Annotated in this window: 60 protein-coding genes (2 of these 60 cut by a window edge); 30 read left to right on the plus strand and 30 right to left on the minus strand. The window is 68.7% G+C overall.

Annotated features, from left to right (window positions below):
* The 3 genes from ABZ412_RS21990 to ABZ412_RS22000 form a co-directional block, all read right to left on the minus strand.
* A protein-coding gene (locus ABZ412_RS21990; protein ID WP_357283030.1) for a hypothetical protein crosses the window boundary here: on the minus strand, positions 1-660 show its 5' portion. Its footprint begins 9 nt before the window's first position; 660 of the gene's 669 nt are visible here — the first part of the coding sequence; it begins with the start codon at positions 658-660; its stop codon lies off the left edge, out of view.
* Between the two features lie 178 nt (positions 661-838).
* Positions 839-1204 carry a hypothetical protein gene (locus ABZ412_RS21995; protein ID WP_357283031.1) on the minus strand — a complete coding sequence of 122 codons (366 nt, stop codon included), beginning with the start codon at positions 1202-1204 and terminating at the stop codon, positions 839-841.
* A 104-nt stretch (positions 1205-1308) separates the two neighbouring features.
* Positions 1309-1794 carry a thioesterase family protein gene (locus ABZ412_RS22000; protein WP_357283032.1) on the minus strand — a complete coding sequence of 162 codons (486 nt, stop codon included), beginning with the start codon at positions 1792-1794 and terminating at the stop codon, positions 1309-1311.
* A gap of 86 nt (positions 1795-1880) precedes the next feature.
* On the opposite strand from ABZ412_RS22000, the gene ABZ412_RS22005 reads away from it, so the two are divergent.
* Complete coding sequence (locus tag ABZ412_RS22005) at positions 1881-2546, plus strand: helix-turn-helix domain-containing protein (RefSeq protein WP_357283034.1); 666 nt, start codon at positions 1881-1883, stop codon at positions 2544-2546.
* 249 nt (positions 2547-2795) lie between these two features.
* Here ABZ412_RS22005 and ABZ412_RS22010 read toward each other — a convergent pair whose 3' ends face one another.
* Complete coding sequence (locus ABZ412_RS22010) at positions 2796-4643, minus strand: VWA domain-containing protein (protein WP_357283035.1); 1848 nt, start codon at positions 4641-4643, stop codon at positions 2796-2798.
* 160 nt (positions 4644-4803) lie between these two features.
* Here ABZ412_RS22010 and ABZ412_RS22015 point away from each other — a divergent pair, with 160 nt between their 5' ends.
* The gene (locus ABZ412_RS22015; RefSeq protein WP_357283037.1) at positions 4804-5370 is read left to right on the plus strand and encodes a hypothetical protein; all 567 of its coding nucleotides are present in this window, start codon (positions 4804-4806) and stop codon (positions 5368-5370) included.
* 6 nt (positions 5371-5376) lie between these two features.
* On the opposite strand, the gene ABZ412_RS22020 is transcribed toward ABZ412_RS22015, so the two are convergent.
* Positions 5377-6303: a LysR family transcriptional regulator gene (locus ABZ412_RS22020; RefSeq protein WP_357283038.1), complete on the minus strand. Its 927-nt coding sequence runs from the start codon at positions 6301-6303 to the stop codon at positions 5377-5379.
* A gap of 124 nt (positions 6304-6427) precedes the next feature.
* Between ABZ412_RS22020 and ABZ412_RS22025 the strand changes: the two genes are divergently transcribed.
* The 3 genes from ABZ412_RS22025 to ABZ412_RS22035 are packed head-to-tail and all read left to right on the plus strand — an operon-like array spanning position 6428 to position 10535.
* Complete coding sequence (locus ABZ412_RS22025; RefSeq protein ID WP_357283040.1) at positions 6428-7807, plus strand: MFS transporter; 1380 nt, start codon at positions 6428-6430, stop codon at positions 7805-7807.
* On the plus strand, positions 7804-8571 hold the full coding sequence (locus ABZ412_RS22030; RefSeq protein WP_357283042.1) for a 3-hydroxybutyrate dehydrogenase: 768 nt from the start codon (positions 7804-7806) through the stop codon (positions 8569-8571). Before ABZ412_RS22025 ends, ABZ412_RS22030 begins: the two co-directional genes overlap by 4 nt.
* Complete coding sequence (locus ABZ412_RS22035) at positions 8568-10535, plus strand: acetoacetate--CoA ligase (RefSeq protein ID WP_357283044.1); 1968 nt, start codon at positions 8568-8570, stop codon at positions 10533-10535. Before ABZ412_RS22030 ends, ABZ412_RS22035 begins: the two co-directional genes overlap by 4 nt.
* Here the strand turns inward: ABZ412_RS22035 and ABZ412_RS22040 are convergent.
* The gene (locus ABZ412_RS22040; RefSeq protein WP_357283045.1) at positions 10500-11561 is read right to left on the minus strand and encodes a YihY/virulence factor BrkB family protein; all 1062 of its coding nucleotides are present in this window, start codon (positions 11559-11561) and stop codon (positions 10500-10502) included. The two genes, ABZ412_RS22035 and ABZ412_RS22040, sit on opposite strands and share 36 nt — an antisense overlap.
* 122 nt (positions 11562-11683) lie before the next feature.
* On the opposite strand from ABZ412_RS22040, the gene ABZ412_RS22045 reads away from it, so the two are divergent.
* Entirely contained in the window at positions 11684-13396 is a 1713-nt protein-coding gene (locus ABZ412_RS22045) for a DEAD/DEAH box helicase (protein WP_357283047.1), read from the plus strand.
* 352 nt (positions 13397-13748) lie between these two features.
* Here the strand turns inward: ABZ412_RS22045 and ABZ412_RS22050 are convergent, their stop codons facing one another.
* Both ABZ412_RS22050 and ABZ412_RS22055 read right to left on the minus strand, forming a co-directional pair.
* On the minus strand, positions 13749-14048 hold the full coding sequence (locus ABZ412_RS22050) for a DUF1905 domain-containing protein (protein WP_357283048.1): 300 nt from the start codon (positions 14046-14048) through the stop codon (positions 13749-13751).
* Positions 14049-14092: 44 nt separating this feature from the next.
* On the minus strand, positions 14093-14860 hold the full coding sequence (locus tag ABZ412_RS22055; RefSeq protein WP_357283049.1) for a helix-turn-helix transcriptional regulator: 768 nt from the start codon (positions 14858-14860) through the stop codon (positions 14093-14095).
* 61 nt (positions 14861-14921) lie between these two features.
* Here ABZ412_RS22055 and ABZ412_RS22060 point away from each other — a divergent pair, with 61 nt between their 5' ends.
* Entirely contained in the window at positions 14922-15485 is a 564-nt protein-coding gene (locus ABZ412_RS22060; RefSeq protein ID WP_357283206.1) for a class I SAM-dependent methyltransferase, read from the plus strand.
* A 175-nt stretch (positions 15486-15660) separates the two neighbouring features.
* Here the strand turns inward: ABZ412_RS22060 and ABZ412_RS22065 are convergent, their stop codons facing one another.
* The 5 genes from ABZ412_RS22065 to ABZ412_RS22085 form a co-directional block, all read right to left on the minus strand.
* Complete coding sequence (locus ABZ412_RS22065; protein ID WP_357283051.1) at positions 15661-16215, minus strand: hypothetical protein; 555 nt, start codon at positions 16213-16215, stop codon at positions 15661-15663.
* A 1-nt stretch (position 16216) separates the two neighbouring features.
* The gene (locus tag ABZ412_RS22070) at positions 16217-17950 is read right to left on the minus strand and encodes a DEAD/DEAH box helicase (RefSeq protein ID WP_357283207.1); all 1734 of its coding nucleotides are present in this window, start codon (positions 17948-17950) and stop codon (positions 16217-16219) included.
* A 248-nt stretch (positions 17951-18198) separates the two neighbouring features.
* A complete protein-coding gene (locus ABZ412_RS22075) occupies positions 18199-18393 on the minus strand; it encodes a hypothetical protein (protein WP_246597932.1) in 195 nt (64 codons plus the stop codon).
* Positions 18394-18868: 475 nt separating this feature from the next.
* Complete coding sequence (locus ABZ412_RS22080) at positions 18869-20668, minus strand: acyl-CoA dehydrogenase (RefSeq protein ID WP_357283053.1); 1800 nt, start codon at positions 20666-20668, stop codon at positions 18869-18871.
* A 213-nt stretch (positions 20669-20881) separates the two neighbouring features.
* Entirely contained in the window at positions 20882-21916 is a 1035-nt protein-coding gene (locus ABZ412_RS22085; protein ID WP_357283054.1) for an AraC family transcriptional regulator, read from the minus strand.
* A gap of 136 nt (positions 21917-22052) precedes the next feature.
* Here ABZ412_RS22085 and ABZ412_RS22090 point away from each other — a divergent pair, with 136 nt between their 5' ends.
* From ABZ412_RS22090 to ABZ412_RS22110, 5 genes are read left to right on the plus strand one after another with little or no spacing between them, the layout of a single operon-like run.
* A complete protein-coding gene (locus ABZ412_RS22090) occupies positions 22053-22685 on the plus strand; it encodes an aldehyde dehydrogenase family protein (protein WP_357283056.1) in 633 nt (210 codons plus the stop codon).
* Positions 22651-23061 (plus strand): aldehyde dehydrogenase family protein, encoded by a 411-nt coding sequence (locus ABZ412_RS22095; protein WP_357283058.1) that lies wholly within the window; start codon positions 22651-22653, stop codon positions 23059-23061. The genes ABZ412_RS22090 and ABZ412_RS22095 overlap by 35 nt, the downstream gene beginning before the upstream one ends.
* Positions 23062-23076: 15 nt before the next feature.
* Complete coding sequence (locus tag ABZ412_RS22100) at positions 23077-23445, plus strand: DUF952 domain-containing protein (RefSeq protein WP_357283208.1); 369 nt, start codon at positions 23077-23079, stop codon at positions 23443-23445.
* 55 nt (positions 23446-23500) lie between these two features.
* Positions 23501-23983 (plus strand): cation:proton antiporter regulatory subunit, encoded by a 483-nt coding sequence (locus ABZ412_RS22105; RefSeq protein WP_357283060.1) that lies wholly within the window; start codon positions 23501-23503, stop codon positions 23981-23983.
* A 5-nt stretch (positions 23984-23988) separates the two neighbouring features.
* Entirely contained in the window at positions 23989-25176 is a 1188-nt protein-coding gene (locus ABZ412_RS22110) for a cation:proton antiporter (protein WP_357283061.1), read from the plus strand.
* Here ABZ412_RS22110 and ABZ412_RS22115 read toward each other — a convergent pair.
* Positions 25075-25974, minus strand: coding sequence for a rhomboid-like protein (locus ABZ412_RS22115; RefSeq protein WP_357283063.1), 900 nt, complete (start codon positions 25972-25974; stop codon positions 25075-25077). The two genes, ABZ412_RS22110 and ABZ412_RS22115, sit on opposite strands and share 102 nt — an antisense overlap.
* 317 nt (positions 25975-26291) lie before the next feature.
* Between ABZ412_RS22115 and ABZ412_RS22120 the strand changes: the two genes are divergently transcribed.
* Complete coding sequence (locus ABZ412_RS22120) at positions 26292-26876, plus strand: YdcF family protein (protein ID WP_357283210.1); 585 nt, start codon at positions 26292-26294, stop codon at positions 26874-26876.
* Between the two features lie 40 nt (positions 26877-26916).
* On the opposite strand, the gene ABZ412_RS22125 is transcribed toward ABZ412_RS22120, so the two are convergent.
* The gene (locus ABZ412_RS22125) at positions 26917-28506 is read right to left on the minus strand and encodes a Na+/H+ antiporter (protein WP_357283064.1); all 1590 of its coding nucleotides are present in this window, start codon (positions 28504-28506) and stop codon (positions 26917-26919) included.
* Between the two features lie 118 nt (positions 28507-28624).
* On the minus strand, positions 28625-29587 hold the full coding sequence (locus ABZ412_RS22130) for an MHYT domain-containing protein (protein ID WP_357283066.1): 963 nt from the start codon (positions 29585-29587) through the stop codon (positions 28625-28627).
* 645 nt (positions 29588-30232) lie between these two features.
* Here ABZ412_RS22130 and ABZ412_RS22135 point away from each other — a divergent pair.
* On the plus strand, positions 30233-30586 hold the full coding sequence (locus ABZ412_RS22135) for a VOC family protein (RefSeq protein ID WP_357283067.1): 354 nt from the start codon (positions 30233-30235) through the stop codon (positions 30584-30586).
* 20 nt (positions 30587-30606) lie between these two features.
* On the opposite strand, the gene ABZ412_RS22140 is transcribed toward ABZ412_RS22135, so the two are convergent.
* Entirely contained in the window at positions 30607-31464 is an 858-nt protein-coding gene (locus tag ABZ412_RS22140; protein ID WP_357283069.1) for a DeoR/GlpR family DNA-binding transcription regulator, read from the minus strand.
* 156 nt (positions 31465-31620) lie between these two features.
* Between ABZ412_RS22140 and tal the strand changes: the two genes are divergently transcribed.
* From tal to gnd, 4 genes are read left to right on the plus strand one after another with little or no spacing between them, the layout of a single operon-like run.
* Positions 31621-32739: a transaldolase gene (gene tal, locus ABZ412_RS22145; protein ID WP_357283070.1), complete on the plus strand. Its 1119-nt coding sequence runs from the start codon at positions 31621-31623 to the stop codon at positions 32737-32739.
* Entirely contained in the window at positions 32736-34349 is a 1614-nt protein-coding gene (pgi, locus tag ABZ412_RS22150; protein ID WP_357283072.1) for a glucose-6-phosphate isomerase, read from the plus strand. The genes tal and pgi overlap by 4 nt, the downstream gene beginning before the upstream one ends.
* The gene (gene fgd / locus ABZ412_RS22155) at positions 34346-35350 is read left to right on the plus strand and encodes a glucose-6-phosphate dehydrogenase (coenzyme-F420) (protein WP_357283073.1); all 1005 of its coding nucleotides are present in this window, start codon (positions 34346-34348) and stop codon (positions 35348-35350) included. Before pgi ends, fgd begins: the two co-directional genes overlap by 4 nt.
* Positions 35351-35384: 34 nt before the next feature.
* Positions 35385-36377 carry a phosphogluconate dehydrogenase (NAD(+)-dependent, decarboxylating) gene (gene gnd, locus ABZ412_RS22160; RefSeq protein WP_357283075.1) on the plus strand — a complete coding sequence of 331 codons (993 nt, stop codon included), beginning with the start codon at positions 35385-35387 and terminating at the stop codon, positions 36375-36377.
* 145 nt (positions 36378-36522) lie between these two features.
* On the opposite strand, the gene ABZ412_RS22165 is transcribed toward gnd, so the two are convergent.
* From ABZ412_RS22165 to ABZ412_RS22175, 3 genes are all read right to left on the minus strand, one after another.
* Positions 36523-36933: a hypothetical protein gene (locus ABZ412_RS22165; RefSeq protein ID WP_357283077.1), complete on the minus strand. Its 411-nt coding sequence runs from the start codon at positions 36931-36933 to the stop codon at positions 36523-36525.
* A 65-nt stretch (positions 36934-36998) separates the two neighbouring features.
* On the minus strand, positions 36999-37418 hold the full coding sequence (locus ABZ412_RS22170) for a VOC family protein (RefSeq protein WP_357283212.1): 420 nt from the start codon (positions 37416-37418) through the stop codon (positions 36999-37001).
* A 44-nt stretch (positions 37419-37462) separates the two neighbouring features.
* On the minus strand, positions 37463-38068 hold the full coding sequence (locus ABZ412_RS22175; RefSeq protein WP_357283078.1) for a hypothetical protein: 606 nt from the start codon (positions 38066-38068) through the stop codon (positions 37463-37465).
* Positions 38069-38135: 67 nt separating this feature from the next.
* Between ABZ412_RS22175 and ABZ412_RS22180 the strand changes: the two genes are divergently transcribed.
* The 4 genes from ABZ412_RS22180 to ABZ412_RS22195 all read left to right on the plus strand — a co-directional run bounded on the left by ABZ412_RS22180 (position 38136) and on the right by ABZ412_RS22195 (position 40274).
* The gene (locus ABZ412_RS22180) at positions 38136-38633 is read left to right on the plus strand and encodes a hypothetical protein (RefSeq protein ID WP_357283079.1); all 498 of its coding nucleotides are present in this window, start codon (positions 38136-38138) and stop codon (positions 38631-38633) included.
* A 150-nt stretch (positions 38634-38783) separates the two neighbouring features.
* Positions 38784-39059, plus strand: a complete 276-nt coding sequence (locus ABZ412_RS22185; protein WP_357283081.1) for a hypothetical protein — start codon at positions 38784-38786, stop codon at positions 39057-39059.
* 40 nt (positions 39060-39099) lie between these two features.
* Positions 39100-39525 (plus strand): hypothetical protein, encoded by a 426-nt coding sequence (locus ABZ412_RS22190; protein WP_357283082.1) that lies wholly within the window; start codon positions 39100-39102, stop codon positions 39523-39525.
* Positions 39526-39620: 95 nt separating this feature from the next.
* A complete protein-coding gene (locus ABZ412_RS22195) occupies positions 39621-40274 on the plus strand; it encodes a hypothetical protein (protein ID WP_357283084.1) in 654 nt (217 codons plus the stop codon).
* Between the two features lie 149 nt (positions 40275-40423).
* Here ABZ412_RS22195 and ABZ412_RS22200 read toward each other — a convergent pair whose 3' ends face one another.
* Together ABZ412_RS22200 and ABZ412_RS22205 are read right to left on the minus strand one after the other, a co-directional pair.
* A complete protein-coding gene (locus ABZ412_RS22200) occupies positions 40424-41329 on the minus strand; it encodes a dioxygenase (RefSeq protein WP_357283214.1) in 906 nt (301 codons plus the stop codon).
* A gap of 273 nt (positions 41330-41602) precedes the next feature.
* Entirely contained in the window at positions 41603-42178 is a 576-nt protein-coding gene (locus tag ABZ412_RS22205; protein WP_357283085.1) for a chorismate mutase, read from the minus strand.
* Positions 42179-42316: 138 nt separating this feature from the next.
* On the opposite strand from ABZ412_RS22205, the gene pip reads away from it, so the two are divergent.
* Positions 42317-43279, plus strand: coding sequence for a prolyl aminopeptidase (gene pip, locus ABZ412_RS22210; protein WP_357283215.1), 963 nt, complete (start codon positions 42317-42319; stop codon positions 43277-43279).
* An 18-nt stretch (positions 43280-43297) separates the two neighbouring features.
* Here pip and ABZ412_RS22215 read toward each other — a convergent pair whose 3' ends face one another.
* The 3 genes from ABZ412_RS22215 to ppgK all read right to left on the minus strand — a co-directional run bounded on the left by ABZ412_RS22215 (position 43298) and on the right by ppgK (position 46020).
* Positions 43298-43522, minus strand: a complete 225-nt coding sequence (locus ABZ412_RS22215; RefSeq protein WP_357283086.1) for a LemA family protein — start codon at positions 43520-43522, stop codon at positions 43298-43300.
* Between the two features lie 148 nt (positions 43523-43670).
* On the minus strand, positions 43671-45107 hold the full coding sequence (locus tag ABZ412_RS22220; RefSeq protein ID WP_357283088.1) for an RNA polymerase sigma factor: 1437 nt from the start codon (positions 45105-45107) through the stop codon (positions 43671-43673).
* 154 nt (positions 45108-45261) lie between these two features.
* Positions 45262-46020 carry a polyphosphate--glucose phosphotransferase gene (gene ppgK, locus ABZ412_RS22225; RefSeq protein ID WP_357283090.1) on the minus strand — a complete coding sequence of 253 codons (759 nt, stop codon included), beginning with the start codon at positions 46018-46020 and terminating at the stop codon, positions 45262-45264.
* Between the two features lie 85 nt (positions 46021-46105).
* On the opposite strand from ppgK, the gene ABZ412_RS22230 reads away from it, so the two are divergent.
* Complete coding sequence (locus ABZ412_RS22230; protein ID WP_357283091.1) at positions 46106-47047, plus strand: inositol monophosphatase family protein; 942 nt, start codon at positions 46106-46108, stop codon at positions 47045-47047.
* Between the two features lie 154 nt (positions 47048-47201).
* Here ABZ412_RS22230 and cei read toward each other — a convergent pair whose 3' ends face one another.
* The gene (cei, locus tag ABZ412_RS22235) at positions 47202-47879 is read right to left on the minus strand and encodes an envelope integrity protein Cei (protein WP_357283092.1); all 678 of its coding nucleotides are present in this window, start codon (positions 47877-47879) and stop codon (positions 47202-47204) included.
* Between the two features lie 457 nt (positions 47880-48336).
* On the opposite strand from cei, the gene ABZ412_RS22240 reads away from it, so the two are divergent.
* On the plus strand, positions 48337-48639 hold the full coding sequence (locus ABZ412_RS22240) for a DUF4193 domain-containing protein (RefSeq protein ID WP_040859007.1): 303 nt from the start codon (positions 48337-48339) through the stop codon (positions 48637-48639).
* A 103-nt stretch (positions 48640-48742) separates the two neighbouring features.
* Here ABZ412_RS22240 and ABZ412_RS22245 read toward each other — a convergent pair whose 3' ends face one another.
* A complete protein-coding gene (locus ABZ412_RS22245; protein ID WP_357283094.1) occupies positions 48743-49258 on the minus strand; it encodes a DUF3093 domain-containing protein in 516 nt (171 codons plus the stop codon).
* Positions 49259-49310: 52 nt separating this feature from the next.
* On the opposite strand from ABZ412_RS22245, the gene dut reads away from it, so the two are divergent.
* Together dut and ABZ412_RS22255 are read left to right on the plus strand one after the other, a co-directional pair.
* Complete coding sequence (dut, locus tag ABZ412_RS22250; protein WP_357283096.1) at positions 49311-49808, plus strand: dUTP diphosphatase; 498 nt, start codon at positions 49311-49313, stop codon at positions 49806-49808.
* A gap of 2 nt (positions 49809-49810) precedes the next feature.
* Positions 49811-50662: a DUF3710 domain-containing protein gene (locus ABZ412_RS22255; RefSeq protein ID WP_357283217.1), complete on the plus strand. Its 852-nt coding sequence runs from the start codon at positions 49811-49813 to the stop codon at positions 50660-50662.
* 206 nt (positions 50663-50868) lie between these two features.
* Here the strand turns inward: ABZ412_RS22255 and ABZ412_RS22260 are convergent, their stop codons facing one another.
* Positions 50869-51585, minus strand: coding sequence for an alpha/beta hydrolase (locus ABZ412_RS22260; RefSeq protein WP_357283098.1), 717 nt, complete (start codon positions 51583-51585; stop codon positions 50869-50871).
* A 166-nt stretch (positions 51586-51751) separates the two neighbouring features.
* Here ABZ412_RS22260 and ABZ412_RS22265 point away from each other — a divergent pair, with 166 nt between their 5' ends.
* The 3 genes from ABZ412_RS22265 (at position 51752) to ABZ412_RS22275 (ending at position 53875) form a co-directional block, all read left to right on the plus strand.
* A complete protein-coding gene (locus tag ABZ412_RS22265) occupies positions 51752-52144 on the plus strand; it encodes an OB-fold nucleic acid binding domain-containing protein (RefSeq protein WP_357283100.1) in 393 nt (130 codons plus the stop codon).
* Between the two features lie 245 nt (positions 52145-52389).
* On the plus strand, positions 52390-52995 hold the full coding sequence (locus tag ABZ412_RS22270) for a DUF3159 domain-containing protein (RefSeq protein WP_357283219.1): 606 nt from the start codon (positions 52390-52392) through the stop codon (positions 52993-52995).
* Positions 52996-53293: 298 nt separating this feature from the next.
* Complete coding sequence (locus tag ABZ412_RS22275) at positions 53294-53875, plus strand: sigma-70 family RNA polymerase sigma factor (RefSeq protein ID WP_357283220.1); 582 nt, start codon at positions 53294-53296, stop codon at positions 53873-53875.
* A 79-nt stretch (positions 53876-53954) separates the two neighbouring features.
* Here the strand turns inward: ABZ412_RS22275 and ABZ412_RS22280 are convergent, their stop codons facing one another.
* Positions 53955-54650, minus strand: a complete 696-nt coding sequence (locus ABZ412_RS22280; RefSeq protein WP_357283101.1) for a TrkA family potassium uptake protein — start codon at positions 54648-54650, stop codon at positions 53955-53957.
* Between the two features lie 16 nt (positions 54651-54666).
* Positions 54667-54958, minus strand: the 3' end of a protein-coding gene (locus ABZ412_RS22285) for a TrkA family potassium uptake protein (protein WP_357283103.1). It continues 374 nt past the right edge of the window; 292 of the gene's 666 nt are visible here — the last part of the coding sequence; its start codon lies off the right edge, out of view; its stop codon occupies positions 54667-54669.

Below are 54958 nucleotides of genomic sequence, written 5' to 3' on the forward strand. Positions count from 1 at the left end.
CGAGTAGACGTACCGGCTGGTGGGGATGACGTCGATATCGCGGTCGGCGCCGAAGCGGGAAGTGCTGTCGAGCATGTTGGAGAGGCGGCGTTCCAGTTCGGCGTCGTCGCCGCCGCTGCCCCAGTAGGCGTGCGGGTCGGACATGGCCTCCATGGGGAAGAGTTCCTCGACGATGGCGTCGGCTCGGGCGCCGGCGGTCATGGGAGCCAGGACCGGGTTCTGGATGTAGCCGACGGCGGCCTGATTCTCCAGGGAGACCCGGGTGTGGTCGCCGATCCAGGTCTGCAGCCACTCGTCCCGGGGCATGCCCAGGGGGATGCGCAGGATCGCGATGCGCGCCAAGGCCTCCGCGCGGGTGCCGCTGTCGGTGCGGGGCGGGGTCACCGGCGTGTACTCGTCGACCAGGAAGCCCTCGAGGCGATCGGCGAGCGGTCGCAGCAGTGAGGTGACGAAGTCGGCGTCCTCCACGCCGCGCATGGTCACCACGGCGTCGACGGGCGTGTCATAGGTGCAGAACCAGAGTTCCGCCGCGGCGACGTATTCGTCGCGGATGTTGATCTGCAGTTCGCTGACGCCGGAGCGGGCCAGGGTAATCCGCAGGTCACGGTCGTGCAGATTGGTCTTCAGTTCGGCCCCCCACAACAGATACGTCAGTTTCATAGCGTCACTTACTGTTGTGTGATGTGGATCATCCTGCGTACTGGACAGTAACCCAGACAATCCGCCGATGACCAGGTGATCTCGGTCACTGGGACTGGTGACCGGCGCGGGAGCGTGAGCTGGTGAAACGCTTCCCGGCCGGTGTCGTCCGTGACGCGGTGAGGCGGAACCGGCGAACTCAGCAGTCGGAGACGATGGGCCAGATGGTGCCGACATTGGACTGCGAGACCCAGCCCTTGTGGCCCGCGCTGTTCTTGATGTAGACCCAGAGGTTGCCCGCGTTGTTCTTCTCGGTGCACACCACCTTGATCGCGGCGCCCTCGGTCACGGTGTATCCGGTGTGGTCGCAGCTCGAGGAGTTTCCGGTGTACAGGTTGTAGGTGTTGTAGGGGCCGTCCATCACCGAATCGCCGTAGATCGCGTGGCCCACATCGCTGGGATAACAGTTGCACGCCTGCCCCGCCTGCGCGGCGGGCGCGGCGAACACCGACAGGCCCGTCGATCCGATCGTCACCGCTGCCGCCAGCAGAAGTCTCGCCCTCATTGCAGTTCCTTTCCCTTCCCGCGCACGACAATCCGTGCGCGAGTCAGGAGAACGTAAGGGGCGCAGATCTTTTGGCTCAACCGGATCAGGCTGGCAACTAATTGTCAGCGTTCGGCGAGCGGCGATGTCAGGTCGGCGAAATCCTCGGTCCGGGCCAGCGCTCGCAGCAGCTGGAACAAGTCCTCGGGCGGGGTGGTGAGCCGTCGGCGGGTGAGGTCGAGCCAGCCTCCGGTCGAGGTGACCGTGGCCGCGACTCTGCCGTCGGCGCGGGTGAAGGTATTGCGCAGCACGAAACGCGCGCCGTCGGGCGCCAATCCGGCCAGTTCCAGGGTGAGTTCGGCGGGGTCGAGAAGGCGCAGTTCGGCGCGGTAGTGCAGCTGGTCGGTCTGGATGACCGGTCCGAGGCCGCGGCGCGCGAATTCGGCCGCGGAGAAGCCGGATCCGGTGAAGTACTGCATCCGGCTGTTCTCCGCGGCCGCCAGATAGGCATTGGTGCGCATGTGGCCGTTCTGGTCCATATCCGACCATTGCGGGTGAAACGGGATCGCGAAGATGTTTCGCTGCTGGGTGTTAGCTAGCTGATCGCTCATGCGATCCATGCTCGGACCACGGGCTCGTACGATCCAGTTCAATCTTTGAACCACGGTCGGCGACGGGCCGGGATTACGCTGGCCGGATGAGTGGTTACGGTCAGTTCTGCGCGGTCGCGCGCGCCCTGGAGGTGCTGGGCGAGCGATGGACGCTGCTCGTCGTGCGGGAATTGCTGATGGGCGCGTCCTCGTTCGGCGATATTCGCCGGGGCTTGCCGCGCATCCCGAAGGCCACGCTGTCGGCGCGATTGCGGGCGCTGCGGGCCGCCGGAATCGTCGACGCCGACTACCGGCTCACCGAGACCGGCTCGGCGCTCGCACCGGTCGTGCGGGAGCTGGCCCGGTGGGCGGTCACCACCGACGCCGTCGCCCTGTCCGAGCACGACCTCGACACCGCCGCGCTGACCTGGGACATGCAGCGCCGCATCGATATCGACGCGCTCCCCGCGCAACCGGTCGTGCTCGCGCTGGAATTCTCCGATCGCCCACCCGCCGACCGCCGCTTCTGGCTGCACCTGTCCCGCCGCGGCGTCGACCTCTGCCGTGACGACACCGGCGCCCCGGTCGACCTCTGGCTGACCGCGCCGACCGAGACCCTGACCCGATGGTGGCTCGGCGAAAGCCGGTGGACCGATGTCCTCGGCCATCCCGAGGTCCACCTGCACGGCGACCTCGCCCTGCAACGCCGCCTGCCCGCCTGGTTCCGGCGCTACGCATTCACCCCGGACGCTCTGGCAGCCGCGAGCGGCTGAAGGCCTCGGGCGCGCACCGATTCCGGCTACTCGTCGTCGAGCCGTTCGGGGTCGGCCTCACCCAGCAGCTCGTCCTGGACGACCTCGAGCATGCAGGTGTTGTTGTCGAGCAACCCCAGCATTTCGTCCAGGCGGTCGTTCTTCATTCAGCTATCGTCGCGCGCCCGGGTTCGGGAGACAAGGGAAGGGCCGCGGGCCGCACTCTCGTGGACGACCCGCGGCCCCGGTCGTTGCCCCGGGCGTCCGCGGTTACCTGCGGCGCCGGCTCCGGGCGACGAGGACCGTGATGAGCACGCCGCCGATGACGACGATGGCGGCCCCGACCCCCGCGGCGATCAGGAGCAGCGTCGAATTCGACTGCGAATCCGTGGAATCCGCCGCGACCGGCGCGCCCGGCGCCCTGCCCGACGGGGACGTGCGGCTCACGCTCGGCCCGGAGTGCTCACCGAAGACGTCGGCGGTACTCGTGTAGCGCGGACCGCTTTCCTCGGTGCCGCTGACGGTCAGATCCAATCGCACCGGGACGGGTGTGTTCGAACCCATGGTGGTGTGGTTCGAACCGACCTTGACCGAGATGTAGTACCAGCCCGCCAGCGCTTCCTTGTGCGACTCGTACCGGTCGGCGGTGCGGTTGGTGTATCGGATCGGCGTGGTCGCCAGCGCCTTGTTCGAGGGCAACACCGTATCGCTGCCGGTGTAGGCGCCGGTGTCCGAGCCGATCTCCTCGCGGATCGGGTTGTAGAGCGCGGTGCGGATATTGGAGACATTGTCCGATCCGCGCGCACCGTTCCCGCCGTACTCGACTCGGTACGACAGCGCCTGACCCCAGTCCAGATGCACCCGGTAGAACACGAATTCGCCCGGCCGCACCACATCGGTGTAGCGCCCGCCGCCCGGTAGGTCGGCGGCGACGGTGAACGACGCGCCGCCCGAGACCGGTGTGCCCGGCCCACTCTGCTCGACGAAGGTCGTGGGCTTGGCGGCCGCCGCGGGCCCCGGATCGGTCACGCCCGGTTCGATCGCGAAGAGCAGCTCGATCGGAAGCCGTTCCGGCGCACCGGTGGCCACCGCGTCCCACTCCAGCTGGAAGAAGTACTTGCCGCCGCCCTTGCAGGTGTCGGAGGGGTTCTCGCGTTTCTGGGTCGCCCGCTCGAACGACTTCGCCACCGTCATGGCCACGCCGTCACTGGAACTGGTGCTCTGCTGGAACTCGTAGAGATTGCAGTCCTTGCCGTCCGCGCCGAAGGCGCGCATCCGGATGACATTGATGTCTTCGACGACGCCGACACCCGCTACGCGCGGAAACGACACGGTGCCACTGAAATACGCGGTCGCGCCGTCCGGGATGTCGATACCCCAGTAGCGCTTCTCCTTCTGGCCGATGGTGTCCAGGTACAGCCCGGGCGTCGCTACCGGCGCGGTGTCATAGCCGCCGGTGCCAGCGATCGGCGTGCCCACGGCCTTGTAGTTGCGCAGTGCGGCGGCGGTGACGCGCGGCAGGGTGCGCTGCAACGCGGCCCCGTCGGCGGCGTCGGTGTAGGTGCCGCCGGTGGCCTGGGCCATGCAGGTCAACTGCGCTCGCGCCTTGCCGTCCACGGCGAAACCGATGGTGTGCAGCACCAGATCCAGTCCGCGCTGCTTCAATTCGGCCGCCACCTCACACGGGTCGGGCGGGGAGCAGGTGTCGTCGCCGTCGGAGACCAGCACGATCGAGCGCGGTCCCGAGTTCGGCAGTGCCGCGGCGGCCTGCCGCAGCGAGGTACCCATGGGCGTCCAGCCGCGAGCCTTGACGCCGTCGACGGCGCTGCCGAGCGCGGCCCGGTCGAGGGTCTCGGGCTTGTGCAGGACCTGTACGTCCTGGCACCCGGCGGCCTTGTCCGCCTCGGTGTTTCCGGTGCCGGTGCCGTACACGGCCAGCCCGACCCGCGACTGCGCGGGCGCGGAGTCGACGAACGAGTGCACGGCGATCTTGGCGGCGTCCATCATGGTGCCCGCCGGATCGGGCCGTTCCATCGATCCCGAAGCGTCCAGGATCAGCATTGTCGGTGCGTAGTCCGGTGTTTCCTCCGCCGCCGCGGGCACCGTGACCCCGGCCATTGCGATGAAACCTGCGGCGGCAGCGGCCGCCCAGTGTCGGAGTCTTTCAGTGGTATTCGACATCGTCCTCGTCTATGGGTCGAGATTCAGAACGAAACAGACATTACGGACATTGAATGGATGGTGGGACACCTGAATTCGCGGGGCCTACAATCCCGGCGTGAGTCTCACCCCCGCCGACCTGGTCGGCTATATCGATCGCGACCTCGACAACGACCTGGCGCGCTGGTTCCCCGATGCCGAGCCGGTGCGAGTCCCGGAGGAATCCCGTCCCGTCGCACCGTTTCTCGCCCGCCTGGACGACGAGCACGCGGCAGCGCTGGGCGCGTTCGACGACCGCGTGCGATCGGGTCGCATGCCGCAGTTCCTCGACATCTTCGACTGGTCCTACGCCTTCGATTTCGCCGGAAACGACTGCGGCATCCTCGATTCGGACTACTCGACCGAGCTGACCGATGACGACGTGTACTCCGTCGGCGCCGACGGCGGCGGCAACCTGTACGTGGTGCTCACCAATGGTCAAGTGGCCGTGTGGTTTCACGAGGAAGAGGTGGTCGAGGGCGGCACCCGCTTCGACAACCTCGACGTCTTCGTCTGGTCCTTCGTCCGCTACCGAGCCGTGCGGGCGGGAGTGCTGGAGCGCTCGGCGGTGGAGGCGGATTTCCTCGCCCTGGGCCAGGACGGCGCGCTCGAGCCGGAACTCGGGCTGCTGCGCCTGATGAAGTAGCCCGAATCAGGCGCTCGGCCGCGTCCCGAAGGTGCCGAGCAAGGCGTCGGCCTCCGCGTGCACCCGGGCGCGCAGGGCCTCGACCACCGCGGCCACCTCGGGGCGGCGCAGTGTCTCGGCGCGCGAGACCAGCCAGTAGGTGAGGCGGACGCCGACCTGGTCGGGCAGTACGCGCACCAGGTCGGCGTGGCGGTCGGCCATGAAACACGGCAGCAGGCCCAGGCCCGCGGCGGCCCGGGTGGCCTCCACGTGGACGAAAACATTGGTGGAGGAGATGGATTCGCGCATGGCCGGGGCGAATCCGGAGGCCAGGTCCAGGTCGTCGACCTGGAGCATGGAGTCGATGAAGTAGATCAGGGGATGGTCCGGCAGGTCCGCGACCGAGGCGGGAGCGCCGTGCTCGGCCAGGTAGGCCCGGGACCCGTACAGGCCCAGCACGTAATCGCCGAGACGCAGCGCCTCGGCGCGGCGGAGCCGGGGTTCGCCGACCACGATCTCGAGATCCAGGCCCGAGCGCTGCGGGGACGCGCGCCGGGTGCCGGTGACGATCTCGACGCTGATCCGAGGGTGCAGACGCTGGATGTCCGCGATCGCCGGGGCGGCCAGGTAGGCGCTGAAACCGTCGGTCGCCGACATGCGGACCACGCCTTCGAGCACGCGCTCGCCGCGCGCGCCGGTGAGGGATTTGACCGCGGATTCGACGGATTCGGCGGCCCGCAGTGCCGCACGGCCCAGATCGGTGAGTTCCCATCCGCCCGAGCCGCGGTCCAGGACCCGTCCGCCGAGCGCCCGTTCGAGCGCGGCGATGCGGCGCGAGATCGTGGTGTGGTTGATGCCGAGTTCGTCGGCCGCGGAGACGTATCGACCGCTGCGGCCGACCGCGAGCAGCACCAGCAGATCATCGGGGCTCGGGGTGGCGGAGGTCGCGCTCATTTCTGCATATTTGCAGATATCGGTTGCGAAAGTGGTCATTGCAGCGACTTCGGTCTGCACGAATACTCTCCTTCAGTGCTGTGGGCTGCGTCACAACGCGGCCCGTGTGTGAAGGAGATCAGGCATGAGCGTCCGAGAAGCGGTGCGGCAGGCGGGAACCGGTCCCGCCGCACTCCGGAGGGTGGTGGCGGCCTCCATGGCCGGCACCGTCGTGGAGTGGTACGAGTTCTTCCTCTACGGCACCGCGGCGACGCTGGTGTTCAACAAGGTGTTCTTCGCCAAGGGCACCAGCGATCTGGATGCCATCCTCGCCGCGTTCATCACCTACGCGGTCGGCTTCGCGGCGCGCCCGATCGGCGGAATCGTGTTCGGGCACTTCGGCGATCGGCACGGCCGCAAGAAGCTGCTGCAGCTGAGCCTGGTGCTGGTCGGCGCGGCCACCTTCTTGATGGGCTGCCTGCCCACCTTCGCTCAGGTCGGCTACCTGGCTCCGGTGCTGCTGGTGACGCTGCGGTTCATCCAGGGCTTCGCCATCGGCGGCGAATGGGGCGGCGCGGTGCTGCTCGTGGCCGAGCACAGCCCGAGCCGGGGGCGCGCGTTCTGGGCGTCGTGGCCACAGGCGGCGGTGCCGCTCGGGAACATGACCGCCACCGTCGTGCTGCTCGTGCTGACCTCGTCGCTGTCGGACGCGGCGTTCCTGTCCTGGGGCTGGCGGGTCGCCTTCTGGCTCTCGGCGGTGGTGGTGCTGATCGGCTACTACGTGCGGAGCAAGATCACCGACGCGCCCATTTTCCTTGCGGCGCAACAGCAGGCGGAGCGGGAGAAGGCCGATTCGTTCAGCCCGTTCGAGGTGCTGAAGCGGTACCCGCGCGGTGTGTTCACGGCGATGGGCCTGCGCTTCGGCGAGAACATCATGTACTACCTGGTCGTCACGTTCTCCATCACCTATCTCAAGGTGCATGTCGGCGCGAACACCAAGGTGATCCTGTGGTGGCTGCTGGCCGCGCACGCCGTGCATTTCGTGGTCATCCCGCTGGCGGGGCGGCTCAGCGATCGATACGGGCGCAAGCCGATCTATCTCATCGGCGCACTGGCGGCGGGGACCTGGGGCTTCTTCGGATTCGCGCTGATGGACTCCAAGCACAATGCCCTGATCCTGCTCGCCGTCATCATCGGGTTGGTGTTCCACGCCCTCATGTACGCGGCGCAGCCGGCGATCATGGCCGAGATGTTCCCCACCCGCATGCGGTATTCCGGTGTGTCCCTGGGCTATCAGGTGACCTCCATCGTGGCCGGTTCGCTCGCGCCGATCATCGCGGTGAAGCTGCTGGACGTCTACAAGTCCGCGGTGCCGATCGCCGTGTACCTCGCCGCCGCGTGCGCGGTGACCGTGATCGCGGTGCTGTGCGCGAAGGAGACGAAGGGCCTCGACCTCGAGGCCGTCGACCGCGCCGACGCGGAAGAGACCGCGACGCAGGCTGATTCGAAGACGGTGAGCGCATGAGCCCGGGCGATCGCGGCGAGGGTGCCCTGCACGGGCGGACGGTGCTGGTCACCGGCGGCGGGAGCGGGATCGGCGCGGCGTGCGCGCGGGAGCTGGCCCGGCGCGGCGCGGCGGTGCGGGTCGCCGACATCGACGGGGTGGCCGCCAAGACGGTGGCCACCGAGATCGGCGGCACCGCATGGGAAGTCGACCTGTCCGACGTCGCCGCCCTGGAGAACCTGGAACTGGACGTCGACATCCTGGTCAACAATGCCGGCGTCCAAACCGTCGCTCCCATCACCGAATTCCCGCCCGAACGGTTCCGGACCATGCTCGCGCTCATGGTGGAGGCGCCGTTCCTGCTCACCCGCGCCGCGCTGCCGCATATGCAGCGGCGGCGGTTCGGGCGGATCGTCAACGTCTCCTCCGTGCACGGCCTGCGCGCCTCGGCCTTCAAGTCCGCGTATGTGACGGCCAAGCACGCCCTCGAAGGTCTGTCGAAGGTGACGGCGTTGGAGGGCGGGCCGTTCGGGATCACCAGCAACTGCGTCGATCCGGGCTACGTGCGGACCCCCTTGGTGGACAAACAGATCGCCGATCAGGCCAAGGCGCACGGGATCGCCGAGCAGGAGGTGGTGCGGACCGTCATGCTGACCGAGAGCGCGATCAAACGGCTCGTCGAACCGGAGGAGGTCGCCTCGCTGGTCGGCTGGCTCACCTCCGATATGGCGGGCATGGTGACCGGAGCTTCGTACACCATGGACGGTGGATGGAGCGCACGATGACAGGGATCTTCGCACCGGCGGCCGGCCACGAGCCGCAGTGGACACCGGGCCTCGACGTCATCGAGGACGCGCGGATCACGCGGTTCGCGCGGTTCGCCGCCGAGCGCACCGGCGTGCGCCTGCCCGACTATCAAGCGCTGTGGCAGTGGTCGGTCGATGATCTGCCCGGCTTCTGGCGAGCGGTGTGGGACTGGTTCGAGCTCGGCGACGTGCCCGGTGCGGTGCTGGCCGACGACTCCATGCCGGGAGCCCGCTGGTTCCCCGGCGCCACGGTCAATTACGTCGATCAGGTGGTGCGGCAAGCGCGCACCGACCGGCCCGCCATCGTGACGCTGCGTGAGGACGCCCCGCCGGGTGAGCTGTCCTGGCCGGAATTGCTCACCCGCACAGGCGCGCTCGCCCGATCGCTGCGCACCCTGGGTGTCGGATCCGGGGATCGGGTGGCCGGGTACCTGCCCGATATCGCCGAGACGGTCATCGCCTTCCTCGCCACCGCGAGCATCGGCGCGATCTGGAGTGTCTGCGGGCAGGACTATTCGGCCCAGGCCGCGCTCGACCGGCTCGGGCAGCTGGAGCCGACCGTGCTGATCACCGCGGACGGCTACCGGTACGCGGGCAGAGCGCACGACAAGCGCGACGAGATCGCGGCGTTGCGCGCCGGATTGCCCACACTGCGGGCGACCGTGGCCATCTCCCGGCTCGGGCTCGCGGTGAACGGAGCCCTGACCTGGGACAGCGTCGCCTCGATGGAGTACGAGGGGTCCGGAATCGACACGGTGGCAGTGGATTTCGACCATCCGCTGTGGGTCCTGTACTCCTCGGGCACCACCGGAAAACCGAAGGGAATCGTGCACGGGCACGGCGGCGTGCTGCTAGAACACCTGAAATCGCTGTCCCTGCAATCGGATATCGGGCCCGAGGACACCTTCTTCTGGTACACCAGTCCGTCCTGGATGATGTGGAACTACCAGGTCGCCGGCTTGCTCGTCGGAGCCACCATCGTCTGCTACGACGGCAGCCCCGCCCACCCCGCGCCGGACGAGTTGTGGCGGTTGGCGGCCCGCACCCGCGCGACCGTGGTGGGCACCAGCCCCGGATACCTGCTCGCCTGCGAGAAGGCCGGCGCGGCGCCGGGCCGTGACCATGACCTGTCAGCCCTGCGGTCGGTCGGCGTCACGGGCGCTGCACTGCCGCCATCGTCCTCGCTCTGGGTGCGCGACGCCGTGGGTGAGCACGTGTCGGTGTCCTCGATCAGCGGCGGCACCGACGTGGTGTCGGCCTTCGCCGGCGGCGTGCGGACGGTGCCGGTCTGGCCCGGGGAGCTGTCCGCCCCCTATCTCGGTGTGGCGCTGGACTCCTGGGACGAACACGGCCGCCCCACCCGGGGCGACGTGGGGGAGCTGGTGATCACCGCGCCCATGCCGTCGATGCCGCTGCGATTCTGGAACGACCCCGACGGCGCCCGATACCGCGAGGCGTACTTCGACGCCTACCCCGGTGTGTGGCGGCACGGCGACTGGATCACCCGCACCGAGCGCGGCAGCGTGATCGTGCACGGCCGTTCGGACTCCACCCTCAACCGCAACGGGATTCGCATGGGTAGCGCCGACATCTACCGGGCCGTGAGCGCCCTGCCCGAGATCGACGACGCGCTGGTACTCGGCGTCGAGCAGCCCGGCGGCGGTTACTGGATGCCGTTGTTCGTGGTGCTCGCCGAGGACGCCGAGTTGACCGACGAGGTGCGCCACCGGGTGAATACGGCCATCCGCAGCGAACTCTCGGCGCGGCACGTACCCGACGAGATCATCGCCGCCCCGGGCATCCCGCACACGCGGACCGGCAAGAAACTCGAAGTCCCGCTGAAGAAGCTCTTCCAGGGCAGCGATCCCGGCGAGGTCGTCGCCCGCGGAGCCGTCGACCGCCCCGAACTACTGGACTGGTTCGCGGCGCTGCGGCCCGGCTGACCCGCCCGGCTCAGGTGATCGCCCGGGCTCCGGATCACTCGATTCCGGCGCGGGCGGTCTGCGCGACTGCCACCAGTGGCGGAGCTGATCCCAGCGGGTGGCGCGGGCGGGCCAGAACTCCTCGACGCTGGCATTGAACTCCGCGCCGAGGATGATCGCGAAGCCCAGGAAGAAGGTGAACAGCAGGAAGGCGATCGGGGCGGCGAGCGCGCCGTAGGAGATGCCGGTGCGGGTGATCCAGGCCAGATAGCGGCGCAGGCCCTCACTGGCGGCCATGAAGAAGACGCCCGCGACCAGCGCCCCGCCGAAGAGGCGATGCCACGGCAGGGTGCGGTGCAGCGCGGTCTTGTAGAGGAAGGTCAGCCCGACGATGAGCAGCAGACCGGTCGCCGGGTAGTAGAAGGCGTCGATCAGGCGCAGGCCCGGTTCCCGCCACCCGTGCGGGAGGACCCGGCCCATCAGGGTCGGGCCCAGCGCGATCAGCGGCAGGATCAGCACTGCCACGACCAGGAAGCCGACGTAGAGCAGCAGCGCGAAGATGCGCTGCCAGACCGGGTGGCGGGCGGTGGCCTGGCCGTGCGCGGCGGTGATGGCGTCGACGAAGGTCGCCATGGCCGAGGACCCGGCCCACAGCGACAGCACGAAACCCACCGACACCACACCGCCGTGACCGCGTTGCAGCACGTCGTTCACGGTCGGCTGGACCAGGGTGTCGACCACACTGGGGCTGAACGCCTTCCGCGCGAAGCTCACGATCTTGGACTGCACGATGTTCACCGTGTTCGGCCCGAACCAGTGTCCGACATAGCCGAGGCTGCCGAGCAGACCCAGCAGCAACGGGGCCAGCGACAGCGTCTGCCAGAAGGCGGCCGCCGCGGATTTGGCGAAGATGGAGTCGCCCCACGCCTTGACCGCGACGTGCGTCACGAGCTGCCGGGAGCGGCCCCAGCGGGTGTCGGCGAGCACGACGGGGATGCCGGGCGGGGACGCGTCGGCGTGTTGCGGAGATTCGTCGTGCGCGTTCATCGTGGTCCAAGCATCGCCTACCAGGGCTTCGAATGGGATGGGACCCGCAATGTGTCGTGCGGCACTCGGAGGGGCTGTGTCGGATTGGAAAGCAGTCGGTCGCACTCGCTAATCTCTTCCGAGTGACTTCGGGTGGTGGCGGTTCGCTACGTGCATGGCAACGCAGGGCGCTGACGAAGTATCTGACTGCCAAGCCACGGGACTTCCTCGCCGTCGCCACGCCCGGCGCGGGTAAGACGACCTTCGCGTTGCGGGTGGCCGCCGAGCTGCTCAACGATCGCACGGTCGACCAGGTGACGGTGGTCGCGCCCACCGAGCACCTCAAGCACCAGTGGGCGGCCTCGGCCGCGCGCACCGGCATCCAGCTGGATTCGAACTTCTCCAACTCGACCGGTTCCACTTCGTCGGACTATCACGGCGTGGTCGTCACCTACGCGCAGATCGCCTCGCATCCGTTCAAGCACCGGGTGCGCACCGAGAACCGCAAGACGCTGGTGATCATGGATGAGATCCATCACGCCGGCGACGCCAAGAGCTGGGGTGAGGCGGTCGAGGAGGCGTTCAGCGACGCCACCCGCCGCCTGCACCTCACCGGAACCCCGTTCCGCAGCGACGACTCCAAGATCCCGTTCATCACCTACGAGGCCGACGAGTCCGGGTTCGAGAAGTCGCGCGCCGACCACACCTACGGCTACTCCGAGGCGCTCGCCGACGGGGTCGTCCGACCCGTGGTGTTCCTCGCCTACTCCGGCGAGGCGCATTGGCGCGACAGCGCGGGCGAGGAGTACTCGGCGCGCCTGGGCGAACCGTTGAACGCGGAACAGACCGCGCGGGCCTGGCGCACCGCCCTGGACCCGGCCGGTGACTGGATGTCGAAGGTGCTCACCGCGGCCGACACCCGGCTGCGGCAGTTGCGCGCCACCGGCATGCCCGACGCGGGCGGCCTGGTGATCGCCACCGACCAGGAGAAGGCGCGCGACTACGCCGAACTGCTGGAACACATCTCGGGCACCAAGCCGACCATCGTGTTGTCCGACGATCCGGACTCCTCCGACCGCATCGGCGAGTTCAGCAACAACACCGACCCGTGGATGGTCGCGGTGCGCATGGTGTCCGAGGGCGTCGACGTCCCGCGGCTCGCGGTCGGCGTGTACGCCACCAGCGCCTCCACTCCGCTGTACTTCGCGCAGGCCATCGGCCGTTTCGTGCGCGCCCGCAAGGCCGGTGAGACCGCGAGCGTGTTCCTGCCGTCGGTGCCGGTGCTACTGGACCTGGCCGCGCAGCTGGAACTGCAGCGCGACCACGTCATCGGCAAACCGCACCGCGAGGCCAACGGCCTCGAGGACGAACTGCTCATCGACGCCAACAAGCAGAAGGACGAGCCGGGCGAGGAGGAGAAGAAGTTCATCGCCCTCGCCGCCGACGCCGAACTCGACCAGGTCATCTACGACGGCGACTCCTTCGGCACCGCGACCTTCTCCGGCAGCGACGAGGAAGCCGACTACCTCGGCATCCCGGGCCTGCTCGACGCCGACCAGATGCGCGCGCTGCTGCGCGAACGCCAGTCCCGCCAACTCCAGGACCGCAGTGCCGCCGCCGAGGCCCGCCCGTCCGGCGCCGGGGTGGAGGCGGCCGCCGAACGCGCCGCCACCGCCGACCGCCTGGGTGAATTGCGCCGCGAACTCAACAGCCTGGTCGCCATGCACCACCACCGCACCGGCAAACCGCACGGCGTCATCCACGGCGACCTGCGCCGCGAATGCGGCGGCCCGCCCACCGCGCTGGCCACCGCCGACCAACTCTCGCAGCGCATCGCTGCCCTGCGTCGGGTCTGACCGGGGGCGTCCCGCGCCCGACATGGACGAGAGCGACTGTCGCCGGCCGCGTCCCGACACGTCTGTGACCATGCCGTATACGGTCATCGCAGCGCGATCTCGGTCGGCATCCACCGCGTGTGCGGGCCCCGCCGATCTCGGTGACGGTGTTCGTCGCCGGCTGATCGAGACATCGGCGCGCAGTCGGGCGACGCGTCGGGCCGAGCCGGATGGGACGAGCGGCAACGCCGGCGTGAACGTGGCGCGCGGGGTAGGTGAGGCTGAAGCCGTCCCAGGGAGAGGGCCGGGCGAGAACTGCCGGTCCGTGACGAGAGCGCTTGTCGCGGACCGCATCCCCGCCGTGGCGGCGTCGCTAGGCGATCTGTAGTTCGACGACGACGGGGTCGCCCGCGGCGAGCCCTTCGGCGGTGCGCACCGCCTTCTTCATCGGCAGTACATAGGTGCCGCGCTTGCTGTCGGGGAAGATCGAGGTGGACCAGCGGCTGGTGCCGACGGTGACTTTCACCTTGACCGAACCGAATCCGGCGGCGGTGTGGCCGTAGAGTTCGTCGATCTCGTCGGTGATGGCCTCGGGCAGGCTCACGAAGTGCCACGCGGCCTGGGCTTCCCATTCCCAGAGCTCGGCGGTGAACGTGTACGTGGACTTCGCCATGCCCCGACGATAGCCGCGAGGGCCGACAGGTTCGGGTTCGACGGTCAGCGGGTGAAGTAGCGGGCCGGGGAGACGCCGACCTCGCGGTGGAAGGCGGCGACGTAGGCGCTCGGGGTGGAGTACCCGACCCGGGCCGCGATCCGGGCGACCGGCAGACCCGAGGCCAGCAAGGGCAGCGAGGCGGCCAGGCGGAGCTGGGTTCGCCACTGGCCGAAGGTGATTCCGGTCCCGGCGAGGAAGCCCCGGGCCAGCGTGCGGGGACTGGTGGCGACCGCGTCCGCCAGTTCGGCCAGGGTGCGCTGGTCGGCCGGGTCGGCGCGCAGCAGCTCGGCGACGCGGCGGGTGCGCGGCTCCTCGGGGGTGCGCGCGCCGATGGGGATCACCTCCACCGGATCGAGCAGGTCGAACACCACCGCCTCGGTGCGCTCGCGCTGGGCATCGGTGGTGGTGGTCGCGGTCAGGTGCAAGAACAGTTCGTGCAGGAGCCGATCCACACGCAGCATCACCGGGTCCGGATAGTGCACCGGTGACCGATCGGGGGTCAGGAAGATGCCGTGCATGATCGCGCCCTCGAGGGTGCCGGTCCGGTGGACCGTCCCGCCGGGGATCCACAGTGCGCGCGTCGGCGGCAGCACCCAGTGCCCGCCCGGTGTCTCGACGGTCAGCACTCCCTGTGCGGCCCAGGCGATCTGGTGCTGTTCGTGCTCGTGTTCGTCGAACCAGTACCCGGCGGGCAGCGTGCCGAGGCCGAACACCATGGCGGTCGGCCCCGATGGCGGGGCCAGCACCCGGGTCTGACCGTTTGGCGACATAATCTGTCACTGTAGTCTCTCGCGGCCATACACGCCCCGTCCTAGCGTTATGGCCATGGGGATGAACTACTTTCACCAGCTACTCTGCCGCTCGAACACCTGGGAGCGGGCCAGCGCGAACCAGATCGTCCCGTGGGTGTTGCGGGACATCGACCTCGGCGACAACGCCCTCGAGATCGGACCCGGCTACGGCGCGAACGTCGACACCCTGCGCGCCCGCGTCCCCGCCCTCACCGGCCTCGAGATCGACCCGGCCCTGGCCGCCCGCCTGCGTACCCGTAAGGCCGGCGCGATGCGGATCATCGAGGGCGACGCCACCGCGATGCCGTTGCCCGGCACCGAGTTCAGCTCCGTGGTCAGCTTCACCATGCTCCACCACGTCCCCACCCCCGCCTTGCAGGACGAGCTCTTCGCCGAGGCTTTCCGGGTCCTGCGCCCCGGCGGCGTCTTCGCGGGCAGCGACGGCATCGACCGCCTCACCTTCCGCCTCATCCACCTCGGCGACACCTGCGTCCCGGTCCCGCCCGAGACGATGCGGGCCCGCCTCACCCGCGTCGGTTTCACCGATATCGAAGTCCACAGCGCGGCAACCTACTTCCGCTTCCGCGCCCGCCGCCCCGAGTAGGCCGGACTGCCGCCGCTGACCGGCCCGTCAGGTCCGAAGCGCGGTTGGGCCGGCCACCCCGGCCGGCGCTGGTGAACCCGTTGCCGCGCAGCGCGCTCGGGCCCGCCGGGTGGCGCGGCGACGCGCCGGCCCCATCGACACGTCGTGCCGCGCTCAGTGCGGGAGGGCTGATTGCTCAGCCGAAGAACACCGCCGGGTCCAGGGCGTCGATGGGCGTCCAGCGAGGAATCGATATCGGGGCTTCGGCGTCGGCGTCGGCGGCCGGCGGGGCGAGGCGGTAGCCCTGGAGATCCAAGGCGAGCCAGGGGTTTTCGTCGATCAGCCGGACGACCGCGTAGCAGGCGGCCAGCATGTGCAGGCAGCGGGCGTTGCGGGCGCGGCAGGAGCAGTCGGTGGCCGCGAGGATCGGGGTGACCGAGATGCCCGCGGCGAGGACCGCGGTGTGCAGATCGTCGCTGAGGGTGAGGCTGTCGGCGGGGACCACGGCGGCGATGGCGTCGATGGTGGAGCGCGGGAACGAGGTCAGTTCCAGGTGGGTCACCGAGGCTTCGGAGCCGCGGTGGATGTGGGCCCGGACCACGGTGCCCTCGATCTCGGTGCGGACGCCGTTGTTGCGGGCGATGCTGCGGGCGCGGGGGAGCAGCGGCTCGGGTTTGGTGAGGTTCAACGGTTCCGCGAGCCGGACCCAGTCCTTGCCCCAGGCGGTGTATCCGAATTCGTTGTCGGCCATGTCAGTTCCCCCGCTTCCGGCGCAGCAGTTCCAGTAGTCGTTCATCGTCGAGGCGGGCGAGTTCGGCGACACCGGCCGCGTCGGTGAGGTCGGTGAGCGCGGACTTGCGGTCGTGCATGCCCGCGATGTGCTCCTCGATGGTGGTGCCCGAGGTGAGGGTGGTGATGGTGACGGTGCGGGTCTGCCCGATGCGGTGCGCGCGATCGGAGGCCTGGGCCTCCACGGCCGGATTCCACCAGCGGTCGTAGTGCACGACGTCGGCGGCCCGGGTGAGGGTCAGGCCGGTGCCCGCGGCGCGCAGGCTCAGCACCAGGATCGGTGGGCCGTCGGGGGATTGGAAGCCGGAGACGATCTCGGCGCGCTGCTCGGCGTTCAGTCCGCCGTGGAAGAACGGCGCCGCCACCCCGAACTCCTCGGCGCAGTGCCGGACCAGCAGTTCGCCGGTCTTGCGGTACTGGGTGAACACCAGGGTGGGGGAGTCGTTGTCGAGGTTGCCGGCCAGGATGTCGGAGCAGACGTCGAATTTGCCGGAGCGCCCGGCCAATTCGCTCAGATCTCCGGTGATCAGCCCGGGGTGGTTGCACACCTGCTTGAGTTCGGTCAGCACGGCCAGCACCCGGGTGTGCCGTTGCGCGCCGCTGCCGAAGCCCTGGGCCTCGGCGCGGTCCAGCAGCTGGTCGTAGATCCGTTCCTGTTCCGCGGTCAGGTCGCACACCAGGTCGGTGTGGATCTTGGGCGGCAGGGTCGCGGCGACCTGGGTCTTGCGGCGCCCCAGCACAATCGGCTCGAGGGTGTCGCGCAAGCGCAGCACCGCATTCGCCGAGCCTTCGCTGATGGGCCGCACGAACCGCCGCCGGAACTGCGCTTTGTGGGTGAACTCGCCGGGCACGACCAGGTTCAGCAGCGCCCACAGTTCGTCGAGGTGGTTCTCCACCGGTGTGCCGGTCAACGCGATGCGCGCGTCGGCGGGAATCGCCCGCGCCGCCTTGGCGACCTGGGTGCGCGGATTCTTGAGCACCTGTGCCTCGTCGAAAACGACGCTCGCCCAGCGTTGCCCGGCCAGGGCCTCGCCGTGCCCGCGCAGGGTCGGGTAGCCGGTCACCACGATGGCGCCCGCGTCCGCGTCCGGGGCGTCGCCGCCGCGCCAGGCCACGGCCCGCAGTCCGGGCGCGAATCGCTCGATCTCATGCGCCCAGTTGCCGACGAGTGATGTTGGACACACCACGAGTTGTGGCCCGTCTCCGGCCTTCCCGAGGAGATAGCCGATGGCCTGCACGGTCTTGCCGAGGCCCATCTCGTCGGCCAGTACCGCGCCGCCGTGTGTGGCGGTCGTCTCACGCAGCCAGGTGATGCCGCGCGCCTGATACGGCCGCAGCTCGGCCTTCAGTCCGGAGCGCAGCTCGGCGCTCAGCGCGACGGTGTCGCGCAGTGCCCGCAGGGTCCGGGCCGCGGATGCCACGGCCGTTCCGGTGGCGTTGGGGACGGCGTGCGCGGCCGTGGGCAGCAGGCGGGTCTCGAGGTCGGCGTCGAGGGCTTCACGTAACCGGTGTATTGATTCGCCGGGATTTTCGATAGCCAGAGTGCATAACCGGTCCGGTTCCACCAGAGCGCATTCCACGTCGGCGACCGCGATGGCGTCGCGGTCCGGGACGGCCAGGGCGAGGGTCTGTACCTCGCCCAGTTCGCGCGGCGCGCGTCCGGGACCGTGGCCGGTCCACGTCCAGAGCGCGACCATATGGCGATCCTGCAGGTAGGTGGCTTGCGAGGTCTGCGGCACCCATCCGTTGTACCCGGCTGGACTCGCCGGGCGCACATGACGCTTCTCGCGTTGCGCGCAATACTTTTCACGTGTCCTCGGCCACAGTTGTGACCGCCACCACGTTTTATAGCAGTCATGCATAGCGAAAGCGGGCGACCTGCCGGTCGCCCGCTTTCGGGGTTTTCTGTTGGGAAGATGGAATTGTCGTGAGTTGGGAGGAGCTGTTACAGCGCCGGTGCCGACTCCGAGTCGATCACGGCCTCGAGCTCACGAAGACGGTCCATGTGCTCATTGGCGTGATGCTGGCAGAAGAGCAACTCTCCACCCGCGGGCAAGGTCGCGCGCACGCGCGCAGCCGCCCCGCAGCGGTCGCAACGATCGACCGCGGTCAGTGGGGTGCTAGTCAGGGTTCCTGGCATGACTCCTCCGTCCTGGCTCTGGGTGTTCACGCACCGTTCGCCTGGTGTGGGGGCCCGCGGACCATTCCGCGAACCTCGCTACCGCTACTTCCCAGCAGTGGCTTGTTGACTACTCTGTCAGACGTTCGGCGAGAGGGCTTTGTTCCCGTGCAGTTTCCCGTGTGTTTTCAGTAACACGACCTGGGATTTCGCTGAAAGCGAACAGGTCCTGGTGACTGCCCGTCAGGACGGAGGAACCTCCCGTTCGAACACGCTGATCGAGTTGTCTATCGGGAGACTACCCGGGCGCACCGACACTCACACTCCGATTGGCTGTCGTGCCCTGCGCGCCAGCAAACCGTAATCAAGGCGGCTGAATCGGAGACCCGGCCGCGACCGGCGCGACCTCGGGTTCACCTGGGGCTTCGATACCATCAGGGGGTATGCCCTGCCTGCATCGTTCGCCCGTCGCGAACGGCCGCGCCGCTCGGCGTGTTCAGAACCAGGATTCGTCGAGTTCCGCGGTGGTGCGATCGCCGGAGTCGAGCAGGTCGAATTGCGGTGCGGTGCGGGGGAGTTCCCAGCGGAAGAAGTACCGGGCGGCCAGTCGCTTGCCGTGGCCGAAGGCCGACTCGGGTAGGGCGTGGGCGGCCACCGCCTGCTCGAGCCAGATCCAGGCCAGCACCACATGGCCGAACGCCTCCAGATAGACCGCCGAATTGGTCAGCGCCGCTTCGGGGTTGCCCGTGCCCCACAGGCCCGCCGTGGTGGCGGCCAGCCGGCCCATGGCGGCCTCGAGGGCATCGGCGAATCCGGTCAGCTCGGCGTCGCCGGCGCCGCGAGCCGTGGCGACGGTGGCCGCCATCGTCTCCAGCAGGGCCGCCAGGGCGGCGCCGTTGTCGAGGGTGACCTGCCGGCCGAGCAGATCCATGCTCTGAATGCCGTGGGTGCCTTCGTGAATCGGGTTGAGGCGATTGTCGCGGTAGTGCTGTTCCACGTCGTAGTCGCGGGTGTAGCCGGCGCCGCCGTGGATCTGGATGGCCAGGTCGTTGGCGGTCAGGCACCACTGGCTGGGCCAGGACTTGGCGATCGGTGTCAGGATGCGCAGCAGCGCGCCCGCCCGCTCGCGGCCGGATTCGGTTGCCGCGGTGCGGTGCTCGTCGACCAGCTTGCCGCAGTAGAGCTGCAGTGCGAGCGCCCCTTCGGCATAGGCCTTCTGCGCCAGCAGCATGCGCCGCACGTCCGGGTGCTCGATGATCGGGACCTGCGCGCCGCCGCGGGCGCTGACCGGTCGGCCCTGCGGGCGGGTGCGCGCGTAGTCGAGCGACTTCAGGTAGCCGGTGTAGCCGAGCGCCGTGGACGCCAGGCCGACGCCGATGCGGGCCTCGTTCATCATCGTGAACATCTGCGCCAGACCGTGATTCGGCTCGCCCACCAGATAGCCGACGGCGCCCGGCTCGCCGCCGGGGGTGAAGTTGCCGTCGCCGAACACCGGTGCGGTGTTCACGGTGCCGCGCCAGCCCATCTTGTGGTTGATGCCCGACAACACGACGTCGTTGTGCACGGTCGGTTTGCCGTCTGCGTCGGGCAGGAACTTCGGCACCACGAACAGCGAGATGCCGCGGGTGCCCTCCGGCGCGCCCGGGATCCGGGCCAGCACCAGGTGCACGATGTTCTCCGACAGCTCGTGGTCGCCGCCGGAGATCCACATCTTGTGTCCGAACACGCGGTAGGAGCCGTCCGCCGCGGGCGCCGCCCGGGTGGTGATGTCGGCCAGGCTGGACCCGGCCTGCGGCTCCGACAATGCCATGGTGCCGAAGCTGCGGCCCTCCAGCATGGGGCGCACGTAGGCGTCGATCTGCTCCGGGCTGCCGTGCGCGGCAAGCAGATTCGCGTTGCCGGTGGTGAGCAGCGCGTAGGCGGCGGTGCCGACATTGGCCGCGTGGAACCACGACATGCACGCGGTGTAGACCGAGTGCGGCAACTGCATCCCGCCGACCTCGTAATCCATTGCCGCGCCGATCATTCCGGCGTCGGCAAAGGCCTGCAGCGCTTTACCGACGGCGGGGATGATGTGCACGCGCTCGCCGTCGAAGGTGGGCTCGTGCAGATCGCTCTCACGATTGTGCGGGGCGAAGTAGGCCGTGGCCAGGTCCTGGCACAGCCGCAGTACCTGGTCGAAGGTGTCGCGGGAGTGGTCGGCGAAGCGGTCCCGGGTGGTCAGGGACTCCACGTCGAGCCACTCGTAGAGCAGGAACTCGAGGTCGCGCGCGGACATGATGGTGGACGGGTTCATGGTTCCTCGGACGGTCGGGTACGTGAAGTCGTACCTGCCGGTCTACCAGATGACCTACGCGCTCCGCTGACCAGCGTCGACGCGTCGAAACCTACCGAACCTGGTTCAGGGTCGGTAGGGGGTTCCGGTAACTCCGCGCTCGGATGCCCGAACCATCACCCGTGCGCCGCGCGCACTGTCACGACCGCACCGCCGCGCGTGCCGCGTGCATTGTCACGACCGCACCGCGTGGCGGCCGCGGTGGGCGCGGCCGAAGTGTCCGGGCGACTGGCCCTTCCAAGTGCGGAAGGCGGAGGCGAACGCGGACACGCTGGCATAGCCGAGTCGGTCGGCGGCCTGCTCGACGGTGAGGCCGGCGATGAGCAGTTCCTCGGCGAGCATGCCGACGGTCTCCAGGCTGAGTTCGCGGAAGGTGGTGCCCTCCTCGGCGAGGCGGCGGCGCAGGGTGCGGACGCTGACGTCGAGGTCGGCGGCGATGCGGGTCTGGTCGGCGGAGCCGCCGTGGCGGATGAGGAGCTGGCGGACCCGGCCGCTGAGGCCGCCGCGGCTCTGCCGGGACTCCATCAGGTCGGCGCACTGCTGCTCGTAGAAGCGGGCGGTGGACAGGTTCGCCTGGGGGAGTGGGGTTTCCAGGGTGGCCGCCTGGAATTCCATGCGGGACCGCGGCATCGAGAAGCGCACATCCTCGACGCCGAAGACCGCGCCGAACATCTCGTAAATCGAGTGGGCGGCGATAGAGAGCTCGACGCGCACGGCGGGGATGCGGATCGGAATGAGGTCCTGCTGGACGGTGGCGATGGCCGCCAGATCCCGTTCCAGGGCGAAGCGCCGGATCTCGGCGGGTAGCGCGCTGTCGTCGCGCTGGATCCAGACCTGGGTGTCGCGGGTGTCGATGGAGTGGCGGGCGGTGGTGAACGACAGGTCCGCGTAGCGCAGGGCGATGTCCATCGCATGCCGCAGGCTGGCGCTGCTCATCAGCGCGAAGCCGAGTACGCCCATGGACGGCGGGTGGCACAGCAGTCCGGCGAGCAGTCCCATGCCGGGTTCGTCGTCGGTGGCGGTGACGACATTGGCCAGGACGGAGTACTCCTGCGCCATGGTGATTTCGGTCGACGGATCGTGCAGGGCGGGTTCGCGGATGCCGCTGCCGCGCAGCACGTCGGCCAGTGGAATGCCGCGGCCCACAGCGAAATCGGCCAGCAGCGCGGTGCTGGTGATGGAACGAATCTGCGCCAACTCTTCCGTCACTCGGGAAGTCTTGCAAACTTCGGGCGTCCGCAATGCCGTTACCGGTTGGTAAGTTGCCTGGGTGCGGCTCATATTCGCCGATTCCTGGCCGATTGTGAGCTGGTCGCCCGAAAACCGCACCCATACGGTGAGATTCATGCGCACCACGCGGTACCCGCCGTATCGGGTGCCGGATGCCGGAAAGGTCCGTCCGCTCATGCTCACCGTGATCGCACCCGCCGACGGCCGTGTCGTGGACACCATCGCCGCCGAGACGCCCGATCGGGTGCGCGCCGCCGTCGAGCGGTTGCGCGACCACGCCGTGCTCTGGCACTCGCTGGGGGTGGTGGGCCGCGTCCACTGGCTCACCGTCTTCCGAAACTGGTTGCTGGACAACCGGACCGATCTGGTGGCGCTGCTGGGCCGGGAGACCGGCAAGACCGCGACGGAGGCCGATGCCGAGTTCGGCCTGGCCGTCGACACTCTCGACCACTATCGCGCGCACGGCGCGGAGTTCCTGGGCGGGCGGCACCCCCCAGGTCGCCATACGTCCCGGAGCGGCCATACAGCAGGTCGTGTCCCGGCCCGCGGGCGCGGTGGTCAGGCCCTCGGCGGGCTGGCGAACAATGAGCAAAGCTGTAATAGCGTGGAACGCGTCATCGTCGAGTCATCGGTCCACGACACCTTTCTGGACAGACTGACCGCCGAGGCCGCCGCCTTCGGACCCGTCCTCGCGACGAGATCGCGGCCGGGTGATGACCTCGGCCTCGCACGTCGGCCGGGTCGATGACCAGGTGCGCGCGGCGCTGGCCACGGGCGCGACCCTGCGCTGCGGCGGCCGCGCCACGGATGTCGGATTCGAACCCACCGTGCTCGGGGAGGTCGGCCCGGCCATGGCCGTGTTCACCCAGCAGACCCTCGGTCCGGTGCTGCCCGTGGTCCGGGTGGGGGACGCGGGCGCGGCCTTCGACCTCGCGGGCCGCACCCCGGCCGGACCCTGCGTGAGCGTGTGGACCGGAGACACGGTCGCCGCGGGCCGCGCCGCCGCCCGTCTCGCCCCCGCCCTGGGTCGCCGTCAACGACGTCGGCCCGCACGTGGCCCGGCCCCAGCCGTACTGAGCCGCCGGGCCGCGCCGAGCCGATGCGGATCGGCCGCCCTCGCCTAGATTGGACGGGTGGGAATCGAACAGGACACGACACCGGCCACCCTGCTGCACATCTGCTCCCGCGACGAGTGGGAGAACGCCCGCGCCGCAGGCGAATACCGCGCGCCCTCGCTGGCCGAGGCCGGATTCATCCATCTGTCCGCCCCGTACCAGGCGCATCTGCCCGCGAATCGCCTCTTCGCCGGCCGTACCGATCTGGTGCTGCTGCACCTGGATCCCGCCGCGCTCGGTTCACCGGTGAAATGGGAGCCGGGTGTGCCCACCGATCCGGATTCCATGCTGTTCCCCCACCTGTACGGTCCGCTGCCGCTGACAGCCGTCACCGCGGTGACCGATTTCGCGCCCGGACCCGACGGCGGCTTCGCCCCGCTGGAAGCGAACTGATCACGCCCCGGACGTAGCTCCCCGCGATTCGCGCGGGTTGTCCTAATCTGGACGCGTGAACGTCGATGTGACTGCCCTGCCCGGTATCGGTGTCCGCAAGGACTTCGAAGTCAGATCGGGTCGGCGGATCGGAGTCGTCGCGCACCGGGACGGCGGAATCGACCTCATCGTCTCCCAGCGCGACGACCCGGACGCCTGCATCGCGCAGGTGCCGCTGACCCCGGACGAGGCCGCGGTGCTGGCCAACCTGCTGGGCGCACCGCAGCTGGTGCAGCAGCTCAGGGAAGAACACTCCGACCTACCCGGGATCACCACCCGGCAGCTCAGCGTCAGCGGGAGCTCGCCGTATCGAGGGCGCATGCTGGGGGAGACCGCCATGCGGACCCGCACCAAGGCGTCCATCGTCGCGATCATGCGGGCGGGGCAGGTGCAACCGTCGCCGGGGCCGGATCAGGTGCTCGACTCCGGGGACATCCTGGTCGTGGTCGGAACTCCGCACGGGCTGGACGCGGCCGCTCGCATCCTGGCCGACGGCTGAGCCCGGTGGACTCGACCGGCCTAGCCCTGTTCGAACTCGGCGCGATCTTGTTCGCGCTCGGCATGCTGGGCCGCCTGGCCGCCCGCTTCGGCATGTCGCCGATCCCGCTCTATCTGCTGGGCGGCCTGGCCTTCGGTCAGGGCGGCATCGTGAAGATGAAGGCCGCCACCGAATTCGGGCACATGGCCGGCGAGATCGGCGTGGTGCTGCTGCTCCTGCTGCTCGGATTGGAATACACCGCCGCCGAATTGGTGACCGGGCTGCGCCGCTCCTGGGTGGCGGGTCTGCTCGACATCGTCGCCAATGCCACGCCCGGCGTGGTGGTCGCGCTCATGCTCGGGTGGGGCCCGGTCGGCGCCGTCACCATGGGCGGCGTCACCTACATCTCGTCCTCGGGCATCGTCGCCAAGGTGCTCAACGACCTCGGGCGGCTCGGTAACCGCGAGACGCCGGTGGTGTTGTCCATCCTGGTGTTCGAGGATCTGGCGATGGCGGTGTATCTGCCGATCCTCACCATGATGCTGGCCGGGCTGAGCTTCGCCAGCGGACTTCGATCGCTGGCCATCGCGCTGGTGGCGATCACCGTGGTGCTCATCGTGGCGCTGCGCTACGGCCGCTACGTGTCGGCCATCGTGGACAGCAACGACCGGGAAGTGTTCCTGCTCAAGCTGCTCGGCGCGGCGCTGCTGGTGGCGGGCGCGGCCTCGGCGCTGAAGGTGTCGGCGGCGGTCGGGGCGTTCCTGCTCGGCATCGCCATCTCCGGATCCACCGCCCAGGAGGCGGCCAAACTCCTCGAACCCCTGCGAGACCTCTTCGCGGCGATCTTCTTCGTGGCCTTCGGGCTCAATACCGATCCCACCGCGATTCCGCCGGTCCTGGGCTGGGCGGTGCTGCTGGCGGTCGTGACCGCGCTGACCAAGATCGGCACCGGGTGGTGGGCGGCTTCGCGGCAGGGGATCCGGCGGATGGGCCGGGCGCGCGCGGGCGCGGCGTTGGTGGCGCGCGGCGAATTCTCCATCGTCATTGCCGGGCTGGCGGTTTCGGTGGGCGGGGTGGATCCGCGGCTGGCGGCGCTGGCCTCGGCCTACGTGCTAATGATGGCCGTGCTCGGCCCGATCGCGGCCCGCGTCGTCGAGCCCGCCATCCGGCTGGTCCAACGCGACCGCGGGCGGATCGATCCCGTCCCCAGCTGAATTCGCGCTGTTTCCGCCCGCATCGGTGGGTTGCGCCCCACCGGTGACGGCCGGATTCCGCTTCGCCGCCTTGCGCTCGCGCACCGCGATCAACCGGTGCGAGAGCGCCACCGCGACCGCGCCCACCGCGAAACCGATGAGCAGCGCGAAGAAATGGCCGTAGTCGGTGAACGTGCGCCCGTGCCACACCCCGTACCCGTACCAGACCGCCATGGCCAGCGCCCACACCCAACGGGCCGGACCCCGCAACCGGAAGGCCAGCACCGCCAGCATGGCCGAGATGCCGTAACTGGGGCCGACGTCCGAGGCGAACGCCACCCGGGTCGGGATCAGCTGCTTGTCCAATTTGTGCGCGATGCCGAGCACCGTGATCAGGGTCGCCCCGACATGGCCGATGGCCACCACCACGATCCAGCGCAGCGACCCCAGCCACCGTTCGGCCAGCGCCATCAAGGTGATCAGGATGACGATCTCGCCCCAGGGGAAGCCGCCATCGGTCCAGAAGGCCGAGGCCACCAGCACCTGGATCGGATCCCGCTGCATATTGCGCAGATTCGTCGAGGCCGAGAAGATCAGCCGCCGGCCCACGATGTCGCTCGCCCCGCGCAGCGTCCACCAGGTGATGAACAAGGTGAACGCGTAGGCGATACACGCCGGGGTGACCGCGAGCAGATCGCGATAGGCCTGGATCCCGCGCCGCACCCGATGCGGCTGCGCCCACCACTGGACGAGGGCGCGGACCTGCTCACCGAGGTCAACGGTCCGCAGCCAGGGCGGCTGATAGGTGCCCAATGCCATTGCGTCATGCTAACCCGAGGTCAGGGCCCGGTCAGTGCATCGCCGCGACCCGCCTGTGCACCGGGATCTGCGCGATCGAGCCGTATTCGGCCACGTCACGGGCGAGCCCACGCCCAATACTCGATCCATGACCAGGGTCGCGGTCGCCGCGAGCCGCGCTCATGGGTCATGAGCACCTGCGCGGATCGTGCTCGGCCCCGGGGCGACGGCGGCGCGGCGGCGGGGGACTACCGTCGATGCGGTGCGCGGGCATTCGATCGAGCTGCGCGTGAGCATTCGATGCTGGAGCCGTTGTCAGGAGGTGTGACCGGGTGCGGATGTGTCGGGGCGTCATGCTGTGGGCCGGGGCCGCGGTGGTGGCGCCGTTCCTCGGATTCACCGGATACACCCTCGGGCGGGCGCGGCGGGCGCCGCGGCCGGGCGCGGAGGTGGTGGTCGTGCTCGGCTGCCGACTGCGCGGCAACCGGGTCTCGCCCATGCTGGCCCGGCGGCTGGATCGGGCGCTCGAGGTGATCCGGGACGAGCGGGAGCGCAGGCCGCTCGTGGTCGTGTCCGGCGGGCAGAGCGGCCGCGAAACCGTGCCGGAGGCGATGGCGATGGCTGATTACCTTGTGGCGCACACGATTCCGGCGACGGGCATCGTCGCGGAGAATCGGTCCCGGAACACCGAGGAGAATCTGCGGTTCACCGCCGAGGAATTGCACTCGCTCGGCATCGACCCGCGCACCGCGCGGATCACGGTGGTCACCAGTGATTTTCACGTATTGCGGACGCAACGGCTGGCTCGGCGGCTGGGGTTGCGGGCCGAAGTCACCGGGGCGCGGACCACCCGTCTGCTGACCCGCAAGTCGTTCGCGCGCGAATTCGTGGCCGTCCTCGTGTCGCTGGGCCGGAACGGATAGTCGCGCGATCAGGTGTGCCGGTCTGCGGCGGGGGAGCGGCTCAGTTGGCCGCGCCGCGCAGGTCCAGACGGCGCATCACCCGGTCCACCACATCCGGCGGGACGCCGGGTTCGCGGCGGGCGGCCAGAGCTTCGGCGCGGCCGGCTTCCAGTACGTCGTTGGTGATGGCCCGCATCTTCGCGGTGAAGGCGATCGCGCGATCGGTGGCCATGCGGGCATTGCTGTCGGCGGCCTCGGGGTCGGCGTGGGCGAGGCGGCGTTCGAAGCCGGACCGCAGCCGGTCGTAGACCTCGTCGGGTAGGTGCTCGGTCTGTGAGATCTCCTCCAGGCGTGCGAGTTCGGCCTGCAGCACCCGGGTCCAGAGCTCGCGTTCGATGACGCGTTCCGCGCCGGTGTCGGCTCGCACGCCGGTGGCGCGCACCACCGCGGGCAGGGTCGGGCCTTGCAGCAGCAGCGTGAACAGCACGACCGCGAAGGCCGTGAACAGGATTTCGGTGCGGCCCGGGAACGGTTTCCCGGTGTCGGTGGTGAACGGGATGGCCAGCGCGAGTGCGACGGTCGCCACCCCGCGCATACCGGCCCACCAGGTGACCAGGGTCTCGCGCCAGTTGTAGGGCTCGTCGCGATCGCGGGCGCGCCACCAGGATTGGAAGAGCTTGGTGGTGATCAGCAGCCAGATCAGCCGCAACCCCACCACCACCGCGATGACGACGGCGGCCCCGCCGAGGAAACGCGGCCAGTCCGGTCCGGAGTCGCGCAGCACCGTGCTCAGTTCCAGTCCGATCAGCCCGAACGCGAACCCGGTGACCAGCATTTCGGTGATCTCCCAGAAGGAGTCGCCGACCAGGCGGTAATCGCTGTCGCCGAAGTCGGTGGCGGCGTCGGTCAGGTACATCGAGCACACCAGCACCGCCAGAACCGCCGACCCGCCGCGCGATTCCGAGAACCCGTACGCCGCGAACGGCAGCAGCAGCCCGAGCGCGACCCGCCACGGGGCCTCGTCGAGCCGGTGCATGAGTTTGCTTCCGGCCCAGCCGAACAGCAGCCCCACCGCCGCCCCGACCAGCGCCGACACCCCGAAGTCGAGCACTGCGCCCCACGCGGAGAAGGTGCCCGACACCACCGCCTGCACCGCGACCGTGTACAGCACGATCGCGGTCACGTCATTGAACAGCCCCTCGCCCTCGAGCACCGCGACCAGTCGCCGCGGCAGCCCCAGCCTGCCGGCCAGCGCCGACACCGCCACCGGATCCGGCGGCGCCACCAGCGCGCCCAGCGCGACCGCCGCCGCGATCGGGATGGCCGGATACCAGAGGTGGAAGGCCCAGGCCACGGCCACGGTGGTGACGATGACCAGTACCACGGCACGCAGGCTGATGGCTACCCAGTTCTCGGCGAACTGCCGCCACGAGGTGCGTCGCGCGGCCGCGTACAGCAGCGGCGGGAGGACCAGCGGCAGAATCAGTTTCGGTTCGATCTGGATATTGGGGACCTGCGGGATGAGCGCGAGCACCACGCCGAAGGCGGTCATCAGGACCGCCGGGGCCTGGCCCAGCCGTCGTCCGAGCGGCTGCGCGAGGATGGTCGCGAACAGGACCGCGAAGATCAACTCCAGCTGATGGTGGTCCACGGCCCTCAGTTTGCTGTGGCTGCGCCCGAAAGTCGAACACCGCGGACCGATTCTCAGCGAACGCGACCCGTGATTCTCAGGCTGCCGGGCAGGTGGTTCTCAGCCTGCCCGGCCGGGCTCAGCCCGCGCGGTAGCGGTCCGAATGCCAGTTGCCGGGGACGGCCATCTCGTGGCGGCCGGGCGCCTGATAGTCGGCGGCGGGCGGATACAGCCCCGCCGTCCGGTAGTCGTGCGGTACGGGTTCGTCCTGGCCCGAGCCGTGCGCGGCGGCCGCCGAGCCGGCTTGCAGCGACCAGCCGGGCCGGTGTTCGGGGGCGGGCCGGGTTTCCGGCATGGGCCGTGTGGGACCGGGCATCATCGACCGCTCGTCCACCTCGGTGAGACCGACGTGGATGAGCAGCACCAGCGTCACCATGCTGACGCTGATCATCAGTGGCGCCAGCAGCTCCATCGCGCCCGCGCCGTGCGGGGTCTCGGCGTGGTCCATGTGGTGGGCGTTCATCGACGCCATGCCGGTGTAATGCATGCCGCACACCGCCACACCCATGATCAGGGCCGCGCCGATGGTCGCCCAGATGCCGGTGATGACCAGGGTGAACCACAGCGCGACGGTCGCCGCGACCACCGCGATCACCATCGACAGGGTGACGATCCAGACGTCGTAGCCGATCATGGCGTCCGACTTCATGGCGTACATGCCCGAATAGTGCATCGCGCCGACGCCCAGGCCGGTGACCGCGCCGCCCGCGAACAGCGAATAGCGGCCGAACGGCTCGCGCGCCACCACGAACAACCCGGCCCACACCACCAGGATCGAGATCAGGGCGCTGAGCAGGGTGAGCGGTACGTCGTAGCGGATCACGGCACCGCGAATGCTGAAGCCGAGCATCGCGATGAAATGCATGACCCAGATGCCGGTGCCGCCGATCGCGATCGCCGCCGAGATGAGCCAGCCGCCGCGCCCGTCCCCTGCCCGAGCACGCGCCGTACACCGCAGACCGAGCAGCGATCCGGTGACGGACATGATGTAGGCCAGGATGGGGGTGATCCATCCATAGCTGAAGTGGTGAATTTCCAGCACTCGAACTCCATTGCCAGAACAGGGGTTTCGCAATCGCAGTCGCGACGGGGGCACACTACCGGGCATGATTCGAATTGGGAAATTGAAAGGGAATGTTTCATCTAAATTAATTCCGGCTGGGACGTTTCCGGGTGGGCAGCAACCTACTGGTTGCCGGAATGTCATGTCCCCGTGCGACTTTGACTGGTGCGACAGATTCGAATCATGCGCCATACGCATGACGACTGGGCAAATTCTGTGGCGTAGTTATCATTCGGCAGCATTGTCGGCGAACAGCTTTCACCGCGACGCCGCATCGCGTCGCGTAGCGTGCCGATCAGGTAACCCTTCGTTCACCGCCCGGGGGCCACCATCGCGCCGACGCGGCGCGGCTATTCGCCCCCGGCCCGGCCGCGCGGCCAGTCCGCCGCCCTCACCTCCGATTACATGGCGGCGCCGTTCACCTGCGAGATCCTCGACGCCACCCACGGGATCCCCGAGGAACGCCCCGCCGAACTCGCGGCCCTCATCGCCGCGCGCGCCGCCACCGCCTGAACCGGCAGCCCCCGCACGCGTGTCGCTGTCCGATGCCGGTGGCGCGCAACGGTCATCATGAGGGGGACCGTGCCGGGTGCGCACCCGGCCGGAACCGATCAGGAGGCTGTAGTGAGCGACCACGAAGTGAAGATGATCATCCTGTCCACCGATGACCTGGACGAGTCGATCAGCTTCTACACCGAGACCCTGGGCATGCCGTTGAAGTTCCGCGACGGCGCGCATTTCGCGGCGATCGACGGCGGGCCCATCACCCTGGCGCTGGCCACCGCCGTCGACCACCCGATCCACGGGCAGGTGGTCGTGGGCATCAAGACCGCGGACGTGGACGCCGCGGCCAAGGCGATCGAGGCCGGTGGCGGCGGCATCGTGACCGCGCCCTACAACGACGCGCACGAGCGTCGCGCGGTCGTCTACGACAACAAGGGCAACGGTCTGGTCTTCTACAGCCCGCTGCCGAAGTGACCGCCGACCACCGCACCGAACTACTCCGTCGCCTCGCCTGACTCGGGCGCGGTCTTGCCGCGCGAGGCGAGGGAGGCCGCCGCCGCGACGGTCGGCCAGGGCTTGGGTCGCGGCGGCCTGGTGACGTCGGCCCGAATCAGATGGTCGCCGTAGGGTTTCGCGGCCTCCTCGTCGAGGCCGTGATCGGTGATGAGGGTGTGGATCTCGTCGAGCCCGGCGACCCGGGCCAGGGCGCGGTGGCCGAACTTCGAACTGTCGACGACCACGGCGGTGGAGCGCGCGGTCGCGATCATCGCCCGCTTGACCGGAACCTCGAGGGTGTTCGTATTGGTGATCCCGGCGTCCACGTCCACCGCGTCCGCGCCCAGGAATGCCCAGTCCGCCACGTAGTCGCGCAAGAACTCGACCGTGCGGTCACCGGCGAGGGTGTAGACCGAGCCGAGCAGTTCGCCGCCCGCGACCAGCAGCCGGAAGCGTTGCAGGCCCGCGACATACTCGGCGATGCGCAGATCATTGGTGATGACGGTGAGATTCTCGCGGCGGCTCAAGGCGACCGCGACCTCGTAGGTGGTCGAGCCGCTGTCGAGGATCACCGTGTCGCCGTCGGTGACCAGGCCCGCGGCCACGCGCGCGATGGCCGACTTCTCCTGCAGCCGTGAGTTTCTCTTCGCCGAATACGGCAGATCCGAGGTGACGCCCGGGATGGGCCGCGCGCCGCCGTGGGTGCGCTGGATCTGGCCGTCGCGTTCGAGCGCTTCCAGGTCGCGGCGGATGGTCGAGGTGTCCACTCCGAGCTCGCGGGCGAATTCCTTCGCCTCGACGTAGCCGTCGGTGGTCAGCCTGTCGAGGATCTGACGCCGGCGGGTGCTGGAGAGCAACGGACCTCCTGAAGGGTTGTCGAGCCATCGTCGCCGTCTCGGATGGTACGCGATCCTGCGCGAAACATTGACAGTAATCAGCCCCGGCTGCATGATTTCGTGCAACATCTGCTCGAAAACGAGCAATCGCAGACTGTGTATGGCAGAGGTATTCGTATGAGTGATCCGTTGCAGCTCCTCGCCCGAGAAGGTGTCTCCCTCTGGCTGGACGACCTGAGCCGCGGCCGGATCGAATCCGGTGGACTGGCCGAATGGGTCGAGCGGGGCATCACCGGCGTGACCACCAACCCGGCGATCTTCGAGGCCGCACTGCGCGGGTCCGAGCAGTACGGCACGCAGCTGCGTGAATTCGCGCAACTCGGTCTGGGCACCGCGGACGCCGCACGCATCCTCACCAGCTGGGACGTGCGGGCCGCCTGTGACGTGCTGCGGCCGGTGTACACCGCGACCGACGGTCTCGACGGCTACGTCTCCCTCGAAGTCGATCCGGCGTGGGCGCACGACACCGATCACACGGTGAGCGAAGCGGTGCTGCTGTCATGGCTGGTCGACCGGCCCAATCTGATGATCAAGGTTCCGGCCACACCCGCCGGACTGCCCGCGATCACCGCCATCCTGGGGCGCGGGATCAGCGTCAACGTGACACTCATCTTCTCGCTCGGGCGGTATCGGGATGTGCTCGATGCCTTCCAGGCCGGGCTGGAGCTGGCGCGCGAGAACGGGCACGACATCGCCCGGATCGCCTCTGTCGCATCGTTCTTCATCTCACGAGTGGACTCCGAGGTCGATGTCCGGCTCGACGCGCTGGGCACTGATGCGGCGCGGGCGGTGCGTGGCCGTGCCGCGATCGCGAACGCGGTGCTCGCCTACGAGGCGTTCGAGCAGACGCTGCGCGGGGAGCGCTGGGCGGCGCTGGCCGCGGCGGGGGCGCGGCCGCAGCGGCCGTTGTGGGCATCGACCGGGGTGAAGGATCCCGCCTACGACGACACCCGGTACGTGGTGGATCTGGTCGCGCCCGGGACTGTGAACACCGTGCCCGAGCCGACTCTCGCGGCCGTCATCGATCACGGCAAGGTGGTCGGAGACCAGGTCACCGGCCGCTACGACGACGCGCACCGGGTGTTCGGTGAGCTCGACGCGCTCGGCATCGACATGAACGACATCTCCGCCAAGCTGGAGCGGGAGGGCATCGCCAAGTTCCAGCAGGCGTGGCGTGAGCTGATCGCCGGCGTCGAATCGGCGCTGGCCGACCGCGGTGCCGCGGTGCGGGGATGACCGGCTCCCCGGCGTGGGCGCGGCTGGCCGCGCACCGCGAAGAGCTTGCGGGAGAGCGGATCTCGGAGCTGTTCGGGCGGACGCCCGATCGGGGTCCGGCGATGACCGTCGAGCACGACGGGATCGTATTGGACTATTCGAAGAATCTGGTCACCGGTGAAACCATCGACCTACTGGTCGAACTCGCCGCCGAACGTGACCTGCCCGCGGGTATCGAGGCGATGTTCACCGGCGCGCCGATCAATGTCACCGAGCGGCGCGCGGTGCTGCACACGGCGTTGCGTGCGCCCGCGGACGCGGTGGTGAAGGTCGACGGCGTCGATGTCGTGCCCGCCGTGCAGCGCACCCTCGAGCGGATGGCGGGATTCGCGCAGGCCGTTCGGTCGGGGGAGTGGCGTGGGGCGACAGGGGAGCCCATTCAGGCGGTGGTCAATATCGGGATCGGAGGTTCGGATCTCGGACCGGCGATGGCGTGCCTGGCGCTGCGTGAATACGGCACGGGCACACTGGAATCGCGATTCGTCGCCAATGTGGACGGGCATGATCTGACCCGGGCGCTGCACGATCTCGACCCGGCGACCACGCTTTTCGTGGTGTCGTCGAAGACGTTCACCACGGTCGAGACGCTCGCCAATGCGCGGGCGGCCCGGGATTGGCTGATCGACGCGCTCGACGATCCTGCCGCTGTGGCCAAGCATTTCGTCGCGGTGTCGGTGAACGCCTCGGAGGTATCGTCCTTCGGCATCGATCCGGCCAATATGTTCGAGTTCTGGGATTGGGTCGGCGGCCGCTACTCGCTGAGCTCGGCGATCGGACTGTCGGTGATGATCGCGATCGGCGCCGAGCGGTTCCGGTCGTTCCTCGCGGGCGCGCATTCGATGGACGTCCACTTCCGCACCGCGCCGGCGCATCGCAACCTGCCGATCCTGCTCGGGCTGCTCGGGATCTGGTATCGCAACTTCTGGGACGCCCAGACGCACGCGGTGCTGCCCTACGATCAGCGGCTCGCGCGGCTGCCCGCGTATCTGCAGCAGCTCGAGATGGAGAGCAACGGCAAGTCTGCCGATCGTGACGGGAATCCGGTCGGTGTCGGCACCGCGCCGATCGTGTGGGGCGAGCCCGGCACCAATGGCCAGCACGCCTTCTTCCAACTGCTGCATCAGGGAACCATCACGGTCCCTTGCGATTTCATCGGCGTCCTCACGCCCGCCCATGACCTGACCGGGCATCACGACCTGTTGATGGCGAACCTGTTCGCCCAGTCGCAGGCGCTGGCCTTCGGTCGCGCCGGCGACGACGCGGGGGAGTACCGCGCGTTTCCCGGCAACCGGCCGAGCAGCACCCTGCTGCTGGATGAACTGACCCCCTATTCGCTGGGCGCGCTCGTCGCCCTGTACGAGCACAAGGTGTTCACGCAGGGATGGATCTGGAACATCAACTCGTTCGACCAGTGGGGCGTCGAACTCGGAAAGATCCTCGCGACACGCCTTGTCGACGACATCGAGTCCGGATCCGCACTGTCACATGACAGTTCGACCAATGCCCTCATCGAACGCTACCGCCGCCTGCGCAAGGCGGCCGATCACCCTGAGAAAGCGGTACAGCGATGACCCTGAAGATCGGCTACAAGGCCTCCGCCGAGCAGTTCGGCCCCCGCGACCTCGTCGAATATGCCGTGCGCGCCGAGGAATTGGGCCTCGACAGCGTGGTCGTGTCCGACCACTTCCTGCCCTGGCGGCACAATGGCGGGCACGCGCCGTTCGCGTTGTCGTGGATGTCGGCCGTCACCGAGCGCACCAGCCGTGTCCAGATCGGCACCAGCGTCCTCACCCCGACATTCCGCTACAACCCCGCCGTCATCGCCCAGGCCTTCGCCACCATGTCGCTGCTGTCCAACGGGCGCGTCATGCTGGGTGTCGGCACCGGTGAGGCGCTCAACGAGATCGCGGTCTCCGGCCGGGAATGGCCGGAATTCAAGGAACGCTTCGCCCGCCTGCGCGAAGCCGTCACCCTGATGCGCAAGCTCTGGACCGAATCCGACGTGTCGTTCGAGGGTGAGCACTTCACCACCGTGAAGGCCAATATCTACGACCGCCCCGAGCAGCCGGTCCCCGTGTACATCGCCGCGGGCGGCCCGGTCGTCGCCAAGTACGCGGGCCGCACCGGCGACGGCTTCATCTGCACCTCTGGCAAAGGTATGGAGCTCTACAACGACAAGCTCATGCCCGCCGTCGCCGAAGGCGCGGCCGCCGCCCAGCGCGACCCCTCGACCATCGACAAGATGATCGAGATCAAACTCTCCTACGACCGCGACCCCGAACTGGCCCTGGCCAATACGCGTTTCTGGGCCCCGCTGTCGCTGACCCCCGAGCAGAAGCGCAGCGTCGACTCCGCCGTCGAAATGGAAGCCCTCGCCGACCAGCTCCCCATCGAGCAGGTCGCCAAGCGCTGGATCGTCGCCTCCGATCCGGACGAGGCGATCGCCGGCATCAAGCCGTACCTCGACGCGGGCCTGAACCACCTCGTCTTCCACGGCCCCGGCCACGACCAGGAACGGTTCCTCACCCAGTTCGCCACCGATCTTCTTCCGCGCCTGCGCGAACTCGGCTGAGCCACCACCGATCTCCGCCCCGAAGGATCTCACCATGCATATCGGAATGGTCGGCGCGGGCCGAATAGGCTCCGGCCTGGCCCGTCGGCTGGTCCGCGCGGGCCACACCTGCACGGTCTACGACCCCAACCCCGCCGCCGTCGCTACCCTGGCCGCCGACGGCATCCCCGCCGCCGCCTCCCTCCCGGAACTGGTTGCGGTCCTGCCGAAACCGTGCGTGGTCTGGATCATGGTCCCCGCCGAGCTGACCGGCACGGTCGTTGACGACCTGACGCCGCTGCTCACCGAAGGTGATGTCGTCATCGACGGCGGCAACTCCTTCTACCGAGACGCCGTCGCCCGCTCTGAATCCCTGGCCACCCACGGCATCCACTACCTCGATGTGGGCACCAGCGGCGGCACCTCCGGCCTCGACCGTGGCTTCTGCCTCATGATCGGCGGCCCTGCCGAAGCGGTCGAACGCCTCGACCCCGTCTTCCGCACCCTCGTCCCCGGCATCGACGCCGCCCCACGCACCCCCGGCCGTGACGGCATTCCCACCCCCGCCGAACAGGGCTACCTCCACTGCGGCCCGTCCGGCGCGGGTCACTTCGCGAAGATGATCCACAACGGCATCGAATACGGCCAGATGGCGGCCTTGGCCGAGGGCATGTCCATCCTGCGCGCCGCCGGAACCGGTATAGCCGAACCCGATTCGTCCACCGACCCCTCCTACGCCTTCGACGTCCCCGAGCTCCTCGAACTCTGGCGCCGAGGCAGCGTCATCACCTCCTGGCTCCTCGACCTCACCGCCACCGCCCTCCACACCGACCCCGACCTCACCGAATTCACCGGCCACGTCCCCGACTCCGGCGAAGGCCGCTGGACCGCCCGGACCGCGATCGACCTGGCCGTCCCCGTCCCCGTCCTCACCACCGCCCTGTACTCCCGCTTCGCCTCCCGCGACGGAGGTTCGTACGCCAACAAATCCTTGTCCGCCATGCGAAAAGCCTTCGGCGGCCACACTGAACGCGTATTCGCCGAATGACGGCGGCTGGAAGCGAGATTTCGGCTGGTCGCCGCTGAACCAGCCCCGAGGCGATGCACGGACGTGGTCAGAAGCTCAGGGTTCAGCCGAATCCGACCCGCGTCCTGGCAGAGTTCTCACGACAGCACCTCGATAGTTCGGGTGCTCAGAGGTGGAGGGCCACCTGACCGGAGTCGGTCTTCCAGTACTTGCGGTTCAGCTGGGCTTTGCCGGTGCCTTCGGTGTACGGCACGAGCACGGGCAGACCATTGGTCGGCTTCAGCGTCACGGACCAGGTCTCGACCCGACCCGAGCATTGCAGGGTCACTCCCGGCGGCGAGCTGGTCAGCTGGATCGTGCCGCTGCCGCTGGTGCCCATCTGCGCGGAAACATCGAGATATCCGATTCCGCCGTCGCACATATAGGTTCCGGTGGCATTCAAGCCATCGGGTGTGGAAGTCACCACGGAATTCAGCGTGATGAACTCGTCCTCCTGGGCGGCACTCGCCGGGCCCGATCCCAGCAGCGTCATCGCGGCCCCCACGACCGCGACCGCCGCACACCTGGTGACTAACATCGCTCAACCTCCTGAAACATCAACTGCCACGGGAAGAATCGCTCTTGATGGTAGCCAGCCGCAGCTCAGGCCACGCAGAATTCGTTCCCTTCGGGATCGGCCATCGTCACCCACGTGAACGGTCCCTGCCTCCCATCATGCAGCACCTTCGCGCCCAGACCGATCAGCCGCTCAACCTCCGCCGCCCGCTTCTCCTCGCCGACCCGGATGTCCAGATGCATCCGGTTCTTCACCGTCTTCGCCTCGGGCACAAGCTGAAACAGCACCCGCGGCCGCTCCGGATGCCGAATCGCCCCACCGACCTTCCACACCAGCTTCCCCCGATGCGTGGTCGTCTCCTCCTCGGTCGCATGTCCCTGCTCGACCATGCTCCGAATGAACCCCTCATCCTGCGGCTCGACCTCCCACCCGAGCACCTCCGCCCACCAGTCGGCCTGCGTGTGCGGATCGGAACAGTCCACGACGACCTGAAACTCGTATCCCATGCCCGGCACCCTAACCGCGTACTCCGACACCGAGCGTCACCTTCTCAACGCGGGTAACCGATGTCGGCGATATCGGCGTCGAGATCGGCCAGTTCGACCTCGGGATTGAGACGAGCCACCACAGCCGGCGTCAACGGTCGCAGCGCATACACGTGCTCTACCTCGGAAAGGCCCACGGTGGTTTCGTAATAGTCCTCAGCCCATCGCTGGTATGCCTGCGGCGTCCCTTCGATCAGCAGCTCGAACAAGCCTTCCCCGCCCCGATCGGACACCGCCGCACCCCACTCGGAGTCGGCAGCCTCACGCCAGAAGCACACGGTCGCACGCGGTGCCCCGTCATGAGCGGCGAAAGCAGGTTCCGTCACGTAGCTTTCGAAGACTCTCGGAACCGCCTGCAGCACCTCCGGCGCGTCGGGGGCTTCGTGATCGAACCCGCGCCCATAAGCCCCCGCACCACTGAAGACTATGAACCAGTCATCCCCCGATCCGTTCCGCATCGACGCGACCTCCTCGCCCTCACCCCATCTGGAGTCGAAGGAGTAGTACCGGTACTCCCACTCCGGGCTGAGGATCGCATCGAGCATCGCCATGGCCCGGCAACGGTCACGAAGCACCTGAATCTCGGGCAGCCGCCGCATCATCTCGCTCACCTCACCATCCAAACGCACCCCTACGACACATCCGTCCTGCTGCCTCACCGGCTACGCTGCAACTGAAATGGCTCGCGGCAAGAACGAAGGACCGAGACAGGTCGAACTCATCGGCCCCTACGCCGGCGTATTCACCTACACCACCGGCGCCGCCCTCACGCTGATAGGCCCCATCCTCGGACTGACCGGCGACGGGTGGGCCGACGGCCTATGTGCCGGCGTCTTCACCTTCCCGATCGGCCTGGTTCTGGTCGCCAGCACCTACGAATGGCGCCGAGCAGAGCGACGATTCCAAACAGTCGGAGTCCCCGGCACCGGAGAAGTCCTCTCCGTCAACGAGATTCACCCCGGCGGCGAGAACCCGGACACAGCCGACCTGACAATCCGCATCACCGGACCCACCTTCGACCCCTTCACCGCGGATTGCACCCTCGACAACCACTCCGGCCTGACGCGAGGCCACACCTTCGACCTCATGGTCGACCCCACCGACAACTCCTTCGCCATCGGCTTCGACCACCTCTTTCCCCAGGGCGACGACAAGGAAACACCGCCGAAGGACTGAGTCATTCGCTTCATGGCAAATGGCTCGACCGAGATGGGTTCGGCTGCGTACGGTGCCGGCATGTGCATCTACCCGAGCCGGACACATCGCGTCTGCCTGCACTGCCGGGTCTCCTATAAGGGGTCAATCGGAGTCGATTCGGGCTGGTGTGTGCGATGTGCCGGGGAGCTCATCGACGCGGGGCCGCACCTCGAGGTGCCCAGAAGAGCCGACACGGCCGGGTGGCGAGCCCTCACCGCTGTCCTCGACTCCGGTCTGACCTTCTACGGCGGTTGCTGCGGCACCGGTCCCGGCTACCGCCCGCGTACTCCGCGTGAGGTTCGCGAGCGGCTGAGGCTGGCCGAACGCCGGGGCATCCCGGTCGCCGACGCGTTGGCCACCGCCGACCCCGCGGACTCCAGAACCCTTGCGGCGATGAGGCGCTGACCCGAGCCGATATGTCGGTGCGCCATGCGACCATGCCCGCATGTCACTGGAGTTCTTCAACGGGTTGTCCGGAACGCTGTCGATCGAGCTGTCCGAGCCGACGATAGACATCGCGGCGAACCTCTCGAATCAGCGGGCGAAAGCGACCGCGGAGATCAAAGAGCTCTCGTTCGCGCTGGAGGTATTCGAGGACAACAACTTTCGTGACATGACCGCTGATGAGCTCGACCGTGTGGTTCTGGAATCGGCCATGCTGAATCTGCAGGGTGAGGGTGAACCCGTCGCCCACCGGGCGCCGAACGGCAAGTGGTTCACCGTCCGTGACCTGGTGGCCGCTATCACCGAAACGGAACGGCGTACTCGCCCCCAGTCGCAGTGGTTCGGCGGCATCGACGTGCATCACGTCTTCTTCGAAGGCATCGACCAGGAGGAAGGCGGAACCTGGAGAATCTTCTGGGGATCGTGAGGCTGGGTGGTCGAGCATCGAGGTATGCAAGACTCAATGGGTGAGTTGTGCTGTGCTACACAGCAATCGGGATCGAATAGAACGCGAGGAGTCAGGTGTCCTTCGAACAATGGTCCACACGTTGGGAATCGGTACCGCTGTCCGAGGCGGCGGAGCGCTACGACATCGGCGAAGCCAGTGACACCCGCGTGGAGGACCTGGAGGAAGTCTTCGGAGAAGAACCGGAGTGCTTCTTCGTCCACCAGGGTGACCTCACCATCGACGGGCCCTTGTCGATCGGGAACGACCCCGATCTGGCACCGGACACCGTGTACGTGATCGACGGCGACCTGACGGTCAACGGTCCGATGCGCATGCTGAACGGAGACGTCTACACGCCGCTCTATGTCACCGGTTCGGTCACCGCACAGCACCTCATGTGCCTCATGGACAGCAATCTGTTCATCGGCGGCTCACTCACCATCGGGGGCCTGCTGATGACGGAACTCTCCGACATGGGGCTACTCGTCGTCCACGGCGCGACATCCGCGGGCGCCTGGCTCGAAACCTGGGACAGGGGCGAAGTCGCGTTCAACGGGGATCTGAAGGCCCGGCGTCTGCGCGTGTCCGACGGCGACTACCTCGAGGACGCGGACGCGGATGACGCGGCCGACATCCTGCTGCCCGAGTTCCTGGATGGTGACGCCGAAGATGCCGCGAAGACGCTCTGGGCAGCCGCGCTCGAAGGGCGTCCTCTGCTACGTCACTGACCTCTGGTCGGCGGATCGGCATCCCGCTGCGCTTCTTTGGTTCACCGAGCACGGAGCCCTCCGCGCCTGGCCCTGGATCCGACCGGCTCGCGCCGCATGCGATCGTGGTGTGAGTCGGCGAAAGGGGTTGCTGGAGAATATATCCACGCTCAGGGGTGCGGCGGCGTGCCGCCCATACCGGTCTCCGGCGGATTGCCGTCGGGACCTCGCACGCCACGCTGTTCCGGGCCATTACTCGGCGGCTGCCCGGAACCATTGCCGGACTGGGCATGCTGCGACTTCGCGGCAACGCCGACCGTGATCGAGACCTTCAGCCCCGAGAAGGGGGTGCCTGTCACCGTAGCGAGTTCGGCATCCCAGCCGTCGCCGAAGACATTGTCGGACGACAGCGATACACCGCTCATATTGGAGATGCTGCGCGAGTAGCCGGAGTCGGAGGCGTAGACCGAGGTACACACGTCCTGTGGCAATGCGATCTGCGAAGTGAGACGGGCATTTTCGCCCGCGACCGCGCTGCTCAGCGAGTCGTAGACCTCGAAGTGGATGTGCGGCCAGCGGCCCGAGTAGCAGGCGGGGAAGATCGAGGTGAAGGTGACGGCGCCGCTCGCGTCGGCCACTTGCACACCGCGCAGATAGTTCTGATCGGTGACTCCACTGCTGTACAGCGAGTAGTTGCCGTCGCGGTCGCAGTGCCAGACGTAGACGGCCATGCCCGCCCCGGCCGCCCCGCTCTTGGTCAGGTCCTTCAGATTCAGCGTCAGCGTCATCGGAACACCGTTGGCCACACCGGAATACGAGCCGAAACTGGTCGTGATATCCGAACGCGCCACCCCGGACTCGATCAGCACGTTCGGCCCGTTCGAGCCGTCACCCGGATAAGGCCCCGCGGTCTCCTGCGGCGCGGCGGCGGTTCCACCGGAGCCGCTCGTCACCGACGTGGTGGCGCTCGTCGCCGACGCGTCCGATCCGGCGCTGCGCGAGCAACCGGCCGCCACCGCCGCGACACCCGCGGCCCCGACCGCCCACAACGCGCGCCGCCGATTCATCACCCGCATATCGTGCGCCAGCCCGAGATCGTGCTCATGCCGCTCGTGACCACCGTCGGAATGCTGTTCCACCGCAGACCTCTTTCGTCGTCCTCACTGTTCGATGTCGAACCGTATGGAGCCCCGCGCCGCCTCGACCTCGGGCGAAACTGTGAAGTAGCCGAGAGCTGCCGTAGCTCTCGGATCAGGTGCACCACCCGCTCTCGGCCGGAACCTCGTACAGAGTGCTCGAAGCGGGTGGGCGGCGGTCGAGGGCGCATCCTATGCGGGTCGGCCGAACGATCAGCCGTCGCACACAGGCGTCGACGCCCGCACCAACGCCGCAGCATGCAGCGCGTCGAGCCGCTTGCTCCCGGCGATGTCGACCACTCCCGCCGCGACCCGCGCCGGACAATCGACCGCAGCCAATTCCATTCGTTCAGACGCTAATTCGGCGAGTATCGCGGTATTCAGCCCATCGATCACCGGCCGCACATCCGCGAGATCCATACCCGGGACCCCAGCCACCGCCAGCCCATACCGCCACTCCGTCACCAACCCCCGCTGCACAAACTTGTTGGCCTCGATCTGCCCCTGAAAAACCTGCCGCACCAGACCCCCGGGCAGCCCCCGCTCCGCCCCCGCCTGAGCCATCGCGTCATAGATCGCCGCCTCCCGCCCCGGATCATCGATCGCCGGCTCACCCCCATCCCGAACCGCGGCCTCCCATTTGATCACCGCGACGGTGTCCGCGGTAGCGAGCCGCTCCGCAAGCAACCCCACCAGCCGCTCCGCACTCCCGGCGTCCGCCTCGGCCACACCGCCTTGCCCCGCCAACAGAACTATCGCCGCGGCAGCCGCAGTCGCCAGATTCCTCATAGCCCTGGTGCTTCTCACGCGCCCACGCTACCCGGGCGACAAGAAGCACCTGGTCGATGACAGGGTCGGCGTGGTGAGTCTTGGTTCGCGATAGCTCGAGTTCGTCCCGTTCGTCGGCTAGCCTCGGCATCCGTGCCGATGTTCTTTCCCCCGATCGACCCGTACGCCGACGGACTGCTCGAGGTCGGCGACGGAAACCAGGTGTACTGGTGTGCCAGCGGCAACCCGGCGGGTAGGCCGGCGCTGGTGGTGCACGGCGGGCCTGGCAGTGGAAGCAGCCCGGGGCCGCGGAAATCGTTCGATCCGAACATTTTTCGGATCGTGCAGTTCGATCAGCGCGTTTGCGGACGGAGCATTCCGAGCGCCGCCGACCCGGGCACCGATATGGCGGTGAACACCACCGAACACCTGATCACCGACATGGAGCGGCTTCGTACCCACCTCGGCATCGACCGCTGGCTCCTCTACGGCGGCTCCTGGGGCTCGACGCTCGTCCTCGCCTACGCCGAGCGATACCCGGAACGGGTCACCGGGATCGTGCTGGTCGGCGTCACCAGCACCCGCCGCCGCGAGATCGACTGGCTGTACCGCGATCTCGCGCGGCTGCTGCCCGCCGAGTGGGAGCGATTCCGGGCCACGGTGCCCGGCGACGGTGACCTGGTCGAGGGCTACCGCCGGCTGCTGGAAGACCCGGACCCGGAGACGCGTCGCAGCGCCGCGATCGAGTGGTGTCGCTGGGAGGACGCGGTGATCGCGCACGAATCCCTGGGCAGCCCAGGGCAGTACAGCGCCAAGCCGGACGACGCCACGCTCGCCTTCGTCCGGATCTGCACGCACTACTTCGCGCACGCGGCGTGGCTCGACGAGGGTGTGCTGCTGCGCGAGGCCTGGCGGCTGGCCGGGATCCCCGGCGAACTGATCCATGGCCGCCTCGATCTCAGCGCCCCGGTCGAAACGGCGTGGGAACTCGCGAAGGTCTGGCCGGACGCCCGCCTACGAATCATCGACGACTCCGGCCACACCGGGAGCCCCGCCATGGGCGAGGCACTCGCCCACGCCATCTCCCGCTTCGCGCAGCCCGACGCCGATCCGATCAGCTAGGCCGAGGGAATGGCACCGTCACCGGTCCGGCTGTGTGCTGAACAGGTGGTCCACTTGGACCGCCGCTGGTGCGTCGGGCGTGCTGATCTCGAAGTACTGTTCGGGCGAGACACGGTGCAGTGAAGCCACTATGGCGGCGGGGATGGATTGAATTCTCGTGTTCAGGGCGCGGACGTTCGCGTTGTAGAGCCGCCTGGCAATTCGACGTCGACCTGCTGCTGCCCGACCGCTCGAATCGCTCATGATTTCCCCTACCCAACCCACTGCTGGCTAGGGACAGCCTCGGCGATCGAGTCGTGCATAGGCAAAGCCTTTTCGTCTGGCCTGCGCGCGTCGCGATATGAGAAAGGGCCGCCGAGCAGCAGCTCAGCAGCCCTTTCTCAGAACTGGACTAGTCCAGGTAGTCGCGCAGAACCTGCGAGCGGCTGGGGTGGCGCAGCTTCGACATGGTCTTGGACTCGATCTGGCGGATGCGTTCGCGGGTGACGCCGTAGACCTGGCCGATTTCGTCCAGGGTTCGGGGCTGGCCGTCGGTCAGGCCGAAGCGGAGGCGGACCACGCCTGCTTCACGCTCGGAGAGCGTTTCGAGGACCGACTGGAGCTGGTCCTGTAGCAGGGTGAAGGACACCGCGTCGACGGCGACGACTGCTTCGGAGTCTTCGATGAAGTCACCGAGCTGGGAGTCGCCCTCGTCGCCGATGGTCTGGTCCAGGGAGATCGGCTCACGCGCGTACTGCTGGATCTCCAGCACCTTCTCCGGCGTGATGTCCATTTCCTTGGCGAGCTCTTCCGGGGTGGGCTCGCGGCCCAGGTCCTGGAGGAGTTCGCGCTGGATGCGGCCGAGCTTGTTGATGACCTCGACCATGTGCACGGGGATGCGGATGGTGCGGGCCTGGTCGGCCATGGCGCGGGTGATGGCCTGACGGATCCACCAGGTGGCGTACGTCGAGAACTTGTAGCCCTTGGTGTAGTCGAACTTCTCGACCGCGCGGATCAGACCCAGGTTGCCTTCCTGGATGAGGTCCAGGAACGCCATGCCGCGGCCGGTGTAGCGCTTGGCCAGCGAGACCACGAGGCGGAGGTTGGCCTCCAGCAGGTGGTTCTTGGCGCGGTTGCCGTCACGCATGATCCACTGCAGGTCGCGGCGCGACTGCACGGGTAGCTTCTCGCCCTTGTCGGCGAACTCGCGCAGCTTCTCGGTGGCGTAGAGGCCGGCCTCGATGCGCTTGGCTAGCTCGACCTCCTCCTCGGCGTTGAGCAGCGCGACCTTACCGATCTGCTTCAGGTAGGCGCGGACCGAGTCGGCGGAAGCGGTGAGCTCGGCGTCCTTGCGGGCCTGGCGCAGCGCCTCGGATTCCTCTTCGTCCCAGACGAAGTCACCGGACGCCTTGTCCTTCGCGGACGGCTCGTCGGCCTCCTCGGAGTCGTCGGCCTCGGCGGCGGCGGCAGGCGCGGCGGCCGCCTCGCCCTCCTCCTCGTCGTCGGACTCGTCGACGATCTCCTCGTCCTCGAGCTCGTCCTCGTCGAGCTCGATGTCACCCAGGTCGTCGAGTTCCAACGACTCGTCGTCGATGGCCTCGTCGCCCTCACCCTCGGCACCGGGCTCGGCCGCCTTCTTCGGCGACGCCTTCTTGGCGGCCGTCTTCTTGGCGGTCGCCTTCGTGGCCTTCTTGGCCGCGGTCTTCTTGGCCGCGACCTTCTTCGCAGCGGCCTTCTTGGCCGGAGCCTTCTTGGCTGCGGCCTTCTTGACCGCGGGTGCTGCGGTGGTGTCTGCTGAGTCGGCGGCTGCTGCCGAATCGGCGGTGTCCTGGGTATTCGTGGCTACCACGTACGCCCTTTCGTGACGGTCTCGTGCGGCGTCACGCCAGAGTGATCATCCGGCGGAGCGGTTCTGTCGGGGGGATAAGCCGGCTCTCGTGCCGGTGTCGGTTTCCGGCTCACCGCCGGGCATGCGTTCCATTGTAACGATCGAACCAGCTTACTTACGGTGCGATACCGGCTGACACCGCCATGGCGGCTCCGACGATGCCCGCGGTGTTGCGCAGAGCGGCCGGCACCACGGGGGTTCTGTTGGTGAGCAACGGAATCCACTCCTGGTGATCGCGGCTGATGCCGCCACCGGCGACGAACACGTTCGGCCAGAACAGGTTCTCCAAGGTGACCAGCACCTTGGACACCTCCACCGCCCACTCCGGGTAGGTCATGCCGACCCGATCCTTGACCGACGCGGCCGCCCGATGCTCGGCCTCGCGGCCGTCCACCTCGATGTGCCCCAGCTCGCTGTTGGGCATGAGCACACCGTTGTACATGACCGCCGAACCGATGCCGGTGCCGAAGGTGAGCAGCATTACCAGACCGCTGAGATCCTTTGCCGCGCCGTAGCGGTCCTCGGCCATCCCCGCGGCGTCCGCGTCGTTGAGCACCGTCACGTCGCGGCCGCCGAGCGCCACCGAGAACAGGTGCCGGGCGTCGATGCCGACCCAGGTCTTGTCGATATTGGCGGCCGTGCGCACCTGGCCGTGCAGCACCACGCTGGGCATGGTGATGCCGACCGGGCCCTCCCAGCCGGCCTGTGCGACCAGCTTGGCCACCGCCTCGGCGACCGCGTTCGGGGTGGCCGGGTGCGGCGTCGCGATCTTGATGCGCTCGTAGATCAGCTCACCGGTCGCGAGATCGACCTCGGCGCCCTTCACACCGCTGCCACCGATATCGATGCCGAACGCGTGCCCGGGATCGGACATGGACCACACCTCGTACTCTCCCTCGACCTGCACCTTGTGTCGTGCACGACAAGCCTAATGCGCGCGATGCCGGATCTGTGCTGCGATGGAGCTCGTGCCGGAATCGAATTTCACTTCCATCGCCCCCGCCGACGCCACGAACACCGACACTTCAGACGTAGCCGAACTGCGCCGGGTCGCGGTGCATCTCGCCGAGACCGCCGCCGCCCACGTCCGCGAGCGCCGCCCGCAGGTCTTCGGGCCGGGCGCGCACGCCACCGACGCCGTGCAGTCCAAGTCCACCCCCACGGACCCCGTCACCATCGTCGACACCGAGACCGAGCAGCTGGTCCGCAAGCTGGTCGCCGACCTGCGCCCCGGCGACCGGGTGGTCGGCGAGGAGGACGGCGGCACCATCACCGACGACCCGGACCTGGTGCACTGGGTGGTCGACCCCATCGACGGCACCGTCAACTTCGTCTACGGCATCCCGTCCTACTCGGTGTCGGTGGCCGCGGTCCGCGGCGGCCGACCGGTCGCGGGCGCGGTCGCCGACGTCGCGCACGCCGTCACCTACAGCGCCGGGCTGGGCCTGGGCGCGCACCGCGCCGACTCCAGCCCCGACGGCGCCGCCCCCGGCGGCGACCTGGTTGCGTTGCGCGCCAACCCGGTCGACACGGCGTCCATGGCCCTGGTGGCCACCGGCTTCGCCTATGCCACCCCGCGCCGCACCCGCCAGGGTGAACTGATCGGCAAGGTGCTGCCGCACATTCGCGACCTCCGCCGCTTCGGTTCGGCCGCCCTGGACCTGTGCGCGGTGGCCGAGGGCCGCACCGATGCCTACTTCGAGCACGGCCTGAACCTGTGGGACTGGGCCGCGGGCGCGCTGATCGCCACCGAGGCGGGCGCACGGCTGATCCTGCCGCCGGAGCTCGACTCGCCGGGCGCGGCAGGTGATTTGGTGTCGGCGGCGGCGCCCGGCATCGCTGACGAACTGTTCGGCCTGTTCGAACGGTTCGATGTCACCACCCCTATCCCGATTCCCTGACAGAGGGCTGGACAGCCGATCGCCGCGACCGAGGCGGTCGCGGCGATCGTTTCGTCCCCGGGGCATCGGGCCCCGGGGCATCTATTCGACTGTGACGGCGCGAGTTTCGCGGACGGCGCGAACGGTCAGAGCCGAGCCGTCACGAAAGAGATTCTCAACACTTCGCGTGGCGCGCGGCGTCGAGCAGCTTCTGGTCCACCGCGGGCGCGGTGCCCGGCGTCGGGTTCTTCAGCGCCCGCAGCACCTCTTCGGCATCGGTACTGGGCCGGATATCGCGGAACAGCGAGCCCAGCACCATGTCGACGGTCTCGTCCTGGCGCTGATCCTCGATCAGCTCGGCGCACGGCACGACCAGCTGGACCGCGGCCGCGGCGGGCCGGCCCTTCACGCCGAAGCGGATCTGCCCGGTGCACTCCAGATCGCCGTTCACATAGACCGGGTCATTGCCGATCTGCACGTCCGGGGCGCTGGCGAAGCCGAGATCGCCCAGCTGGGAGGCCACATGCGCGGCCTGGCCGCGCTGTCCGTTGGCGTTGAACACCCGCACCTTGGAGGCGGCGAGCGCGGCGGGCTGGACATCGCGCAGCCGCGAATTGCCGACGCGTTCGCCGAGCTGCGCGGGCTTGGCCGCGGCGGTGCTCGACGCGGGGCTGGGGGAGTTGCAGGCCATCGCGCCCTGGTCACCCTCGCTCGTCGTCAGCGCCTTGAACCACACGACGACGCAGATCAGGGCGATGACGCCGACCATGGCGGCCCAGGGCTCCCAGCGTCGGCGAATGAAGTTCCGCCCGCTCGGATCGGTCGCTTTACCTTGGGTGATCAGTGAAACCACGCCCACACTCTACGAAAACGTCGGGATTGTCGTGTGAACGGCTGCGGCAAGTCGGGCACCGGTGTGGCGCGCGGGGTGTCGCGAAGGTGGAGGGGAGGTCTCGAGGAGGTGCGGAAGATCTCGGACAGTTCCCTCGGCGGTGACGATTGCCCCTCAGTTTCAACTCGCGCGGGTTTTGATTGCGACTTTGGTCCCGGGGTCCGCTATTGTCTGGCGGCCCAGATCGTACAACCCAGGTGAATCTGGGGTTCGATTTCGGGAACAACAAGGGCATGTCCTGCGTTGACCGAGCGCGATCCGGTGCGGATGAGGAACTATCCGGCCCGGATCTGTGACCGGTGTACGCGTGACGTACACCACGGGCGGGGCGGTACCGCGGCCCGATCAGGCTCCGGAAGGAGGCGGTCGGACGGGTGCCGGTCCGGGATATACGGAGTGAGGACGAGGGGAAGACGACATGGCAACCGACTATGACGCACCGCGGCGCAATGAATCCGACGACGTTTCGGAGGACTCGCTGGAGGAGCTGAAGGCTCGCCGCAACGAAGCCGCGTCCGCCGTCGTGGATATCGACGAATCCGATACCGCGGAGTCGTTCGAGCTTCCCGGCGCGGACCTTTCCGAGGAAGTGCTCTCGGTCCGGGTCATCCCGAAGCAGGCGGACGAATTCACGTGTTCGAGCTGCTTCCTGGTGCACCACCGCAGCCGCTTGGCCAGCGAGGCCGGCGGTCAGCTGATCTGCATGGACTGCGCCGCCTAAGGCTCGGTCCCTCGGAGCGTGTCCGGCCAGCCCGCGCTCGGTTCACCGAGCGCGGGCCGGGCCGGATCGCGCAGTACTTCTCAGGGAAAGTGATCGAAGGGGATCAGGCCGATTCGGCCGCGTTCTCCAGGCCGAGCGCTGCGATCACACGTTCCGGATGACGCGTACTGACCAGCCAGTACGGCGTCGGATCCTCGGGATCGTCGAGGACGAGCAACACCATGGGCCCGATCCAGGCCCGATGCTGGACGAAGGCGGCGGGGTCGAGTTGTCGACCCAACGCCGCACTCTTCGCGCTGGTCGGAACCGGCGCCGCCCGCTTGACGAAGGTCGCGGGCAGATGCGCGCGGCCGGTGCGCAGTTCTGGGACGCCGTCCGCGTCCGGGGCCACTTCCAGGCGATGACGCGAGAACCACAGCAGCACCCACACCGCGACCGGGAACAGCAGCACATAAGGCAGCCAGGCCCGCACACCCGGTGCGCCCATGTGGATTTCGGCTGCCAGCAGCCCGGTCACGACGAGCGCGGCCGGCCACCACCACAGCGGCACCCAGAGGCGCTCGGTGTAGAGGGGCTTGGTCTGCGGCTGAGGTTTCACCTGAGGGGGCTGGTCGGACACGACCTCAGACTAGGTCAATGACTGAGCGGTCGAACGCGTAGGCTCGGCGCACGTGACCGGTATTCCACCTATTCCCCTGCTGCGGCTCGATCCCGGCATCCCCGTACCGACGCGTGCTCACGAGGGCGACGCGGGCGTGGACCTGTGCACCACCGAGGACGTCATCATCGAACCGGGGGAGCGGGTGCTGGTCGGTACCGGCATCGCGGTGGCCCTCCCGATCGGCACGGTGGGGCTGATCCATCCGCGCTCCGGGCTGGCGGCCAAGGCGGGCCTGTCGGTTGTCAACACCCCCGGCACGGTCGACGCGGGATACCGCGGTGAGATCAAGGTGTGCCTGATCAACCACGATCCGCGTACGGCGGTCGAGCTCCGGCGGGGTGACCGCATCGCACAATTATTGGTGCAGAAGGTCGAGTTGGTGGACTTCGTCGAGGTGGAGGCGCTCGACGACACCGCGCGCGGCGCGGGAGGATACGGATCCAGCGGTGGGCATGCCAGCCTCGCGCAGTCCGGTGGGGCGGGTCAGGCGACCGGCAAGGAGGCATGACGATGGTGTTCGGACGCAAGAAGAGCAAGGGCGGCGACAGAGACGACGCGCCGCAGTACGACGACGAGTACACCGAGTACGACGAGTACGAGGACGAATACGACGAAACCGCTGACGCGGCAGACGAATACGATGACGAGCCGGCGCCCGCGCGCGGCCCCGAGATCGGCCCGTACGACTACGAGGATGTCGCCGACCGGCTCGAGGCCATCGCCGAACAGCGCCTGGACCTGGGCTCGGTCATCGTGCCGGTGCCGCCGGGCGGGCAGCTGCAGGTCGAGATGACCCCCGACGGCACCCCGCAGGCGGTGCACCTGGCCACCCAGCACGGCCGCATCACCGTGGCGGCCTACGCCGCGCCCAAGTCGGCGGGCCAATGGCGTTCGGTGGCAGCCGATCTGGCGGAGACGCTGCGCAAGGACGGCGCGCAGGTGTCGGTGGTGCAGGGCCCGTGGGGCCGCGAGCTGCACGCCATCACCCAGGGCGCGGATCTGCGGTTCATCGGCGTGGACGGTCACCGCTGGATGGTTCGCCTTGTCGCGGCCGGTCCGACCGGCGCGGCGGACGAGAACACGCCGCTGGTCGCGGCCGCTCGCGCGGTCATGGGTGAGACCGTGGTCCGCCGCGGCGACGAGCCGCTACCGGTCCGCGAACCCCTCCCCGTGGTCCTACCCCAGGAGCTGGCCGACCAATTGGCCGCCGCCCACCAGCAGCAGCTGGCGGCCCAGCAGCAGGCCATGCAGGCCCAGATGGACGCCATGCAGGGCGGTCCGGCCTTCCAGCCCGAGCAGGCCCCGACCGAGCCGCGGCGCGGCGCGGAGGGCTCGGCCATGCAGCAGCTGGGTCTGAACTGACCGTAGAGGTCCGCACCGAGCTGTCCGGGTCGCGATCACCGACCCGGATTCGGCTCTGACACACGACGAAACGGGGCATCGCCACACGGGCGGTGCCCCGTTTCGCTGTCGGCTGAATGGGCGTCCGCGCGGCGGACGGCCGGGCCTCGGACCCGACGAACGTGGTCGGCCGAGCCGGAGTTGTGCTGCGGTGGGCCGGAATTCGGTCAGGGGGCGGTGACGCGGCGAGGGAAGAGGGCATTGATGCCACGGGTACCCAGAATCGAGGGGTCCGAACCCAACTCGTCGAGGGTGATCCTGTGCAGCGTGGCGTGGGGGAGGTACGCGGCCCACTGCTCGGCCACCGCCAGCGGGTGCACCGGATCGTCTACCGCGGCGATGATCTCGACGGGTGCGCTGACCCGGCTGAGCAGCCCGGGTTCGGGCCAGGCGTAGGCGGCGGCCTCCTCCAGCGCGGACGGCAGTTCGGGCCACTGGGAGGTCCAGGAGCGGGTCAGAGCGTCGGCCAGCCAGGCGGGGCTGGATGCGCGCATCCGGTCGATGACGGCGTCGAGGCCGTCGGCGCGCAGCTGGGCGGCGGTGGCGGCCGCGGACAGGGCCGCGGGGCAGCCGGTGGTGTCGGCGCCGGTCCAGGCGGGCAGCGCGGCGACCACGCCGAAGACCGAGTCGGGGTGCTCGGCGGCCCAGTCCACCGCGACGGCCGCGCCCAGCGAGATCCCGGTGACCAGGACGGGTCCGGAGCGGGCGGCGGCGTCGAGGGCGGCCCGGTAGCTCTCGATCACGGCGCGCGGGTCCGGGTCGACCGCGAGGAATGGCAGATCCAATGCGGCGCAGGCGGATCCGAAGGCGCGGCGGGCGAAATGGGCGTCGGAGCCGGTTCCGGGCAGGGCGACGGCGACCGCCGGACGGGGAAGATCGGGCACCGGCCGACTGTAGCGGGGACGGGCGCGCGTGGCGGGTGCAGCCCGTCCCATCTACAGTGGCGGAGGTACGGCCACGAGCGGTCGGGTGGCAAACCGCCCGGTCGACGTGGAAGGAACGAACGACGTGAGATCCACGCCGTCCGAGCTCTACAGGAGAGCGTGCGAGATGCCATCCGCGGGTGGGAAGGACACCCCGTCAGGCTATTTCCGGCGGCTCGGCCGCAGACTGACGGAGGACCTGGATCGTTTGGATGCCGAGGAGCTCGCCGAGACGTCGGAGGCGTCGGGCGCATCCCGGGCATCGGAATGCCGGCGTGGTGAGGAAGTCACCATGGTCGGCCGGCTCCGCAGTGTCGAGGCCTGTCCCAAGGCCCGCGGGGCGGAGGTCGCCGCGGAATTCTTCGACGGCACCGACAGTGTGGCCCTGGTGTTCATCGGACGGCGTCGTATCCCGGGAATCGAACCGGGCCGTCGTATTCTGGTCCGCGGCCGCGTCGGTGAACGCGATGGCGGCAAGGTCATCTACAACCCCTACTACGAACTGCGCGGGAATTCCTGACACTCATGCCGAACCCCACCAGCAGCGGCGACGAGGGCCGCGGCCCCGCCGAGCCCTATGGCGCGCCCGCCTTCGATCCGCCCACGGTCCAGCTCAACGCGGTACCGGAGGCCGGTGAGATCCCGTGGCGGCTGGACAAGGCGCTGCTGGACGAGGACATGCAGGCGATGGTCGACGCCGAACGTGCCGCCGACCAGGACCACGAGGGCGCCGAGGACGGCCCCGAGCCCACCCTGCTCGAGCAGATGGGCGGCCTGTCGGGCCTGATCTACTCCTCGCTGCCGGTACTGGTGTTCGTGCCGGTGAATTCGCTGCGCGGCCTGACCGCCGCGATCTGGGCGTCGCTGGCGGTGGCCGCGGCGATCCTGGTGTGGCGCTTGGTGCGTCGCGGTCCGATCCAGCCCGCCATCTCCGGTTTCCTGGGGGTGGGCGTGTGCGCGTTCATCGCCTACCGGATGGGTGAGGCGAAGGGCTTCTTCCTGTTCGGCATCTACGCGAGCCTGGTGTACGGCGGGGCGTTCCTGCTGTCGCTGGTGGTGCGCTGGCCGCTGGCGGGCGTGATCTGGGGCGCCCTGAACGGGCACGGCACCGGGTGGCGTTCGGACAAGCGCGCCATGCGGCTCTACGACATCGCGACCGCGGTGTGGGCGCTGGTGTTCGTGGCCCGGTACCTGGTGCAGAACCATCTGTACGCGGCCAACAGCACCGGTCTGCTCGCGGTGGCGCGCATCGCCATGGGGTGGCCGTTGACCGCGGTGGCGGCGTTGGTGACCTTCTGGGCGGTCCGCAAGGCCGGTCATCTGCCCTCTGCCAGGGCGAATGCGGCCGGGGCCTCGGACTCCGCCGTCTAGCTCAATCGTCCATTTCGGGCACTTATCGCGCTAAATCCGCGTCGCGCAACACCTTCGGGGCCGTCGGGGGACGGAAGGGGGTGACCAACCCACCCCTGGGGTACCTATTTCGGCGGCCTCCCGGCGAGCACGATCTTTCTCAGAAGCTCTCACAGGCTACGGAGAAAGGAACGCGGTGTTGAGTACCGACGGCAAGGCAGTGGCAGCGCAGGAACGGGGCGAGGGGCTCGGGACCGCGGTGCAGATTGCAGCCTCGCGCCGGCACCCGGCGGGGCGGGGAGGCAGCAAGACCGGCAGTGTGGCGACCTCGGAGTCCCGGCGCGCCGCAGCGGAATTGGAGAAGCTGATCGGCCCGGCCGCCGCCGGTGACCGCGCCGCCGTCTCCGAGATCCTCAAGATCGTGTACCCGCTGGTGCGCCGCTACTGCGCGGCTCGCATGAGCGGCGCGGGCCACCTGCACGTGACCGCGGACGATGTGGCGCAGGAGATCTGCCTGGCGACGGTGCAGGCCATCCCGCGCTACCGCGACCAGGGCAAGTCCTTCCTGGCCTTCGTCTACGGCATCTCGGCGAACAAGGTGGCCGACGCGTTCCGGCGGGCGCAGCTGCACCCGGCCTACCCGGTCGCGGAGTTCCCCGACGCCCCGAACACCGAGGCGGGACCGGAGGAGCGGGCGCTGGCGATGGAGACCCGTCGCGCCACCCGCGACCTCATGCAGGTGCTGTCCTCGACCCACCGTGAGGTGCTGGTCATGCGGATCGTGCTGGGCTGGACCGCGGCCGAGACCGCCGAGGCCATCGGCACCAGCCCGGGCGTGGTCCGGGTCATGCAGCACCGCGCGCTGAACCGGCTGCGCGCCGAACTGCGGGAGGCGTCCTGAGGGTTCGGGGGGTGAAGACGGCGAATGGGCCGGGCGCAGGGGGTGCGCCCGGCCCATCGCCGTATACGGGGGTCGCGGGTCAGGCGGTGGCTTCGGCCGAGCCGAGCCCGTTGACCCCATAGACGCCGAGCGTCTTGCGCAGCTCGTCCTCGGCCTCGATGGAAGTGACGAACAGCAGTTCGTCCTCGCCTTCCAGCGGATCGTCGGCCTGCGGGACGATGACGCGCCCGCCGCGCAGGATGGTGACCAGGGCGGCGTCGCGGGGCAGGGTGAGGGTGCGAACGGCCTTGCCCGCCAAGGGGGTATCGGTGGGCAGGGTGATCTCGACCAGGTTGGCCTGACCCTGGCGCAGCGTCATCAGGCGCACCAGGTCGCCGACCGAGACCGCCTCCTCGACGAGCGAGGCCAGCAGCCGCGGCGTGGACACCGCGACATCGACGCCCCAGGAGGAGTCGAACAGCCACTCGTTGCGCGGGTCGTTGACCCGGGCCACCACCCGCTGCACCCCGAATTCGGTCTTGGCGAGCAGGCTGAACACCAGGTTCACCTTGTCGTCGCCGGTGGCGGCGATGACCACGTCGTAGGTCTCGAGTCCGGCTTCCTCGAGCGTCTCCAGCTCGCAGGCGTCGGCGTGGGTCCAGACGGCGGCGGGCGCGCTGGTGGGGTCGATGTGGTCGAGGCGGCGCTCGAGCAGCATGACCTGGTGACCGCCGCGTAGCAGTTCCTGGGCGATGGAGCGTCCGACGGCTCCGGCCCCGGCGATGGCTACCTTCATCGGGATTCCTTCACGATCAGTGCTCAGGAGCAGGGGGATTGGCGGCGAGGGCGACGGCTTCGCCCACGGTGCCGGAGGTGGCGGCGATGTAGACCAGGTCGTCGGCCTGCAGCATGGACTTGCCGGTGGGCAGGACGCCTTGTCCGAAGCGGATGACGAAGGCCACGCGGGCGCCGATGGCCTCCTCGAGCTCGTGTACCGAACGCCCGTACCAGTTCTCGTGCACGTCGAGTTCGGTGACCGCGACGGTCCCGGTGGGGTCGCGCCAGGTGGTGGTGGACTGGTCGGCGACCAGGGTGCGCAGGAAC

Source organism: Nocardia sp. NPDC005746 (assembly GCF_040630785.1).
Classification (GTDB): domain Bacteria; phylum Actinomycetota; class Actinomycetes; order Mycobacteriales; family Mycobacteriaceae; genus Nocardia.

Excerpts from the sequence above, each read along its gene's own strand:
- ABZ412_RS22035 (WP_357283044.1), top strand. The coding sequence starts at position 8,568 with ATGACAGGGATCTTCGCACCGGCGGCCGGCCACGAGCCGCAGTGGACA.
- ABZ412_RS22200 (WP_357283214.1), bottom strand. The coding sequence starts at position 41,329 with ATGCGGGTGATGAATCGGCGGCGCGCGTTGTGGGCGGTCGGGGCCGCG.
- ABZ412_RS22120 (WP_357283210.1), top strand. The coding sequence starts at position 26,292 with ATGTGTCGGGGCGTCATGCTGTGGGCCGGGGCCGCGGTGGTGGCGCCG.
- pgi (WP_357283072.1), top strand. The coding sequence starts at position 32,736 with ATGACCGGCTCCCCGGCGTGGGCGCGGCTGGCCGCGCACCGCGAAGAG.
- ABZ412_RS22165 (WP_357283077.1), bottom strand. The coding sequence starts at position 36,933 with ATGTTAGTCACCAGGTGTGCGGCGGTCGCGGTCGTGGGGGCCGCGATG.
- ABZ412_RS22280 (WP_357283101.1), bottom strand. The coding sequence starts at position 54,650 with ATGAAGGTAGCCATCGCCGGGGCCGGAGCCGTCGGACGCTCCATCGCC.
- ABZ412_RS22050 (WP_357283048.1), bottom strand. The coding sequence starts at position 14,048 with ATGGCGAAGTCCACGTACACGTTCACCGCCGAGCTCTGGGAATGGGAA.
- pip (WP_357283215.1), top strand. The coding sequence starts at position 42,317 with ATGTTCTTTCCCCCGATCGACCCGTACGCCGACGGACTGCTCGAGGTC.
- ABZ412_RS22065 (WP_357283051.1), bottom strand. The coding sequence starts at position 16,215 with ATGGCCGACAACGAATTCGGATACACCGCCTGGGGCAAGGACTGGGTC.
- ABZ412_RS22265 (WP_357283100.1), top strand. The coding sequence starts at position 51,752 with ATGCCATCCGCGGGTGGGAAGGACACCCCGTCAGGCTATTTCCGGCGG.
- ABZ412_RS22270 (WP_357283219.1), top strand. The coding sequence starts at position 52,390 with ATGGGCGGCCTGTCGGGCCTGATCTACTCCTCGCTGCCGGTACTGGTG.
- ABZ412_RS22070 (WP_357283207.1), bottom strand. The coding sequence starts at position 17,950 with ATGGTCGCGCTCTGGACGTGGACCGGCCACGGTCCCGGACGCGCGCCG.
- ABZ412_RS22205 (WP_357283085.1), bottom strand. The coding sequence starts at position 42,178 with ATGAGGAATCTGGCGACTGCGGCTGCCGCGGCGATAGTTCTGTTGGCG.
- ABZ412_RS21995 (WP_357283031.1), bottom strand. The coding sequence starts at position 1,204 with ATGAGGGCGAGACTTCTGCTGGCGGCAGCGGTGACGATCGGATCGACG.
- ABZ412_RS22190 (WP_357283082.1), top strand. The coding sequence starts at position 39,100 with ATGTCACTGGAGTTCTTCAACGGGTTGTCCGGAACGCTGTCGATCGAG.
- ABZ412_RS22075 (WP_246597932.1), bottom strand. The coding sequence starts at position 18,393 with ATGCCAGGAACCCTGACTAGCACCCCACTGACCGCGGTCGATCGTTGC.
- ABZ412_RS22095 (WP_357283058.1), top strand. The coding sequence starts at position 22,651 with ATGACCTCGGCCTCGCACGTCGGCCGGGTCGATGACCAGGTGCGCGCG.
- ABZ412_RS22020 (WP_357283038.1), bottom strand. The coding sequence starts at position 6,303 with ATGAGCGCGACCTCCGCCACCCCGAGCCCCGATGATCTGCTGGTGCTG.
- ABZ412_RS22255 (WP_357283217.1), top strand. The coding sequence starts at position 49,811 with ATGGTGTTCGGACGCAAGAAGAGCAAGGGCGGCGACAGAGACGACGCG.
- ABZ412_RS22055 (WP_357283049.1), bottom strand. The coding sequence starts at position 14,860 with ATGTCGCCAAACGGTCAGACCCGGGTGCTGGCCCCGCCATCGGGGCCG.
- ABZ412_RS22025 (WP_357283040.1), top strand. The coding sequence starts at position 6,428 with ATGAGCGTCCGAGAAGCGGTGCGGCAGGCGGGAACCGGTCCCGCCGCA.
- ABZ412_RS22170 (WP_357283212.1), bottom strand. The coding sequence starts at position 37,418 with ATGGGATACGAGTTTCAGGTCGTCGTGGACTGTTCCGATCCGCACACG.
- ABZ412_RS22000 (WP_357283032.1), bottom strand. The coding sequence starts at position 1,794 with ATGAGCGATCAGCTAGCTAACACCCAGCAGCGAAACATCTTCGCGATC.
- ABZ412_RS22010 (WP_357283035.1), bottom strand. The coding sequence starts at position 4,643 with ATGGCCGGGGTCACGGTGCCCGCGGCGGCGGAGGAAACACCGGACTAC.
- ABZ412_RS22090 (WP_357283056.1), top strand. The coding sequence starts at position 22,053 with ATGCGCACCACGCGGTACCCGCCGTATCGGGTGCCGGATGCCGGAAAG.
- ABZ412_RS22180 (WP_357283079.1), top strand. The coding sequence starts at position 38,136 with ATGGCTCGCGGCAAGAACGAAGGACCGAGACAGGTCGAACTCATCGGC.
- ABZ412_RS22040 (WP_357283045.1), bottom strand. The coding sequence starts at position 11,561 with ATGAACGCGCACGACGAATCTCCGCAACACGCCGACGCGTCCCCGCCC.
- ABZ412_RS22030 (WP_357283042.1), top strand. The coding sequence starts at position 7,804 with ATGAGCCCGGGCGATCGCGGCGAGGGTGCCCTGCACGGGCGGACGGTG.
- ABZ412_RS22115 (WP_357283063.1), bottom strand. The coding sequence starts at position 25,974 with ATGGCATTGGGCACCTATCAGCCGCCCTGGCTGCGGACCGTTGACCTC.
- ABZ412_RS22230 (WP_357283091.1), top strand. The coding sequence starts at position 46,106 with ATGGAGCTCGTGCCGGAATCGAATTTCACTTCCATCGCCCCCGCCGAC.
- gnd (WP_357283075.1), top strand. The coding sequence starts at position 35,385 with ATGCATATCGGAATGGTCGGCGCGGGCCGAATAGGCTCCGGCCTGGCC.
- tal (WP_357283070.1), top strand. The coding sequence starts at position 31,621 with ATGAGTGATCCGTTGCAGCTCCTCGCCCGAGAAGGTGTCTCCCTCTGG.
- ppgK (WP_357283090.1), bottom strand. The coding sequence starts at position 46,020 with ATGTCCGATCCCGGGCACGCGTTCGGCATCGATATCGGTGGCAGCGGT.
- ABZ412_RS22060 (WP_357283206.1), top strand. The coding sequence starts at position 14,922 with ATGAACTACTTTCACCAGCTACTCTGCCGCTCGAACACCTGGGAGCGG.
- ABZ412_RS22080 (WP_357283053.1), bottom strand. The coding sequence starts at position 20,668 with ATGAACCCGTCCACCATCATGTCCGCGCGCGACCTCGAGTTCCTGCTC.
- ABZ412_RS22215 (WP_357283086.1), bottom strand. The coding sequence starts at position 43,522 with ATGAGCGATTCGAGCGGTCGGGCAGCAGCAGGTCGACGTCGAATTGCC.
- ABZ412_RS22005 (WP_357283034.1), top strand. The coding sequence starts at position 1,881 with ATGAGTGGTTACGGTCAGTTCTGCGCGGTCGCGCGCGCCCTGGAGGTG.
- ABZ412_RS22240 (WP_040859007.1), top strand. The coding sequence starts at position 48,337 with ATGGCAACCGACTATGACGCACCGCGGCGCAATGAATCCGACGACGTT.
- fgd (WP_357283073.1), top strand. The coding sequence starts at position 34,346 with ATGACCCTGAAGATCGGCTACAAGGCCTCCGCCGAGCAGTTCGGCCCC.